Here is a 57,671-nt window from a genome sequence, read left to right as displayed (position 1 = left end):
TTTTTCGAGCTGCGGCGCATAATTGCCTTGATACGCGCCTTCACCTCAAGGATATTGAAGGGTTTTGTAATATAATCATCTGCACCGTATTCCAGTCCCAGAATCTTATCCATGTCTCCGCCCTTGGCCGTCAGCATAATCACTGGCATTTCTGAAAACTCACGAATTGCCTGACACACCTCAAATCCATCATATTTAGGCAGCATCACATCCAGAAGTACTACATCATACTCCGTCTGCTTTGCCAGATTAATTGCTTCTTCGCCGTCATAGGCGCAATCTACTTCCATTCCATCCTGCTCCAGGCTGAAACGAATCCCCTTTACAATCAGTTTTTCATCATCTACCACCAGAATCTTTGCCATTACTCTCTCTCCTGCCAAACGCTCTATTTATACCTCAATCTGATCCTTCAGTTTTCGGAAAGAAGCCTCCTTGATTCCAGGAACATTCATAATATCCTCAATCCTTGAAAAAGCCCCCTGTTCTGTCCGGTAGCGGATAATATCCGCTGCCCTGGACTCCCCAATCCCTGTCAGTGTCATAAGTTCTTCTTTAGAAGCTGAATTAATATTTACTTTTTTCATCGGAACAGCCCCTCTGTCCTGGCTGTATGCATCTGCTGCTCCAAAGCCGCTTCCGCCAGTTTCCGGAACCGTATCTGACCCGATTTGTCCGTTCCAGGAAGGATCCGATGCCTGCGCCTCGTCCGGGACAAGAATCTTCATCCCGTCAAAAACCGGCTCTGCCAGATTCAGATATTCTGGCCTTGCTTCTTCGGTGAAACCGCCTGCCAGCTCCACAGCCTCAAAAATCCGCTGTCCTTCCTCCAGCTTATAAACGCCGGGACTTGTCACCTGACCGCAGACATAAACATAGCAGGAGGTATCCCCACTGTCAGAATCCCTTCCGCCTGTCTCTCTTCGTTCCGTCAGATCTTCTCCTGAAGCCGCCTCTGCAGTTCCCATCTTTTTTTCTTCGGAAGCTCCGTCGGCAGCTGCCTCCTGTTTTTCTTCAGAAAGCCCATCTGAAACTTTCGCCTGTTTTTCTTCGGCAGCTTTGTCTGTGCCGCCTTCACTTTCTGTAAATGCCTCTTCCTCCAGGAAACCCTCTGCATGAGAAAATCGTTCTTCTGCCACAGGAGAATCCTTTGTTCTGCAGCTGTAACAGCAGCCTCCTACTGCAAACACCAATCCCAGTGCCAGCCATCTGACCGCTTTCATCCAGGTTCTGCTTTCCGATAAGTTTTGATTCATAGTTTTCCCTCCGTTCCGGAGAGAATCCCAATTCAGCCTGATTCTATTCTACCGAAATCCCCCTGCAAATACAAGCGGTATTTTCGAGTAATCGTTCAGTCCGGCGCTTCTTGTCCGCTGTAAGCAGGTAAGAAGATGCATGGCTGAACGGCAACAGCTTGACAATCTTTTTACCCTAGAGTATACTTTTTTCATAAACGGCGTTTTTAATATCTGCCGTCATATTCTATACAACACGCTAGGGGTGCCTTTACTGGCTGAGAATGGCGGCTTTCGCCTGACCCTCATCACTTGATCCGGATCATACCGGCGTAAGGAAGCATGATACTTACCGTAAAGTCCCCCTGTGCTGTTATTCACAAAGGAGGCTTTTTTTATGTCAATTGTTACTGCTGACGGCGGCCTGACCGCTCTTGGCTATGGACTCAGCATTCTGGCTGCTGCTCTTTTCTTTTTTATTGCCGGCATGATCTCCCGGAATCAAAAAACAAAAATCTCTGCCAGACAGCTGGTTTTCTGCGGAACTGCCATGGCCCTTGCTTACATTGCTTCTTACATCCGCCTGATTCCCAAAATGCCCTATGGCGGTTCTGTCACACTGTTCAGTATGCTTTTTATCTGTCTGATTGGTTACTGGTACGGAGTTCGAGCCGGAATCATGACCGGCCTGGCCTATGGCATTCTTCAGTTTATTCAGGAACCCTATGTCCTTTCCCTGTTCCAGGTATGCTGTGACTATGTTCTGGCCTTTGCAGGACTGGGGCTTGCCGGACTGTTCTCCAAATCAAAAAACGGTCTGGTCAAAGGATATCTCCTGGGAATTCTGGTTCGCGGCCTGTTTCACGTCATTGGCGGCTATCTCTACTGGATGGACTATATGCCGGAGAATTTCCCCCAGCAGCTGGCTATGCTTTACCCGATTGTCTATAACTATTCCTATATTCTGGCAGAAGGCATCCTGACGCTTATCGTCATCTCTCTTCCGCCGGTAAAAAAAGGCCTGACACAAATCAAGGCACTGGCGCAGGGGTAGGAAAAAACTCCTGTTTCTTATAACAATACCCTCATCTGAAATGGAAAAACAGCAGACCGGTATCATTTTATACCAGAACTGCTGTTTTTCACATTCTGTAATTGTTCAGAACGGGGCATCCTCTTGTCCGGCAAAACCATCAGGAAGCATCAGAGCTTCCCTCGCTGATAACTCTTTGTCACGGAATCCACACACCGTTTTCTGCAAAAGAATACATCACATCACCAATCTGACAGCTTTCATTTACAGCCATTTTTCCATCTTCCTTTAGATAATACCAGTTTTCTCCCAGCTGAAGCCATCCTGTTTTCTTCTGGTAATTCTCATAGTAGTACCAGCTTCCGTTAATCGGTCTCCATCCAGTTCCCGGAAATAAATGAGTGTAATCGGCAAAGGCAATTTCAATGCAGACCTTCCCCGTAATTCCCGCAACCGTTCCGTCCTTGGTGTACTGCCAGATTGTGCGGTTGGGATATTCGTTCACCGATGTTTCATATCGGGCATACCAGATATCATAGGGAATCTGGGATGTATCCATATGTCTGGTCAGCCACTCATTATTTGCATACACAACCGGTCTGTAACCGGCTTCTGCAATCACCTGGCAGAATGCATTCACCTGACTGGTAATCTCCTGAGGCGTTTTTCCCATATCCAGCAGATACTGAGACTCCACATCATAGGCCACCGGATAGGAAACGGGATAATCCTTAATCTGCTCCAGAACAAACCGGGCTTCCTGCCTTGCTGTCTCCTCATCTAACGCCTGGGTATAGAAAAAGACGCCAGTTCGGATTCCGTGGGCTGACGCAGCCTGCATATTTGCTGCAAAATACGGATCCAGATCATTGAGATAGCCCAGCCGAACCATCGCAAAGGTTACGCCGTCCCCGCGAACCTGATTCCAGTCAATCTCCCCTGCTTTATTCTGATACTTTGAAATCGTAACGCCCTTTGCCAGCGCCCCCTCCACAGCTGTTCCATTGGCCCGGATAAACTGTCCGTTCGTCACAGTCAGCTGTTCAGGAAGCTCCGCACGGGCAGTCATTACCGGCGTCTGCAGCGCCATAAGGGCACAAAGTCCCGCTGCTGCAGCCCTCCGCAGTCTCCCTCTCTTTCTGAACATATGCCTTCATCCTTTCCTAATTGACAAATTGTATCTGTTCAGGACGGCGGGAGATCTGGCAGAAAAATTCGTGTCAAGCTTGCTTGCAAGCGGGTTTTCCTGCCAGCTCTCACATCGGAGGAATCTCCGATGCTTCTTGTTCGGCTTTGCCGGACAAGAAGATGCCCCGTCCTGAACAGTTACATTGATTTCAATATAGGACACTTTCTGATAAAAAACAATGAAATGTTCATTACATTTTTATTACAATTATACTGTGACAGAAAAGCTGTCTATTCTTGTTTTTCCTGATTACCAAACAATGCTTCTGCATATGCCACCGAGGCCATCGCATCCCGGCAATATCGATCCGCCCCCATAGTATCTGCATATTCCTGGGTCAAAACAGCTCCTCCCACCATAACGCGAGCCCAGGGAGCCTTTTCCCTCAGCTGTCTTATGGTTTCCTCCATGCTGGGAACCGTTGTTGTCATCAAAGCGCTCAACCCCACCAGGCGAACCTGATTTTTTACTGCTTCTTCCACAATTCGTTCCGGCGGCACGTCCTTTCCCAGATCCAATACCTCATAGCTGTAATTTTCCAACAGCACCTTCACAATATTTTTTCCAATATCGTGAATATCACCCTTAACCGTTGCCAGAATAATCGAACCCTTGCTTTCCTGCTTTACTCCGCTTGCAGCCATTTTTTCTTTGATAATGTCAAAGGCAGCTCTGGCCGCTTCCGCGCTCATTAACAGCTGAGGCAAAAACAGCGTTCCCTGTTCAAATCCCTTTCCCACCCGATCCAGGGCTGGAATCATGTGACTGTTAATGATTTCCAGAGCATCCTTCTCTTTCAAAAGCTCACCTACTGCAGCCGATGCCTGTTCCCGCAGTCCTTTCTCAATTCCTGTCTCCAGGGCTTCTGCTGGGCCGCCTTCCCTGGCCGCCGCTTCCACAGAAGCTCCTTCTGGAGACGACGGGGATTTTGAAAACTGACTGCCTGTCTGTGTTCCGGCTCTGTTCTGCTGTCCATATTTCTGAATATACTCCCCGCACTGAGGATCCAGATCCATCAGCGCCCGGAAGCTGTAATATGCCCGCATCATAGCTTCTGAATTGGGATTTATAATCGCAGCATTCAGTCCGCACTCCATAGCCATTGTAAAGAAAGCACTATTGATAATCTCTCTCTGAGGCAGGCCAAAGGAAATATTAGAAACACCCAGAATGGTTTTTCCTCCCAGTTCATCCCGGACGCGGCGCAGGGTTTCCAGAGTTGTCAAAGCTCCTTTACTGTCAGAGCTTACTGTCAGGCAGAGCGCGTCAATCAGAATATTTTCCGGTCCAATTCCATACTCCTCCGCTCTGCGGAAAATCTTCCGGGCTATTTCCAGCCTTCCTTCTGCTGTTTCCGGAATTCCGTTTTCATCCAGACAGAGAGCCACAACCACGCCGCCGTACTTCTTAACCAGAGGAAATACAGCCTTCATAGACTCCTCTTTTCCATTGACAGAATTAATCAGCGGCTTTCCATTATAGACCCGCATGGCCCGCTCCATAGCAATCGGATCCGAGGTGTCCAGCTGCAGGGGCAGATCCAGAATGCTCTGCAGCTCCCGCACCACCTCTTCCATCATAGACGGCTCGTCAATTTCCGGAAGCCCTACATTTACATCCAGCACGTGAGCACCATTCTCCTGCTGGGTCACACCCTCCTGAAGAATGTATTCCAGATTGTGTTCCCGAAGAGCCTGTTTAAATTTCGATTTTCCTGTAGGGTTAATCCGCTCCCCGATAATTACTGGGGTTTTTCCGATTTCTACTGCCTGGGCAAAGGAGGATACCACCGTTCGCCTTTTCCTGATAACAGGAACTGGTATTTTCGTCCTGCAGCGTTCATACACCTTTCGAATATGCTCTGGCGTCGTACCGCAGCAGCCGCCTGCAATCCGCGCTCCCATATCCACAATTTCTTCCATGATAGCCGCAAATTCTTCTGCGTCAATATCATACACCGTTTCCCCGTTTTCACTGCGGGGAAGGCCTGCATTGGGATTGACCATAACGGGAATAGAGGAAACCGCCAGAAGCTCCTGCAAAATCTCCCGCATCTGTGCCGGTCCCAGACCGCAGTTCATTCCCAAAACATCAACGCCAAGACCTTCCAGCATGGCTGCCACAGAAGCCGGACTTCCTCCAGTGAGCAGTTTTCCTCTCTCATCAAAGGTTACTGTCACAAATACAGGAAGACTGCAGGCCTCCTTTGCCGCCAGCACTGCTGCCTTTGTCTCGTAAGTATCGCTCATGGTTTCGATCAAAATCAGATCTGCGCCTGCCTCCACCCCTGCTTCTACCACCTCCCGGTACAAGCTGATCGCATCCTCAAACTCCAGATCCCCCAGAGGCTTCAGCAGCTTTCCTGTCGGGCCCATATCCAGAGCCACATATGCCTTTTTCCCAGAAAGAGCAATGGCCTCTCTGGCATTTTTCACTGCAGCCTCAACCACCGGCTTTAATGGATACTTCGTATGTTCATTATATTTCAGCCGATCCACCCCAAATGTATTGGTGGTCACAATATCTGCCCCTGCCTCCAGATAATCCCGGTGAATCTGCACCAGCACCTCTGGATGGGTCATATTCCAGACACCGGGCAGTTCTCCCGGCTTAAGCCCTGCCTGCTGCAGAAGGCTTCCCATTCCGCCGTCACAAAACAGGATTCTCTTTTCTAATTCCTGTAAAATACTCATATTTTCCCTTCCGCGGTTTTCCTGCCCGCATCTCTCTTTCTTATCTCCGATATACACAGTCTTTTTTCTGGCAGATTTCACAGCCCTGAATTCTACAGCTTACAGGAATATCACTGATTCCAATTACTGCTGTTATGGATTTGGAGGGCGCCATCAAAAGACTGTCTGTCAGGGTCACGCCGATTCTCCTTCCCAAATCAAGAGCAGGTACCAGCTGTCTCTGACATTCCAGAGAAAAATCCCCATAACCGGGACTGAATCTCGGGCGCAGGTATCGCCCCTGTTTTTGATATTCCTCTTTCAGCTCCCTGTTTTTTTCATCACAGAATTCCTCCAGAAAGGCAACTGAGACTGCCTGAAATACCACGGCCTTGCTCATCTGCAGTTTTCCGTACCGATGCAGCATGATATCCACCTGACTGCCAAGAGTCGCTGCAAACAGCAAAGCCCCTGTACAGTCTTTCAGATTCCGCCCCAGGCTGCGGCTTCTTGCTGTGATGGCTCCTATCCGTATTTCATCCCCCTCCAGCTCCAGCGGAAATTCCCGCCAGACTGCCCGGGGTGCGGCACACTGCTCCAGCTCCCGCTTGCATTCTTCAATCAGAAACTCTACATTTTCTGGAACCGGCTGTCCCTTGCAGCCAAGATAACGTAAAATCTCTGCCTGGTTCCATTTCCAAACACCCTCATTCATATTCCTGTCCTGCCTTTTTCTGCTGCTTTATCCGCAATCTCGCCTCAGTATTTCCCGGCTGTCTTTTCTGCGTCTCTCCTAGCATTTTCCGGCTGCCCTATCCAAAGTTCCTTCCGGACTTGCCTGCTTTTGCCCTTACTGCATCCTTTACCGCACAATCTCAGAAAGGCTGTTCTTAATCTGTGCCGCCACATCCGGCTTATTCATAGAATATACATGAATTCCGTTTACATGATTCGCTATCAAATCGATAATCTGCTCTGTAGCATAGGCAATGCCAGCCTGCTTCATAGCCGCCGGATTGTCTCCAAACCTGTCTACAATTGCCTTAAACCGGGAGGGAAGATATGTTCCTGACATGGAGCATATCCGCTTAATCTGAGCAGAATTTGTCACTGGCATAATTCCTGCAATCACCGGCACCATAATTCCCTTTTCCCGGATTCTGTATAAATAATTGTATAAAATATTATTATCAAAAAACATCTGCGTCGTCACAAAATCACAGCCGGCCTCCACCTTTTCCTTCAGATGCTGAATGTCCGCTGTTTTATTCACGGACTCCACATGACCCTCCGGATAACAGGCTGCGCCAATACAGAAATCTCCTGCAGCCTTAATCTCTGCAATCAGCTGAGACGCATACTGGTAATCCTTTTCCACCTTTCCATCTGCAGGAATATCTCCCCGCAGCGCCAGAATATTTTCAATTCCCCGATCCTTCAGTTCCTCAAGTACGCCATGAACCTTTTCTTTTGTAGAAGATACGCAGGTCAGATGTGCCAGAGGCGTTACTCCGTGATTCATAATAGAAGAAGCAATATCCACCGTATACCGGCTAGTTCCCCCTCCCGCTCCATAAGTAACGCTCATAAATGCCGGATGCAGTCCGGCAATCTCCAGCGCCGCTGCCTCCACTGATTCCAGTTTGTCCTCCGTTTTTGGAGGAAATACTTCAAAAGAAAGCGTCGGCTCTCCCTTTGCCAGTAAGTCTTTGATTTTCATTTTCTGCTCCTCTCTTTCTGCTGTCCCCCGCCCCATAATTAGAACAAGTATAGCATAAGAGATTCCGATTTTCCATGGCGTAGTTTGTTAATTTATTAACTTTTTCCACGATTTATTTGCATTTTTTTCATTTTATGGTAAGATAACTTTCAACTGCTTTGACTTGGGAAGTCAAATGTGTGCCTTTATGTCCCACAATACCATACAAAGGAGATTTTATTATGGAACAGACAGGCGTAAAAGCATTTCTGAAACGGAAAAACGTCAACATTACTGTCAAAACCTATCTCATTGATGCCATGGGAGCAATGGCTTTTGGTCTCTTTGCATCCCTGCTCATCGGAACCATTTTCGGAACCCTTGGGGATAAAACCCAGGTGGCTTTGTTCCAGACCATTGCAGAATACTGCAAAAGTGCAACCGGCGCTGCTTTAGGTGTCTCTATTGCCTACGCCCTTCATGCGCCCCAGCTGGTTCTTTTCTCTGCTGCCACTGTAGGAATTGCAGGAAATGCTCTGGGCGGCCCTGTAGGCGCTCTGTTAGCCACAATCGTTGCCACTGAGCTGGGAAAAATCGTTTCCAAGGAAACACGGGTAGACATTCTCGTTACCCCCGGCGTTACCATTATTTCCGGTGTGCTGGTTGCTCAGTTTGTAGGCCCTGGAGTTTCTGCCTTTATGACTGCCTTCGGCAATCTGGTAAAAACCACAACTGAGATGCAGCCGTTCTTTATGGGAATGCTGGTTTCTGCTCTTATTGGAATTGCGCTGACCCTTCCAATCAGCAGCGCAGCCATTTGTATCATGCTGAGTCTGGACGGTCTGGCCGGCGGCGCCGCCACGGCCGGATGCTGCGCACAGATGATTGGCTTTGCTGTATTGAGTTTCCGTGAAAACGGTATGGGCGGACTTTTAGCCCAGGGTCTTGGCACATCTATGCTGCAGATGGGAAATATTGTTAAGAACCCCAGGATCTGGATAGCCCCCACACTGGCCTCCATGGTTACAGGCCCTATTGCTACATGCCTGTTCCGCCTGGAAAATATTGCTGCCGGATCCGGTATGGGAACCTGCGGGCTGGTTGGCCCCATCGGAATTTACACTGCCATGGGCGGCGGCGTAAATATGTGGCTGGGAATTCTTCTGGTATGCTTCCTTCTTCCAGCTGTCCTGACTCTGATTTTCGGCGCAGTACTCCGAAAAATCGGCTGGATCAAGGTGGGAGATTTGAAGCTGGATCTGTAATGAAAAAAACGCGTTCTGCATTCCAGTTTTTCCGGCTGCAAAACGCGTTTTCTTTTTTCTATTATTTTAAAATACCTATTGTTTTAAAACCTCAATCGCTTTCTGTACCTGATTGTCCCGATCCAGAGGAACATCGTACTGTCCAATCAGATCCTCATCCAGCTCCAGTTCAATCTCCACATCTGGCTCCAAACCTTTTTTGTGGATATCATGACCAGCCGGAGTATAATAGTGAGCTATGGTTACCTTCACAGCAGAACCGTCATCCAGAGGAAGGAGCGCCTGCACAATACCTTTTCCAAAGGAGGTTGTTCCCACCAGAGTTGCCATGCCGTAATCCCGCAGGGCGCCTGCAAATACCTCAGAAGCACTGGCTGACATTCCATTTATTAAAACTGCAATCGGCATATCCAGCTCATGTCCGTCATCCATGGGATATTCTGGATTGGATCCGCTTCCCTCAAACAGAAGCTTTCCGCCCTGACAATAATACCGATCGCCCTTTCCGTTTTTATCAGCAGTACTGAGAATGGTTCCCTCATACTGATCCTCCGGCAAAAGATAGGCTGCCATTTTCACACAGGCATCCACCACACCTCCGGGATTATCCCGCAAATCAATCACCAGACGCTCCATTCCCTGCTTTTCCAGAGAATCAACCGCGGAAATAAACTGATCTGCTGTTACCAGATCAAACTGTGTTACCATCACATAACCTGTTTTATCCGGCAAAAGCTGAGCCTCCACTGTCACGCTCTCCACCATCCGGCGTTCCACTGTAGCAGAAATCTCCTCGCCGTCTCTTAAAACCGTCAGATCCACAAAGGTGCCTTCCTCACCGCGGATATACTGAGAAACCAGAGTATCCAGTTCCTGATCATACACATCCAGCGCCCCTACCTTATAGAGAATATCTCCTTTCTTCAATCCGGCCTCTTCTGCCGGAGAACCGGGAAATACTCTCAAAATGGTAATAATTCCAGTCTCCAGATTCTGACTGACCTGAACGCCGATTCCACAGTAAACGCCTTCTGTTTCCTCTGTCATGGCCCGGTATTCTTCTGCTGTATAGTAAGTAGTGTAGGGATCCTCCAGACCTGCCAGCATTCCCTTATAAATACCGGCTTCCATCTGCTCTGTATCCACATCCTCCTCAAACAGAAAATAGTCATCCACCACCTGCTCCAGTAAATCCAGTTTATTGCCGATTCGCTGAAGATTCAGGGCTTCCTCCTCCGGATTTCCGGAGCTCTCGATGATTCCAGCCATGCTCTGTCCATCCATCACTGTATGGCCAATAATGGAAATTCCCGCTGCAATTCCCACGATTACCAGGCCTGCAAAAGCAGTTACCAGCGCTCCTACCAGAACACCTTTCCAGAATCTGTTTTTATTTTTCTTTTCGTTTTCCAAATATGTCACCTGTCTTTCTGGCCACTCCTGTCTGATTTTCCGCAGGAAAAGAGCGCCGTTATTTCCGTCACGGACTTACATACGTCTGAGGATTTACATAACGCCCGCCATGGCGGATACCAAAATGAAGGTGGGGTCCCGTAGAGTATCCGGTAGAACCAACCTTGGCAATCGTCTGTCCCTGACTGACCTGCTGCCCCTCAGAAACCAGCAGCTGAGAACAATGCATATACACAGTATAAACACCGCCTCCGTGATTCAGCATAATATAATTTCCAGCTGAATAGCTGTATGTAGACACCACCACTGTCCCGGCTGCAGCTGCCACAATGGCAGAGCCGCTGCTGGCGCCGATATCAATTCCCTGATGATTGGTAGATGCCCCTTCCGTAGGCGAGCTTCTCCCGCCAAAGCCGGAAGTAATACGGCTGCTGGAAGGACAGGGCCATATAAATTTAATATCTCCCAGATTTACGGTTTTATACGATTTTCCAGCTGCCTCAGCTGCTTTTCTCGCCTCTTCTTCCTTCCGCTTAATCTCTGCTTCCAGTTGTTTGATTTTATTCTCCTGAGCAGCCAGATCCTTTTCATATTCCTCAATCTGACCTTCTGCTGCGGAAATCTGATTTTCCACCCCCTGAAGCTCCCTGCTCTTCTCGGAGAGGAGGGTTTCCACCGACTGATGCTTTGCCTGAGTCTGCTCCTGCAGGCTGAGAAGCTCTGCATGCTCCTCCTGCAGCTTCACCTCATGGGCAGCAATGGTTTCTCTGGTTGCCTCATATTCATCCATCTTTTTCCTGTCATAATCAGAAATTTTCTGGATATACTCGGCCCGGTTCATAAACTGAGCCATATCATCTGACTGGAGCAGCATATCCATGTAGCTGGTGTCGCCCCGCTCATACATATATTTGATCCGAAGCTTCATATCTGCATACTGCTTTGCCTCAGTCTCCCTTGCCGCCTCCAGTTCCTGTCCAGTCCGGGCAATATCCTCTTCCTTTCCGGCAATATCTCCGGAAAGCTGCTCCAGTTCCTGGTCCAGACGCATCAAATCGCCATCCAGCTGTTTCACATAAGCAGCGGTATCGTGCTTTAATCCCTCCAGATTTTTCAGAGCCGCTTCAACCTTCTTTTTTTCCTCTTCCATAGAGCTGACCTTTTTCTTCGCAGCCTCCACATCCTTTTTCGTTGCGTAGGAAGGGAAAAGACCTGTGGTAAAAATTGCCGCCAGGCTAACCCAGAGAAGCCCCCATTTTTTCCATGCTTTCATTTTGTCACCTACACTTTCAGGGATCTGCGAATGGTGAAAAAGCTTCCGAAAAAGCCGATTCCAACACCAAGCGCCATAGACACTGCCACCATAACAGGATAAATATTTCCGATGGGAATAAAATACAGCATATTAGACAGAATATGAAACCGCTCCATCAGATATACCACCATTCTCGTGTAGAGCACGTACATCCCTGCCAGAGGTATCACGGCGCCTATCAGACCGATTACCACACCTTCCACAATAAACGGCGCCCGAATCATAAAATTCGTAGCTCCTATGAGCCGCATGATCTGGCTTTCTCTCCGGCGAAAAGCCGCTGCCACAGAAATCGTGTTGCTGATCAGAAAAACCGCTACTGCCAGAAGCACTCCAATAATCACAAGAGATAAAAGTCCCAGCATTTTGTTAAAGCTGGAAAATCCCGCTGCTGTGGTACTGGAATAATTCACCTGACGCACTCCGGTAATCCCCTGAAGATAAGCTACAAAATTTTCCTGCTCACTGATGTCATTTAAAAAGATCACATAGGATGCAGAACCTGCCAGCGGATTATCCTCCGCAAAGCCCTCCGCCAGCTCCTCATGTCCGGCAAAATACTCCGCCTTAAAGCTGTCCCAGGCCTCCTGGGCAGATACATACTTCATCTCCCGGATTTCCGGCCGTTTGCCAATCTCATCTCCCAGAGCCAGAATCTGTTCCTCCGTCAGACTCTCATCAAAAAGAACTGTAATACCCACCGTGCTTTCTACATGGTGTACCATAAACCGAATATTTGCAACTATCGAGAAAAATAAACAAAATAAAAAAATACACGCAGAAATCGTTGCCACCGATGCCAGCGAAAACCAGATATTTCTGCATATATTTTTCAGTCCCTGTTTCAGGCAATACCAACATGTACTAAAGCTCATCCGTATGACCACCTCTCACTTCATCGCTGACAAGCCTTCCGCGATCCAGAGTAATCACACGTCCGCCTATCTCATCTACCAGTTCCTGGCTGTGGGTTACCACAACCACGGTTGTTCCCCTCCGGTTAATCCGTTTCAGAAGCTTCATAATCTCTATGGCATTCTGATAATCCAGATTGCCCGTAGGCTCATCTGCCAGAAGCACCTCCGGACGGTTAATCAGAGCGCGGGCAATCGCCACCCGCTGCTGCTCCCCTCCGGAAAGCTTCTGGGGCTCCATCTTGTATTTTGATGAAAGCCCCACCAGCTTTAACATTCTTGGAACAGATTCTCGGATACTTCTGGAAGAGGCCCCCACCACCCGCTGGGCAAAGGCCACATTCTCAAATACATTCCGATCCTGCAGAAGCCGGAAATCCTGAAACACAACTCCCAGTTTCCGGCGAAACTTCGGCACGTACCGCCGCGGCATTTTCTGCAGATCCATATCATTGATCACAATCCGACCTGACGTCGGCTCTGCCTCCTTCAGCATCAGCTTCAAAAGGGTGGATTTGCCGGAGCCGCTTCGCCCCATAATAAATACAAATTCCCCATCCTCAATGGTAATATTAATGTCCCGCAAAGCCTTGCCGCCGTTTTCATAGGTCTTGCTGATATTGGATATTTCAATCATATTAGTAATCCAGGCTCTCCATATACTTCATGTACTTCACAACCATCAGAGCAATCTTAAAGGTAATGGCATCCTCAAATACTCTCAGATCCAGTCCTGTACTCTTCTGCAGCTTATCCAGACGGTATACCAGAGTATTCCGATGGATATAAAGCTGACGGGAAGTCTCGGAAACATTCAGGCTGTTCTCGAAAAACTTGTTGATGGTAGTCAGAGTCTCCTCGTCAAACTCATCCGGAGACTTTCCTTCAAAAATCTCCCGGATAAACATCCGGCACAGTGGAAGGGGGAGCTGATAAATCAGACGTCCAATTCCCAGATTGCTGTATGCCACTACATTCTTGCCATTGTAGAAAATCTTTCCTACATCCAGAGCCATCTTCGCTTCCTTGTAGGATCTGGAAACCTCCTTAATATCCCCTACAATGGTACCGTAAGCCACATGAACCTTGGTCATAGCCTCTGTATTGAGCATATCGAGAATCATGTTGGCTGTTTTCTCCAGCTCGCCGTAATCCTCTCCGGTCTTTACTTCTTTTACCAGAATAATATTCTTTTCATCTACTGCAGTAATAAAGTCCTTGGTCTTGGATGCAAACAGACTGCGCACCGTCTCCAATGCATTCACATCCTTTTCATGCTTGGTTTCAATCAGGAATACCACGCGCTTTACGTTGGTTTCGATATGAAGCTTTTTCGCACGGTTGTAAATGTCCACCAGAAGCAAGTTGTCCAGCAGCAGGTTCTTGATGAAATTGTCCTTGTCAAACCTCTCCTTGTATGCTACCAGAAGATTCTGAATCTGGAAAGCTGCCAGCTTTCCTACCATATACACATCGTCACTGCCGCCCTTGGCCAGCAAAATATACTCCAGCTGATGCTCGTCAAATACCTTAAAAAACTGATATCCAGAAATCACCTGGCTGTCCGCCGGAGAATCCACAAAAGATAAAATGGAGCTTTCATACTCCTCTGCATCTGGAAATGTAGAGGCCAGTACCTTTCCCTCCGTGTCGCAGATACACAGATCAATTCTGGTAATTCCCTTCAAGCCGTCAATGGTTGTCTGAAGAATCTGATTTGAAATCATAACGCACGCTCCTTATAGTGAATTTGTTGATAATCTCGATGATCCGTAAAAACTGTCAAACTTAATACGATCCTATCTTATATCTTAATGCAAAATAAAAAAAAAAGCAAGCGAGTAATGATACTCGCCTGCTTAATTTTATACAATGCAACAGATATCTTAGTTCACGATTACCTGCTCGGTATCCTTGTCGAATACGTGAATCTTGCTCAGATCCAGAGCCAGCTTTACAGTATCGCCAGGTCTTGCAGAGGTTCTCGGATTTACACGAGCGGTGCAGTTTGCTTCGTTTACATCGAAGTACAGATAAACTTCAGCACCAAGCATCTCGTATACACGGATGGTTGCGTCAATTACGCTCTTCGGAGATGCTGCCAGATAAGCCTCGTCATCATGCAGATCCTCCGGACGGATACCCAGGGTAACGGTCTTGCCGTTGTAGCCCTTCTCCTCCAGTACTTTGCCTTTTTCTGCCGGCAGAGCGATGGTGTGACCGTCAAAGGTCAGAGTAACTTCAGAACCGCTCTTTCCAACAACAGCATCAATCAGGTTCATCTGCGGAGCGCCGATAAATCCAGCAACGAACTTGTTGCAGGGCTTGTCATACAGATTCTGCGGAGAGTCAACCTGCTGAACTACGCCGTCCTTCATAACTACGATTCTGGTACCCAGAGTCATAGCCTCGGTCTGGTCATGAGTTACGTAGATGATGGTTGCGTTCAGTCTCTGATGCAGCTTGGAAATCTCAATACGCATCTGACCTCTCAGCTTAGCATCCAGGTTGGACAGCGGCTCATCCATCAGGAATACCTTCGGATTACGAACGATTGCACGACCCATAGCTACACGCTGTCTCTGACCACCGGACAGAGCCTTCGGCTTACGATCTAACAGATGGGACAGGTCAAGGATTCTTGCTGCTTCCTGAACCAGCTTATCAATCTCCTCCTTCGGGGTCTTTCTCAGCTTCAGACCGAATGCCATGTTGTCATAAACACTCATATGCGGATACAGAGCATAGTTCTGGAATACCATTGCAATATCTCTGTCCTTCGGTTCTACATCGTTTACCAGCTTGCCATCGATGTACAGCTCACCGGAAGAAATATCTTCCAGACCTGCGATCATACGAAGGGTTGTGGACTTACCACATCCAGACGGTCCTACGAAGATGATGAATTCCTTATCAGCAATTTCAAGGTTAAAATCTTTTACTGCAACAAACCCGTTCGGGTAAGCTTTGGTTACATTTCTCAATGATAAACTGGCCATACTTTCTCCTCCTGATTGATGCTGTTTCGCATCTCTTTTTTCTGTATTAATGATACAATATAAAAATTTTTTCCGCCATATTGCAAATGCCCAAATTCATTTTCCCCTTTTTGGCACATTTGCTTAACTGAAAAAAAAACTGCTGAAAACATCAAATTCGGCTAAGGAAATCCCGTCCTTTACTGTCTAAATTCGATAAAACCTTCCCCTAAAACCTCTCTGGCATCACTGACAATCACAAAAGCTTGTGAATCATGCCCAACAACCAGCTCTTTTAATTGTACAATTTCTTTCTTTGATACCACACAAAAGAGAATTTCCTTTTGATTTCCGGAATACATGCCTCTGGCAGAAATCCCCGTAGCCCCCCGCTTCATCTCTTTCATAATCCGCTCTGCCAGTTCCTCGCTTTTATCTGAGATAATAAAGGCCACCTTGGAGAACTTCATACCTTCAATAATTCCGTCCGAAATCTTTGCCATGGCAAAAATGGCAATCAGAGCGTAAAGAGCATAGGTGATACCAAAAACAGAGGCGCCGACAAATACCACCATAGCATCCAGCACCTGCATAATCTGAGCAATGGTATAATGAGGCAGCTTTCTCTGAATCAGGGCCGCCAGCATATCCGTTCCTCCCGTCGTTGCCTGACACAGGAATACCAGTCCGGCCCCTACTCCCGTAAGCAGACCACCAAACAGAGCTGTCAGCAGTAAATCATCCATAAGAAATGGAATTTCCGGAATCAGATACAGAGAAATGGAAAGAGCCACAGTTGCAGTCAGTGTCCGCTTGATAAACTGCCAGCCTTTCAGGCGGATCGCCGCCAAAAACAGGGGAATATTCACTGCTGTATTGGTGATCCACAGATCGATCCCAAACTTTTCCTTGACAATAATGGCAACACCGGCTGCCCCTCCTGTAACAAGGCCAATCGGATCATAAATATTTTTAATGGCAAAGCCCATGATACATGCGCCAAGCAGAATCAGCGCATAATCACGGGCCGCAGATTTGTGTCTGAAATTCATACCTTCTCCCTTTCTGAGGAACCGGTCAGGATATCTTCTTTGCCAGGACATGGATCAGATGCTCGTCCTCATCATGTCCATTTCCATCTGTCACCCAGATCTTCTGGATCTCCAGGCGGCCGGTTTCTTTCAGAAGCCGTTCCAGCTTTTCCTGTGTATACTGGCAGAAGTATCGACCGTTCTGAATTCCCTCAAAATCTCCCTCCTGGAAAGAAAGGTAGAGAATTCCGCCCTGACAGAGTGCTTCAATCACCCTCTCCATTACACTGTCGATCTCATCCTCCGGCACATGGATCAGCGCTTCATTGCCCCAGACTCCGTCAAAAACCTCATCGAACTCCATATCCTCGTAGGCCATATTCAAGACCTCCAGGCCTGTATGAATCTCTGCCAGCTTGCACATTTCCTCAGAGGCATCCAGAGGGGTCACATCGAAGCCCTGTTCATAAAAGGCCAGGCTGTCACGTCCAGAGCCGCACCCAAGATCCAGAATCGTATCGCCCTCTTCCAGATACTCCGTAAAGGTTTTCCTCTGCTCCTCCATATCCTGCTCCACTGTCTGTTCAAAAATTGCGGATGCATATTTATTGTAGTATCCTATCGTGTCCAATTGGCTCCTCCTATATTCTCTCAATGGTTTTTTCCGTAATCCGGATTTTATTTTCTTTCAACAGGCGTCCTACCGCCCGCTTAAATGCATTCTTGCTCATCTGAAACTCTCTCTGAATGGTTTCTGGTCTTGCCTTGTCATTGAATGGAAGAACTCCGTCAAATTCATCAATCACCTTCAAAACCAGCTGCGCATCCTCATCCATCTGCATATAGGCCTTCTGACGGGGAGACAAATCCAGCTTTCCATCCTCTCTGACCTTCATAACCCGGGCTTCCACCAAATCTCCAGGATGATAATTGCCATAAAGCTCCTTCTTGGGAATCAGACCGTAGTACCGATTATCCACAGCTACAAAGGCGCCCAGGGTTTCGCTGATTTCATAAATCACACCCTTTACCCAGTCATCCTTCTGATAAGGAGACTCTGCGCTCATATAGGAATATACATTCATGGTAGCAGCCAGACGTCCGCTCTTATCAATATAGAGAGCCACAAGACATTCCTCTCCGGGACGTACCCTATGATTCTGCTCCTTAAAAGGAAGCAAAAGATCCTTTTCCAGTCCCATATCCAGGAAAGCGCCGATCTTTACTACATCTTTAACAGTCAGCACTGCCGTCTCTCCTACCTGAAGCTTGGGCTTTCCGGAAGTGGCAATCAGGCGATCCTCGGAATCCTTGTAGACAAATACCTCCAGGCTGTCTCCTACCTTTGTTCCTTCGGGAACCTGTTTCCGGGGAAGAAGAACTGCACGCTTTTCATCTCCCGGCTCTCCCATATATACACCGAAGTCTTTCTCTCTCTGTACTGTCAGGGTCTGAACTTTTCCTAATTCTATCATATATACTCTCTTTCTGGCTGTTCCTTCACAACCGTGGTCCTTCGCTTTCGGCCTTCATCCAGACAACTGCATAGGCCGTTCCTTCTCTGTCACAGAGGGCTACCGTATAATCGCTTCCCTCTCGGCTGATACAGGGAATCATCTCATCTCCCTGCACTGCTGCCTTCTTATACTCTACCCGCAGCTCCCGGATACGAATATCCTCCGGAAGCGCCTCCCTGGCAATGGCCACATATTGGGCATTGTTTACATGGCGGTTCGTGTCAATGTGGTGGGGCAGCACTGTAATCACCGGCATCTTCACCGCATTTTCCGGAATAAGGATTCTCCTGGGCGCATAGTCCATCTCCAACCGCTTTTCCTCCCCGCTTCCATAGCCTCGGATATCACTCTCCTGAGCGCGAACCGGACGTCCTGCTTCTGTATCAAAGAAAAACCAGATGGAATTGGCCTTAACCAGATAATTTCCCTTTTTATCGCAAATGGTAAAATTGCGGTATCCATAAATCCCTTTAAAATCATAAGGCCAGGTACTGACAACAATCTCCTCTCCCAGTCTTGGATACCTCTCTATCACAATCTGCCAGGAAGACAGCCACCATGCGCGGTGATGCTCCTGGAGATATGTAATGCCAAGATTCAGGTCTTCTGACTGAAAGGTAGAGCAGTCCTGCAGGTAGTTGATAATCCCTGTTACAGACAGCTCCTGATTCTGATCCACCTCACTGTAGCGGATCCTGCTTTCAAACGAATACATGATTTCTCCTGTGTTATTAACTCATTTCCTGCTATTATCTCATATTCCTTGCGGAATCACAACTGTTTTTTATCTGTGCGGCCTGATTTTATATAACAATTCAGCCATGCAGCTTCCTGCTTTCACCATTTTTTCCTGTCTGGCTCTTTGTACAGCGGGACGGTTATGATTTTACAGGCAGAAAATAAGCGAGGAGCCGGAAAAATTCCGGCTCCTATTTAAAATTGTCTGATTTGTTTTACTTTTCGCAAATTTTAACAACTACTTTTTTAATCGGAGAAGGCTCGCCTGCTGCTGCTTTGGGCTTATGGCCGTCCCAGGGATTGAAAATCATATACTCGCCGGCTTTTACAACCACCTTCAGACCAGGATTGCTGTTGTCGAAAATCACAACATCCTTTTCCGGATTGTACGGAGTCTTCACTGTCAGATCCTCAACCGGAGCGTAGGTCATGGTTTCCTGACCCTCGATAATGTACTGAATATCTGTATAATTCTCATGAGCCTCAAACTTTGCTTCCTCCCACGGAATTGTTGTGTAGCTCATAACATTGGCATAAACCATCTTGCCGTCAATTTCATATTTGCCGTTTTCCAGAGAAGCCAGATCCTGACTCTTCAGCCAGTCCACTGCCTTTGCATAACGTCCTTCAATTCCCAGATTGCGATAAAAATCCAAATTCTTTGCCTGATCAAAAATCATGATAGCATCCTCCTCTGTTTCATATTCCTGTGTCAGCCTCTTCGTCTGGCACTGTATATTTCTGATGAACTGCTCTTATCTCAGCTCAGTGGTCGGAATCACATCCATGTCGTCGAATTCCTGATTCTCGCCGCCCATAGCCCAGATGAAAGTATAGTTGCTGGTACCTGCGCCGGAATGAATACTCCAGGACGGGCTGATAACAGCCTGCTCATTCTGCATTACAATGTGGCGGGTCTCATTTCCCTCACCCATCATATGGAATACTACGTTGTTCTCCGGAATCTCAAAGTACATATAGATCTCCATTCTTCTCTCATGGGTGTGAGACGGCATGGTGTTCCATACACTGCCTGGCTCCAGCACAGTCATACCCATAGACAGCTGGCAGGTCTCCAGTACAGACGGATGAATAAACTGGTTGATGGTTCTCTTATTGGAGGTCTCCATAGCGCCTAATGGCTTCTTTGCTGCATCATTAATAGAGATAAAGGTGGTCTTGCATGCCTTGTGAGCCGGAGCACTTACCATGTAAAACTTAGCCGGATTTGCTACGTCATCACTGGCAAAGGTAACCTCCTTGGTTCCCTTGGTAATGTACAGACAGTCCTTATATCCCATCTTGAAGGTCTCGCCGTCTGCTACGATGGTTCCTGCACCGCCGATGTTGAAAATACCGATCTCTCTTCTCTCCAGCAGGTAGTGCGTTCCGAAATTTTTCCATACATCAATACCCTTATCAATGGAAACAGTCTCGGTGGTAGGCATACAGCCCAAAGTTACCATACGATCAACGTGAGAGTATACTGCTACTATTTCATTCGCAACATAAAGATTTTCAATCAGGAATTCTTTTCTGGTTTCCTCTGTAGTATAGCGCTTAAAATCTTTCTGATTTGCGGAATAACGAATATCCATGTGTATCAATCCTCCATACATTTCATTTTCTGACAAGATCAAACAGTCCTATCTGTTTACCATTATAAGTGATTTCAGAAAATATGCAATAGAACAATTTCCCGAAAAAAGGAGGCAGATTCTGAACATTCTGGCTAAAACCTGCGAAGTGTTTTTATGTCACGGGAAATTACGTCCTATGACAAAAAAACAGCCCGGAATCTCTAACAGAAACCGGACTGTACAGAAGCTGGGCTACAAGGATTCGAACCTTGAAATGACGGAGTCAGAGTCCGTTGCCTTACCATTTGGCGATAGCCCAATACCATATAAAATTGTAAAACCTGTATCCGAAAACCGGATAAGCTGGGCTACAAGGATTCGAACCTTGAAATGACGGAGTCAGAGTCCGTTGCCTTACCATTTGGCGATAGCCCATCACTGCAACGAAAGTCATTATACATGAAATATTCGTTGCGGTCAAGTACTTTTTTACTTTTTTATATTTTCGCAAAATTCATGGAACATCTGGCAAATTTTCCAACTTTTATTCAGAAGTTCCCTCCTGCCAGATTAAATCCTGCTCTCTTCTGATACTTCCTTCTGCTGCCCGGAAACCTTACCCTTTTCTTCAAAGGCTTCTTCCAACTCCTCAAAAGCTCCTTCCGTTTCCCCTGAAGTCTCGCTTCCCTCTCCAGATGTTTCCTCCTCTTCCCCAGAAGTGCTTTCACCTTCTTCAGAAGATTCTTCTGTTTCCTCAGGAAGGGTTTCCTCTTCTCCCAAGGCCTCTTCCGTCTCCTCTGAAGACGTTTCCTCTTCCTGGGATTCCTCCTGCTCCTCCTCTTCCAGCTGTTCAGAAATCTCCGGAACCTTAAAATATCCGGTTACAGAGGAGGCACGGTTTTCTCCGCGGGGCGTCAGCCCTCCCAGCACAAAGGTGTAATTCTTTCCGCCTTCCAGACCTTCTGCAAAAATCACACACTCATCCTTCGCTGTTTCTTCTACCAACGCCGCATACCGGCTGCCATCCTCATCCTTTACCAGAACCGTAGGATTTTTCCAGTCTACATAGGTTACAAAATATACGAAAATCCGGTTATCTTCATAATCAACATAATCGATCTCCACCAGCTCCTCTTCCGCATTTTCTTCTGAAGGAGATGGGGCCACAATCACATTCTGATCTTCTGTCACAGACTCCTTCTCTTCCCCGCCCGATGTCTGGGTCTGTTCTGGTAACTCTGCTTCCGGCGTTTCCGGTACCAATGTCTCCGTTTCCGATTCGGCAGATGTCTCCGTTTCCCTGCTTACCTCCGTTTCTTCCACAGAAGCCGGGAAGTCTTTCCCGATCCATTCTGCCAGCTCCTCCATCGTTATGGCAGACAGCCACTCCATATCCTTCATAGCCAAATCTGGATTTGACTCAATCAGTTCCTTGAGAAAATATGCCTTACCATAAGAAATCTTATACTGCTTTGCCAGATCCTCGATCTCATCATTCTCTACCGCCTGCTGATCATAGACAACAGCCTGAACCTGATTTTCCTCCAGGGTTTTTTCAATGTTTCCCACCACACTGCTGCGCAGAGCTGAGGCCCTGGTCATGCTGTCATTGCTCACTGTCACTAAAATCGCATTGTCCAGATCATCCAAGTAGCCGTGAGTTACCATAGAGCCTACAACTGCATTCACAGCCACATTCAAATCTACTCCCTTCAGTTCCATATCTGACAGAATCTGATTTCCATCTTCATTCAGGGCCTCTGCCTTTAATACCCGCTCTCTCCTGTTAATCGAAAGCTCCACACTGGGATTGACATCAATTCCAATCACTGAGTCTATCTGACGGTTCTCATACTGATAATACCAGGCTCCGCCTCCTGTCATCAAAAGACAAAGACTGGCCGCAGCTCCCAGAGCCGCGCCTCTCATCTGGCTCAGAAACAAAATGACGCCGCCTTTTTTTGTCTCCTGCCTCTCTTTTACTGCTTCCTCATTTTCCTGCGGAACAGACAAATCCAGCTTCTCAAAAATATCCGGAGTAAGTGTATCCACAGCTGATTTCAGATGAATTTCTATCTGCTCTTTATTCCATTGATCCTGATCCGATCTCTGCTTCATCTGCAGTCACTCCTCCCTTAAATTCTGTTTCAGTTTTTTGATTGACCGGTTGTATTTGGAAAGCACAGTGGCCAGAGGCATACCAAGAGATGCCGCAATCTCCCTGTGTTTTAGACCTGCTGAGGCATGGAGAAGCACAATCTGCCGCTCATCCTCCTTTAAAAGCTCCAGAGCTGCCCGCAGAGCCATGGCATCTGCCAGGTTTTCCAGAGGAAGGCAGAGTTCACCGGTTTCTTCCCCGGTCAGCTCCTCCAGCCCCATATCTGCCCTATGCTTCTGGTCACGAAACTTCATATAGCAAAGATTTCTTGCTATGGTAAATATCCAGGCCAGAGGCTTGCCCTGGGACTGATAAGAAGATGCAGAAGTCCATATTTTCATATAGGTCTCCTGCATCACTTCTTCCGCATCCTGGGGATTCTTCATTATTGACAATATAAAACTGTATACGGTTCTGTCCGTGTTCTGGTAGAGAAGCAAAAATGCCTCCCTGTCCCCCAAACTGACACGCCTTAAAAGCTCTTCGTTGCTCAATCGAATTCCCTTTCTGATCGTTTAATGCAAAAATTCTCGTTCTTATTGCATGAAACTGGTACATTTATTTTGTAACTGTTCCGCTTTGCAGCTTCTTGCCCACTTACAGCGGACAAGAAGTTTTCGGCGTCCGCCTTATGTGGATTCTGTTCCTTTATTTTACCGGTTTTTCCTGCTGGAAGGAGCATTCCGCAGTAATCACACAAAAATACCGGCTGTCCTGCTCCCTTATTCTCTGATAGATCTTCTGTTTTAATTCATCCTGCCTTGCTTTTGTATATTCCCGGGGCACTACCAGATCAAAAATAATATTAATCTGGTTTCCTGCATCTACAATCCGGAAATCATGAAGACTCAGGCGCTCATCCAGTCCGGCAAGGATCTCCTCAACCATTTTCTTTAACTCTGCTGTCATGGGATTATCCGCATCTACCGGATCCATGTGAATCACAAGAAATATCCCCAGCTTTTTCTGGGCATCCCGCTCAATCTGATCCACAACTGCGTGGGATTTTCCAATTTCCACATTGCTGGGAACCTCTGCGTGAATAGAAGCCATGCTCCTGCCCGGACCATAATTGTGTACAATCAGATCGTGACTTCCAATAATGCCATCATACTGCTCCACAAACCCCGTAATTTTCTGGTAGATTTCCGGATCAATAGCTTCCCCGATCAAAGGAGCCAGCGTATCCTTTGCAATGTTAATCCCGGCAATCATAACCAGAATCGATACAGCAATGCCCACAAGTCCATCAATATTCACATGCCAGACGCCATACACTACAATGGAAAAAATTGTTGCCGCTGTTGCCCCGGTATCTCCCAGAGAATCCGCTGCCGTTGCCAGCATGACAGAAGACTGAATCCGTTTTCCCAGTTTGCGGTTAAACAGGCACATCCACAGCTTCACCGCCACTGTCAGCCCCAGAATTCCTACTGAAATCAGGCTAAAACTCAGCTCCTCCGGGTGAAACAGCTTTCCCAGAGAAGATTTAAACAAAGAAAATCCCACCTGGATAACCAGAAAGGCCACAATAAAGGCGGATATATATTCAATCCGCCCATGTCCAAAAGGATGCTCCTTATCTGCCGGCTTCTCAGACATCTTCACACCCACAAAGCTGATAATGGAGGAAGCCGCATCTGAAAGGTTGTTAAAAGCATCTGCCATAACAGAAATGCTGTTAATCATCATTCCTGTAAAAAGCTTTGCCAAAAATAGGAGCACATTACAGCAGATTCCCACCATGCCGGACAAAAGCCCGTAGCGGGTGCGTACCTGCAGATTCTCCGTCTGTTCATAATCTTTTACAAATAATTTTACCAGTAAATCTGTCATTTCATTTCCTCATAAATTACCTGGACCAGACACAGCCCCTCTGCCGGAGCTGTAAATCCTGCAGCCTGACGATCCTTTGCACGCAAAATATCGTCCACAGTTCTCCAGTCTCTCTCTCCCAGTCCGATTTCTATTAATGTTCCAGTCAGAATCCGTACCATATTCTGCAGAAAACCGTTTCCCGTAAAGGAAAGCGTCACCAGGCTGCTGCCTGGTTTCTGACAGATATCTACCGAATACAAGGTACGAACCGTAGATTTTTTCATTTTCCTGTTTCCGCAGAAGCTTCGGAAATCATGAGTGCCGCAAAGCCTCTCTGCTGCCAGTCTCATAACCTCTGTATCCAGTGAACGTCCCAGATGATAACTGAGCCGCCGCTGAAACACATCCTGCTTCTCTCCTGTTTCAATCTGATAGCAGTAGGTTTTCCTTTCGGCACTGAGACGGCTGTGAAACCGCTCCGGCACCTCTTCTACTGACAGCACGCCAATATCATCCGGCAGATAGCGGTTCAGATAAGACTTCAGATAGGCTTCCTCCTGCCTAAAAAGCCCTCTGCTGCGGAAGAATTCCTCAGAGATCCGGAAATTGGCAGTCTGCCCTGCCGCATGTACGCCTGCATCTGTGCGTCCGGAGCCCTGCACCTCCACCGGCTCTCCTGCCATTCGTTCCAGAATCTGCTCCAGCTTTCCTTGAATGGTGTCTGAAGTATTGCCCTGCTTCTGCCATCCATTGTATCTGGTTCCCTCATATTGAAGCACCATTTTAAAATTACGGTTCATTTTCCTTGATCCTTTCCGGAATATCCGAAACATTTTTATCATCCGCAATCGACAGCTCATGCCTCCGGATTGTTTCTTTTGAGCCTGGACGGCCAGACTCCAGAAGAAGATATAAAATCTCCGCAACCATAGTGGCCGGAACCCGGGAAAAACAGAAATCCTCTAACAACAGCTTTTCTCTCGTTGCTGTAATCAGAACATAATCTGCTTCCTTGGCTACAGGCGAATCTCCGTTGTTGGTAATGGCAATCACCTGGCAGCCATTCTCCCTGGCCCCTTTTGCCAGAGTCACCAAACGCCTTGATGTGCCGGAATTGGAAATCAGAATCACCACATCATTCTTTGTCAATGTCAGAGTATAGGCCATCTGGGTTTCCCAAATAGTTCCTGAAACTGCGCGAATGCCCAGCTGGTTCAGCTTAAATGTAAAATCCAAGGCTACCGGCACCGTATTTCCCACCGCTGCCACCTGAACCGTAGAAGCCCGCTCAATCAGACGGAGAATCTTTTCCAGATTTTTGGCATCCATCATGGAAACCGTCTGGGTCAGCTCGGCAATTTTGTTAGCAAGAATATTCTGCAGAGACTGGCTGATATCATCCCGGCTGATATCGTTGGATACCTGAACTCCGTTATTTTTTTCCTCCATCACTTCCCGGGCCAGAGACATCTTCAGGTGATGAAAGCCTTTAAATCCACACCTTCTGCAGAAACGGGAGACTGTGGCATCACTGGTTTTGCTGGCTCTGGCCAGCTCCGCCACTGTCATATCCACAACCTCCTCTTTTCGCTCAATAATGCAGTCTGCTATTTTCTTTTCTGCTTCAAAATAAGAATCGTAGGAGGAACAGATCGCTCCTACAACACTTTGATTCCCATTCATTTCTCACAACTCCATTTTTATGTAATATTATTTCATTATACTATTCCTTCTTATCAAGGGCAAGCAGAAAAATCGTTGAAATAATACAGGCAAAGCCAATCAGATCCATCAAGCCAAAGCTGACATGCATCCAGATAACAGAAAATACCGTAGCTGAAACCGGCTCCACAGACGCATAGAGGCTTCCTTTTTTTGCTCCTACACAGCGGATTCCTTCCATGTAACAGGAAAAAGCAATTACTGTTCCCACAAGAATAATCACAGCCATGCCCAGCACCACCTGGCTGTCCGTCTCCACAGGAATGGTCCAGGGGTGGAAAATACAGCAGAGCATAATGCCTCCAATCAGCATTCCCCAGGCCGTTACCACAGCAGAACCGTATTCATTCAGCAGACGTCCCGGCTGTACGGTATAGACAGCCAGCGCTACTGCCGATAACAGTCCCCAAAACAAAGCTGTTCTCGAAAGAACCATACTTCCCGGACGGCCATGGGTAGCCAGAAGAAAGGTTCCTGCAACCGCCAGAATAATCGCCAGAAGCTCCACCGGACGAGGCGGCTTTCTGTTCCTCAAAGACAGATAAATCAAAATCAGAACCGGCCCGATATACTGAAGAACCGTTGCCGTCCCTGCATTGGAGGCGCCAATCGCCGTAAAATAGGTATACTGGCACATGCTCATACCGAGAATTCCAAAAATCAGAATAGAAGCCGCATCCTGAATCCAGATCCGAAAAATCCCTCTTCCATCTTTGAGCCAGCAGATAAACAAAAGCAAAGCACCAGCCAGAAGCAGGCGGATAGGCACCAGCCAGTTGGAGGTCACTCCCTTGGTCTGCATCAGGAACTGACCGCAGGTGCCGGAAAATCCCCACAAGGTTCCACCCACCAGCGTCAGAAACATTCCTCTGACTGCATTATCTTTTTTTCTGTTGTTACTGTTCATTTTTTCTCTCCCATACTCTTTTTTGGTTCCTTCCGGAAAACCTCAATACGGCATATTCTAGCATACTTTATAGAAAAAGTCTCCCTTTACTTTTTAGCTGGTCTAGGGTATAGTAACTATTCAGAACCCCCATGTTCTCAATACGTTTTTGAAAGGAAATCATATGCTTACTGTTGGATGTCACCTGTCCTCCTCCAAGGGCTATCTTGCTATGGGAAAGGACGCTGTAAAAATAAATGCCAATACCTTTCAGTTTTTCACCCGCAATCCCAGGGGAGGAAATGCCAAAGCCATTGTTCCCTCTGATGTGGAGGCTTATCTTGCCTTTGCGGCTGAACACAACATTACCCGGATTCTGGCCCATGCCCCCTATACGCTCAATGCCTGTTCCGCAGACGAACATCTGCGGGAATTCGCCCGCGCCACTATGGCCGACGATCTGGCCCGCATGGAATACACTCCCGGAAACTGTTACAACTTCCATCCCGGCAGTCATGTAAAGCAGGGCGTAGAAATCGGAATTACCTATATTTCCGATATGCTGAATGCAATTTTAAAGCCTGACCAGACCACTACTGTGTTGCTGGAAACCATGGCTGGAAAAGGCAGCGAAATCGGCCGCTCCTTTGAAGAGCTTCGAGAAATCCTTGATCGGGTCACTCTGTCTGATCATATGGGTGTCTGTCTGGATACCTGTCATGTATGGGACGGCGGCTATGATATTGTAAATCATCTTGATGAGGTTCTTACCGAATTTGACCGAGTTATCGGCCTCTCTCGCCTGAAAGCCATTCATCTAAACGACAGCCTGAATCCGTTGGGCGCTCACAAGGATCGTCACGCCCGTATCGGAGAAGGATATATCGGAAAAGAAGCTCTGATTCGCATCATTAATCATCCGGCCCTGCGAAAGCTTCCCTTTTACCTGGAAACCCCCAATGAACTGGACGGATATGCCGCTGAAATTGCCCTTCTGCGGGAAAACTATCAATAAAAAATGAAAATATAAGCTCTGTTTCTTTAATGTCCTTGGCAAGGGGCACTTTTCTGCTGAAAAGGCTGCTGCCCCACAAATGATTACTCATCTATAGAGCAGCAGCCTTAACACCAAAAATATTCCCTTTATTTTTCCATCATCATCACACTTTCAGCAATAATATCCACACACCGCTCGATTCCCAGCTTTCCGCTGTTCAGACTCAGATGGTAGTTACGGGGATTTCCCCACTCATTGCCGCTGTAATACTGATAATAATCTCTTCTCTTCCGGTCAATCTCCCGCATCCGGGATTCCAGCTTCTTAACGGTCTCATCCGGCTCCAGACGCTGCATCCGCTCAATCCGTTTTTTCATTCCTGCACAGATAAACACATGGAAACCATTTTCCACAATAATATCAGAGCAGCGGCCAATAATCACACAGGGGCCTGCCCACTCCAATTTCCGAATCATCTGTGACTGAGCCAGAAATACCTGATCCGACACAGGAATCTCATACAGTGGGGAAAAAGGATTCACTGACACATAATCATGGTTAATCCGTTCTTTTCTGCCGATGACCTCGTCATTGGCCCGGAACGCCTCTTCCGCAATATTGCTGTCCTCAGCTGCCATGGAAATAATCTCTTTGTCATAAAAAGGAATTCCCAGCTTCTGTGCCAGACGGAATCCGACCTCACGGCCTCCGCTTCCAAATTCACGGCTGATTGTAATTACCTTGTTCATAATTGCCCTGCCTCCTCTCACGTAAGACACACGCAGCTTATCCGTGTGACTACCATCTTACCATGTTTGAGACAATATTTCTACAAAAGTTATGAATTTTTCACAACTTTCTCATAAGCAATTCGCTCATCTCCGTTAGAAAGGTGAATAATCCCGCACTGGACAAAGCCGTTTTTCTCCAGCAGCTTCTGCATGGGGATATTATCCCGGTGCGTATCAATCCGCAGATCCCCGCCGCTTTCCTTCAGGCACCACTCAATACAAAGGCTGGCTGTTCCTTTTTTCCGTCCGGGAGCCGCTACCCGGTGCATAACCCCATAGGCCCCCGTTCCCTGCCATTCTCCCTCATAAATCCTTCCGTAATCCAGATCTGCTTCCACAGCAAAATAGAAGGTGCCAAGAAGACTTCCTCCCTCCTCGCAGACATAGCTTTTCCCAGTCCGAATATCCTGCTCCACGATTTCACGAGGAGGATAAAACTGTCCCCACTGATGGGGATTTCCATGATCCTGCATAAACTGCCGCGCCTCCTGATACAAGAGAAGCACCTGTTCCAAATCCTCCATGGATGTTTTTCTGATAACCATAATTACCCCTTTCTCTCCCTGTTCCTTTCTATCATGTCTTCTTCCCGATTCCTTGTTAAAATTTATTCTGACTCCTCTCCGCTGCTGGGTTCTCTGCCAACCATCCACTCTGACTCCTCTCCGCCGCCAAAGTCATCATCATGATCTAATCTGGCTGCGCCCTGTTGCCGGATTCATCATCAAAATCTGATCTGCTACCCGATCAGCAAACTCTGCATCATGCTCTACAAATACCATAGTAGGCTGAAATTTTAAAATCAGCTCCTGAATCTGTATCCTGGAATACACATCCACATAATTCAGCGGTTCATCCCATAGATACAGATGAGCCTGTTCACAGAGACTCCGTGCAATCAAAACCTTTTTCTTCTGCCCCTGACTTAAAGCTTCCAGCGGCTTTTCCAGCTGCTCTCTGGAAAAATCCAGCTTTCTCAGCAGAGCACAAATCAAATGCTCCTCCACCTGAAACGCTCTGGCATACTCTCTCAGACTTCCCCGAAGATGAGAGGTATCCTGAGAAACATAAGAAATTTTCAGGCCCAATCCCCTCCATATCTTTCCTACTTCCTCTGTTTGTTCTCCCAGAATCAACCGAAAAAGACTGGACTTACCGCATCCATTTTTTCCCCGGAGGCAAATCCTATCTCCATTTCTGATTTCCATAGTGACCGGTTCGCTGACTGGTATCGGAGGATTTCCATAACAGGCAGAAACCTGTTCCAAAACCACAAGCCGCTGACTGTGATAGGAAAGAGGAAACAGCTTCAAACGCTCCACTGTCTCCACATTTTTCAGAAGTTCCTTTTTCTCCTGAATAGCTCGTGCCTGACGGCGCTCCATATTTTTTCTCTGCTGCTGCATTCTCCGGGATTTTTCACCCAGATAGGCTCTTGTTCCAATAAAGGTTTCCTGCTTTTTGGGATTTCTTCCGATTTTTGAAGCCTCCGCCTGATCAGCCCATTTTCCAGACTGACGCGCCCCTTCCTCCAGCCGCCGGATATCCCGTTTCAGGCGGTTGTTTTCCGCCTGCTCAAAGGCATCCTGGCGTTTTCTGTTTTCATACCAGGAAGAAAAATTCCCCTGCTGAAGCTCAATATCCTGTCGGTTCAAAGCCAGAATATGATCTACACATCCATCCAGAAATGCCCGATCATGGGACACAAGAATAAAGCCCTCTCGTTTGCTTAAATACCGGCTTACCGCCGTTCGCGCCTCCTGATCCAGATGATTGGTCGGCTCATCAATCAGAAGGAAATGTCCCTGCCGCAAAAACAAAGCCGCCAAGAGCGCCTTCGTCTGTTCTCCTTTAGAAAGCGTCTGAAAGGGCCTGTATAAAATCTCTTCCTCTGCCTGAAGCTGAGATAATTCCCTTTGAATCTCCCATAGCTGCGCCTCTCCATCTGTCACCTGATCCAGAATCTGCCAGGTATCCAGCTCCGGATGGGGAACAGAAAACGGAAAATAATCGCATACAGCCTGTGTCTGAATGGCTCCATTGTGATCCAGCTCTCCGGACAACAGCTTTAAAAAAGTCGTTTTTCCCTTTCCGTTTCGCCCTGTAACCCCTAATCTCCATCTGGTATCCAGATGAAAGGATACCCGGTCAAACACCGGTTCACTGCTTCCTTCATAAGAAAAACTAAGATTCTGTACCTGTATCAATGACATTCCTATCATACCTCCCTGCTAGACCAGACCTTTATCCACCGTCTGGCTGAAAAAACATGCAGGAATCCACAAAATCATCGTTTTCTCCACTATCTGTCCCCACTATCCCCATATGTGACACAGAACCTTTTCTTCTTTGATATCCCAATCAAATACCGCCAAAGCCGCTCAGGCCTCAGCACGCACTTTCCGTCAAAAATCCGGGCAAAAAACCATCCAGCCAGAAATCCGGGCATCAAAAAAAGAGGGAGAGAATGAAATCATGTTCCTGCAAAACAAGCACAGCAAAAGCAGCGGTCAATGCCGCCTGTTGCTTTTTTTGTGCAGCTGCCTGTGCAGAAATCATAACTTCATCCTCTCACCCCTTTCCTATTTTATCTGTCAGTCAATGTATCACACTTTTCTTTCCCTGTCAACCCATTCACTTCTGCCTATGTATCCCGTTTTTTACCGAATAAAGCTGGTCTTTACCTTGGCCTCTCCTTCCGGATAAGAAATACCGGCTGCCTTTCCTGCCTCAATACATTTGATCATCCAGGCCATATTCTGACCAATTCCCCGCATAATCTGCAGACCCTCCAGATCCTGTCTGACCTCCTCCGGTTTGTTTCCGTGAACCATGTGCCAGTAATTCGAAGAAACCACCGGCATTTTTGCAAAGACAAAATATTTGCTCAGGGCATCGAGAGAGGCTGTTGTTCCCGCTCTTCTTGCAGAGGCCACCACTGCTCCTGGTTTAAATGCAAATGCCTTACTCCCGGAATAAAACAGGCGATCTAAGAAGGACAAAATCCGTCCGCTGGGATGTCCATAATATACCGGTGTTCCAAACACAAATCCATCTGCCTCCTCCGCTTTTTTGCGCACTTCATTTACCATGTCATCATCAAACACACAGTGACCCAGCTTTCCGCAGCTGCCGCAGCCAATACAGTCCCGGATTGCTTCTTTTCCCAGCTGGATAATTTCAGCCTCAATCCCTTCCTTTTTCAAAGCCCCTGCCACCTCGCAGAGAGCTGTATAAGTACATCCTTCTTCATTGCTGCTTCCATTAATTAATAATACCTTTGCCATTTTATATTCCCCTTCCTGTTTCCTGCGCTTATTCACATGATTCTTTTCTGCCCTGAACTCTCCTCAGAACTTCCGCCCTGCAGCACCTCAGGACTGCATAATAGCCGCCCGTACCAGATGCTCTGCCAGCACTGCCGTTGTAACAGCTCCTACTCCTCCGGGAACCGGCGTTGCCATCGATGCCTGCTCCGAAATAGAATCCAGTTCCACATCTCCGCAAAGCTTTCCGTTTTCATCCACATTGATTCCCACATCAATCACAACCGCATCCTGCCCCACATACTTCTGATTCAGCATACGGGCCTTTCCGGCTGCTGCTACCAGAATTTCACCATTTTGGCAGGTCTTAGGCAAATCTCTCGTTCTGGTGTGACAGATTGTTACTGTGGCATTTTCCTTAACCAGCAGCATCGACAAGGGACGTCCGACTACCATACTGCGTCCGACTATCGTCACCCTTTTTCCCTCTATAGGAATCTGATAATGCCTCAAAACCTGAACCACCGCCTCTGCCGTACAGGGAGCAAATCCACTGTCATCTCCTGCAAATACCTTTGCAATATTTATCGGAGAAATCCCATCCAAATCCTTCTCAGGAGAAATCATATTCTCAATATCCTTCTCCCGAATCTGACGGGGAAGAGGACGAAGAAGCAAAATCCCTGTCACATCCCTGTCTCCATTGATTTTGAAAAATTCTTCCTGAAACTCCTCATTGCTGATATCTTCAGGATAGTGAAAGCACTGTACCTGAAGGCCGAAGGCTTCCATCTTTTTCACAGCTCCCCGCTCATAAGAAATATCATCTGGCCGTTCTCCCACCCGGACAATCGCCAGCCTGGGTATACCGGCTTTCAGACCGGCCAACTGTTCCTGTACCCGTTCCTTTATCGCAGAGGATACCTCTGCTCCTTTTAGAATCTGCATATCTTCTGCTGCTCCTCTCTGGATTTGTTTCCCGGATTTTTCCTGCTTCTCCCGTTCCTTTCGCACGCTCTTTCGCTTGGTCTTCCGAACTATCCTCCAGCATCCTTTACCCTCTCAGCTTGTTCAAAACCCGACTGTAAATTTCATCTGCCTGCTTTGTTCCTGCCTCAATCAGCTTTTCTGCCTTGTCATTGAGTTCTTCTGCCTTGTCTCGATTTTTCATAGATTTTGTATTAATGTAAACATTCATGACTGCTCCGTTTAAAGCTGCCCTGGCCATCTGAGCCGCAACGCCCACATCAGAAACTGCCATTTTGCTTCCTTTTTCCTCCAGAAGCCCCAGAATATCCAGCACTGCCGATGTTTTTTCCATCATCTGAAGGGGAACCAGACTGGCCGCCAAAAGCCGCTCCTCCATTACCCCCTGTTTCTCTTCCTGCTCCTCTTTTGTAGAGGAAGGCATACCGTAAGCAGCCGCCAGCGGAGCAAAAACCTCTGCATCCTTATCTGCCAAAGCTGTCATCTCCAGCTGAAGAATATTCAGAGCAAAGAGACTCTGCTGCATCTCCTCCTCTACATCTTCATACCGTTTTTTTCCCACTGTGAGATTGGCCACCATCTGTCCCAAGGCTGCCGCAAGGCTGCCGCAAAGAGCAGATGCGCCGCCGCCTCCCGGCACCGGCGCCTTCGATGCCAGAGCATCTCCCCAGCCTCCGATTGTCTGTTTTTCTATCATTTTTTCTTTTCCTTTCCTGATTTCTCTCCCTTTTTCTTTCAGTTCCGGAAAGCTTTTTCCGTCTTCCAGATACTTCTGCTTTTTATTGTAGCACATTCTGAATTTTATGGAAACAGAAATTAGCAGACACCCGCAGATCCCCGACAGCCCTTGCTGCCGCGAACCTGCGGGTGCATAATAGTTTTGTAACTATTCAGGACGGCGGGAGATCCCTCCGATGCTTCTTGTTCGGCTTTGCCGAACAAGAAGATGCCCGTCCTGAACAGTTACATAGCTTTTATTTTTTATCCAATATCAGGCCTCTGCCACAGAGCGTACAACCGATTTTACCGCTCTTTCCAGACGGACAATCATTTCGTCCACATCCTCTTTTTCAATGACTAAAGGGGGTACAAAACGGATAACCTGACTTCCTGCACTGATCAGAACCAGATGCTCCTCTAAGAGCGCCGTTTTCACCACCGGGCCTACTGGCATAGAAAGCTCCAATCCCTGCATAAGCCCCTTTCCTCTGTGTGCAGCAACACAGTCCAAACGCCCTGCCAGGGCCTCCAGCTCTTCCCACAGATACTGTCCGATTTCCTGGACATGAGCCACAAGATTCTTCTCCTCAAACAGCTCCAGCACCTTGTCAGCTGCCGCGCAGACAAGAGGATTTCCTCCGTAGGTTGTACCGTGATCTCCCGGCTCCATAACCTTTGCCGCCCCCTTGCAGGCCAAAAATGCACCGATGGGAAGCCCGTTTCCCAGCGCTTTTGCTACAGTCATAACATCTGGCTTCACACCATATTCCTGCCATGCAAACATAGAGCCGCTCCGCCCCATTCCGCACTGAATTTCATCCAGAATCAGCAGGGCATCATGCTCATCACAGAGACTGCGGACTCCCTTTAAAAACTCCTCTGAAGCCGGATAAATACCACCCTCGCCCTGGATCGTTTCCATAATAACTCCGCAGGTTTTCTCGCTAAACAAAGCCTTTACACTGTTCAGGTTATTGAATTCTGCAAACCGGATTCCCGGAATCAGCGGAGCAAACGGCTCCTGATAATGGTCATTTCCCGTAACAGAAAGAGAGCCCAGACTCCGTCCATGGAAGGAATGCTTCATGGCAATAATCTCATAATCCTGCCCCATTCCTTTATTGAAAGCATGGCGCTTTGCCACCTTTAAGGCCCCCTCAACCGCCTCAGTTCCGCTGTTGGTAAAAAACACTTTATCCATTCCGGAAACCTTCAAAAGCTTTTCTGCTGCACCGATCGACGGAGCATTATAAAACAGGTTTGAAGTGTGGCATAATTTATCTACCTGATCCTTGACTGCCTCCTGAAACTCTCTGCAGCCATAGCCCAGTGCCATAACGGCAATTCCAGCTCCGAAATCCAGATATTCTGTTCCGTCCGTATCATAAAGATACACGCCCTCTCCCCGGTCAAACACCACCGGAAACCGGTTGTAAATCTTATACAGAGCATGCTCTGCCCGATCCATGTACTGCTCTTTTCCCATAATGCACCTCCTTACTGCATTTCATGAAAATACCGTTCTGCTCCATTGGCAAACAGCGCCGTCCCGATTCCCTGGTTGGTGAAAATCTCCAGAAGCAGACAGTGGGGAATCCGTCCATCCAGAATATGAACCCGGGAAACGCCGTTTTCAATCGCATCTACACAGTTCTGAAGCTTCGGAAGCATACCGCCTCCCAGCTGACCTCCGTCTACAAAGGCTCTGGCCTCATCTACCGTCATTTCCGAAATCAGTGTGCTCTTATCGTTAAAGTCGCGGTATACCCCCTCCACATCTGTCAGGAAGGCCAGCTTTTCTGCATGAACTGCTCTTGCAATGGCACAGGCCGCATCATCCGCATTGATATTAAAGCTCTGGAAATGATTATCAAAGCCAATGGGACAAATAATGGGAAGGAAATCCTTCTCCAGCAAATCATAAATAATCTTTGGATTCACCTCTGTAATATTTCCCACAAAGCCAATATCCTGACCGCCGGACAGCTTCTTTTCGCATTTTAACAGCATTCCGTCCTTACCGCTGATTCCAACAGCGTTTACACCCAGCTCATTTACCAGCTGAACCAGGCTTTTATTTACTTTGTTCAGTACCATCTCTGCAATCTCCATGGTATCCTCATCCGTTACCCGCAGTCCATTGACAAACCGTGGTTCCATGCCTGCCTTAGAAACCCAGCGGCTGATTTCTTTTCCTCCTCCATGAACAATAATCGGCTTAAAGCCTACCAGCTTTAACAGAACCACATCCTGAATCACCTGATGCTTCAGATGCTCATCAACCATAGCGCTGCCGCCGTATTTGACAACAATAATCTTTCTGTTAAACCGCTGAATATAGGGCAGAGCTTCAATCAGAACCTCCGCCTTCTGCCGCTCAGTCAGCTGCTCCATATGCAGCTCTTCCTCTCTGTTATCCTTTTTCTTTCCGTTTTCCATCCTTATTCCTTTCTTCTGATACTCCCGTTTTCTCTCAGATTAAGAACGATAATCTGCGTTAATTTTTACATAATCAAAGGTCAAATCACAGCCCCATGCTGTTGCTGTCTGATCTCCCATTTTCACATCAGCAACCGCCGTTACCTCCGGCTCAGAAAGAATCCTTGTGGCCTCCTCCTCGCTGTAATCCAGAGCCACGCCGTTTTCAATAATTTTCAGCTTTCCTGCTGCGCTTTCAAAGAACAGATCCACTTTTTCCGGATCAAACAGAGCGCCGGAATAGCCCATTGCGCAGAGAATTCTTCCCCAGTTCGCATCATGTCCAAAAATCGCTGCCTTTGTCAGATTGGAGGTAATCACGGACTTTGCCAGAGTTACTGCCTGCTGTTTGCTTTCTGCACCGATTATCTTGACCTCAAAGAGCGCTGTGCAGCCCTCTCCATCCCCGGCCATCTTTTTGGCCAGAGTCTCATTCACCACATTCAGCGCCTGACAGAAGGCATGATAGTCCTCATTTTTTTCTGTAATAACCGGATTTCCGGCCATTCCATTCGCCAGAAGGAGGACGGTATCGTTGGTAGAGGTATCGCCGTCTACGGAAATCATATTGTAGGTATCCTTGATATCCTGACTGAGGGCCTCCTGCAGAAGCTCTCTGGAAATAGCCAGATCCGTTGTCACAAAAGCAAGCATGGTACACATATTGGGATGAATCATGCCGGAGCCCTTGCACATACCGCCTATGGTTACGGTTTTTCCGCCTGCCTCAAACTCCACAGCCACTTCCTTTTTCTCCGTATCCGTCGTCATAATCGCCTTCGCCGCCTCAGTTCCGCTTTCCTGGGTATCGGACAGCAAAGGCGCCATCATCCTGATTCCGGCCGTCAGACGATCCATGGGAAGCTGCATACCAATCACTCCTGTGGAAGCCACTAAAACGCTGTTCTCATCCACTCCAAGAGCCTCTGCTGCCGCCTGAGCTGTTGCTTTACAGTAGCTGTAGCCCTCTGCTCCCGTACATGCATTGGCTATTCCTGCATTGATCACAACCGCCTGGGCCTCCCCCGACTCCTTCACCAGCTTCTGGTCCCATTTTACCGGAGCAGCCTTTACTACATTGGTTGTAAAGGTTCCTGCTGCCTGACAGGGCACCTGGCTGTAAATCACAGCCATATCTTTTCTGTCCTTATATTTGATTCCAGCTGCTGCAGATGCTGCCATAAAGCCCTTTGCAGCAGTTATGCCGCCTTCTATTTTTTTCATTTTCTTCTCACCCTCCTGATTCTTCAAGGTATTTTTACCGGAAACATTCTCTTTTTACTGATTAAACCGGGTAATGTTCTCCTCGTTCAGTATAAAATCATACACATTAAAATCCTCCCGTCTGGTCCAGCCCACACGATTCCAGAATTCATTTCCAAGACTGTTGGATTTGAAGGCCACCAGGCTGACCTTATTGATTCCCTCTACCTGCAGAGCCCGCATGGCAAAATGAGCCATCCGGTGTCCCACTCCCCGTTTCCGGTAATCATCTGCTACGCATACATGGTAAAATGATCCGGTTCTTCCGTCATGGCCGCAGAGAATACTTCCCACTATCCGTCCGTTCTGCTCAGCCACCACGCTGGTCGTAGGGTTTCTCTTTAAAAACCGCTCCACACCCTCTCTGGAGTCATCAATAGAACGAATTCCAAAGCCCTGAATCTGCATCCAGAGCCCATATACCTTTTCATAATCGTCTATGGTCATTTCCCGGATATGTACACTCATGGTTCCTGCCATTGTTTCAAACCTCCCTACGGGAATACCGCAATCTGCCGAAGACCTGTATTCTCCGGAAGCCCGAACATCAGATTCATATTCTGCATTGCCTGACCTGCCGCGCCCTTTACCATATTGTCAATAGCGCCCATCATCACAATCCTTCCTGTCCGGGGATCGATTTGAAATGCAATATCCGCAAAGTTGCTTCCCTCAACCCACCGTGTCTGGGGAACCTGCCCTGGATTCATCACTCGCACAAAATACTCATTTTCATAGTACTTATCGTAAACTGCCTTAATCTCCTCTGCCGTTGCCTCTCTGGTAAGAGAACCATAGGCTGTCACCAGGATTCCCCGGTTCATCGGCACCAGATGGGGCGTAAAGCTGATGGTCACAGGTCTGCCTGCCACATAAGACAGCTGCTCTTCAATCTCCGGCGTATGGCGGTGAGAAGCTACCCCATAAGGTTTCATACTTTCATTCACCTCACAGTACAGACTGGGAACCTTGGCGCTTCGTCCTGCCCCGGAGGTTCCTGATTTTGCATCAATAATAATGGTATCTGGATCAATCAGCCCCTCCTTTACCATTGGATACATCGTTAAAAACGAGCATGTTGGATAGCAGCCAGGATTGGCTATCAGTCTGGCATTCTTTATTTTCTCCCGGTTAATCTCCGGCAGCCCGTACACAGCCTCCGGAAGAAACTGCGGGGTGGGGTGCTTCAGCCGGTACCACTGCTCATAAACTGCCACATCCTTAATCCGAAAATCTGCACTCAGATCAATAATCTTTGTTTTAGACAGAATCTCCTCCGTCAGCCAAGATGCGCAAAAGCCCTGGGGAGTTGCTGTAAAAATAACATCGGCCATATCAGCCAGCTTTGCCATATCGTCATCCTGGCACAGCTCATCTGTCAGGTGAGACATATTCCGGTATATAGAAGAGAAGTCTTCCCCTACATAGCTCCTTGATCCATACCACACAAGCTCTACATCCTCACGCTGCAGCAAAAGCCTTGCCAGCTCTGCTCCTGCATATCCGGTAGCTCCAATAATCCCTGCTCTTATCATAATTCTCTCCCTCTCTTATTTCCTTTTCTGAAAGGATCCGCAGACTCCTTTTCATTTCATCACATTACAGTAATGCCTCGCGAAATTACTTTGTTTCATTATAACCATTTTGTCTTTCCGTGAAAAGTATTTTTTCAGGATTTCGTAATTATACAGCCTATTTGAATATTATGCAATACTTTTTATAAAAATTCAATTTATGCTTGCATTATTTAAAAAAGTGTTGTATATTTATGAGGTCATAACATTTGATTGCAAAGAAAATGGAACATATATGAGGAGGATTATAATTATGAAAGAGAAAGTTGTACTTGCTTATTCCGGTGGACTGGATACCACCGCTATTATTCCATGGCTGAAGGAAACCTTTGACTATGATGTAATCTGCTGCTGCATCGACTGCGGACAGGGCAATGAACTGGACGGTCTGGAAGAACGTGCAAGACTGTCCGGCGCTTCTAAATTATATATTGAAGACCTGGTAGATGATTTCTGCGACAATTACATTGTTCCCTGTGTTCAGGCCAATGCTGTCTATGAAAACAAGTATCTCTTAGGAACCTCTATGGCACGTCCGGCCATTGCCAAACGTCTGGTAGACATTGCAAGAAAAGAAGGTGCTTCTGCCATCTGCCACGGTGCAACTGGAAAAGGAAATGATCAGATCCGTTTTGAGCTGGGAATCAAGGCTCTGGCCCCGGATATTAAAATCATCGCTCCCTGGCGTATGACCGATGTATGGACCATGCAGTCCCGGGAAGACGAAATTGAATACTGCAAGCAGCATGGCATTGACCTGCCCTTTGACGTCAACCACAGCTACAGCCGTGACCGTAATATCTGGCACATCAGCCATGAAGGCCTGGAGCTGGAAAATCCGGCTAATGAGCCCAACTACGATGATCTGCTTGTGATGAGCGTAACTCCGGAAAAAGCGCCGGATAAGGCAGAATATGTAACCATGACCTTCGAAAAAGGCGTTCCCACCAGCATCAACGGCGAAGCCATGAAGGTTTCTGACATCATTCGCAAATTAAATGAGCTGGGCGGAAAGCACGGCATCGGCATTATCGATATTGTAGAAAATCGTGTTGTCGGCATGAAGTCCCGGGGTGTTTATGAGACTCCTGGCGGAACCATTCTGATGGAGGCCCATCAGCAGCTGGAAGAACTGGTATTAGACCGTGCTACTATGGAAGTAAAAAAAGAAATGAGCAACAAACTGTCTCAGATCGTATATGAGGGCAAATGGTTTACTCCTCTGCGTGAGGCTGTTCAGGCATTTATAGAATCCACTCAGGAATATGTTACCGGTGAAGTCAAATTCAAGCTTTACAAAGGAAACATTACCAAGGCCGGAACCACCTCTCCCTATTCCCTGTACAGTGAGTCTCTGGCATCCTTTACTACAGGTGATCTGTATGACCACCACGATGCAGACGGCTTCATTACCCTGTTCGGCCTTCCCCTGAAGGTTCGTGCTATGAAAATGGCAGAGCTGAAGAAAAATAATCTGAAGTAACAATTCAGGACGGCGCAATAAACCAAACTGTGCTGGAAAGCAAAAACAAAACCCCCCGCCGACTCCGGGTTATCTCCGGAATCTGCGGGGGGTTCCTTATATTCCGACGGTCCAGGATCTCCTCCTTTTCCCGCCGTTCTGAATCGTTACCTTACATTTTTAATTTTCTGCTTCTTCCTTTCCGCTTCAGATAACGGATTCCATAATGCTCTGGAATCTGGGCCAGCACAATAGCCACAAATACCAGCACACATCCAACCAGCTCTCTGGCAGACAGCTTCTGTCCCAAAATCAGCCAGCCTGCAAGCAGGGAGAAAACAGACTCCAAACTGAGAATCAAAGATGCCACCGTGGGGTCTACATTTTTCTGAGCTACAACCTGAAGGGTATAGGCTACACCGCAGGAGAAAACACCGGCATAAAGAACCGGAGCCCATGCAGCCCGGATTGCCTCCCAGGACGGCTTCTCATACAAAAACATGAGAATTCCGGAAATAATTCCTGCCGTAAAAAACTGAATGCAGGAAATCACAACACCATCCGCCTTTGGTGAAAAATAATCAATTACCAAAATATGAACCGAGAATCCAATAGCACATAAAAATACCAGAAAATCTCCCCGTCCAATGGAAAATCCTTCCGTAATACATAAAAGATACATTCCCACAGCCGCAATTGCCACACTGAGCCAGGTATTCAGACCTGTGCTTTTTCCCAAAAACAGCCCCAGCACCGGAACAATTACAATGTAAAGAGCTGTAATAAATCCGGCTTTTCCTACGGTTGTCTGAGCAATCCCCATCTGCTGCAGGGTACTAGCGACACAAATTACAAGACCGCAGCAGATTCCTCCAATGACTGCCATATGTCTCTGCTGCTGCCTCTGTCCCCTGCTTACATGTCCGTTTTCTCCTGCTCCAATACTCCGCAGAAAGAAGATACAGGGAATCAGCATCACTCCTCCGATCATAAAGCGGCAGCAGTTAAATGTAAATGCGCCTACATAATTCATTCCCTCACTTTGTGCAACAAATGCCACGCCCCAGATCAGGCCGGTCAAAAGCAGCATTGCCTTGCTGCCTCCTGATTTTCTGTTTCTGTATTCCATACGTCTTTCCTCTTTACCTTACCTTCTTCTTTTTCTTGCTCTTTTATCTGCCCTCTTCAGTATAAGCACGAAAGCCGGAGCTTTCTATCTGGCTTCCGTCTGGAAGAATCCACAAAGCCTCTGTCTTGTCCAAAGATTCAATCAAAGACAGTCCATCTTCCAGCTTCATGTTAAATACGGCTGTAGACAGAGCATCCGCCTCTCCGCTGTCTGGTGAAAGGATGGTCACTGACTGATATTCGTTCCAGGGCATCAGAAGCTCCGGATTAATAATATGATGATAGCGTTTTCCGTCTACCTCATAAAATCGCTGATAAGTTCCGCTGGTAACAAGACACATATCTGTCAGATCCACAACCTGTATATAAGGATTCTCTGCTCCCAGATCCGGATTCTGAATCCCCACTCTCCAGGGCTTTCCATCTCCCCTGGCTCCGATGGTGACAACATTTCCTCCCAGACTTAAAAGAGCATTCGTCACTCCTGCCTCCCGCAAAGTATCAGCCAGCCGCTGAGCTGTATATCCCTTGGCTACTGCCCCTACATCCAGTCTCATCTCCGGATCCGCCAAAAACACCGTTCCTGCCTGACGGTCCAGGTGAATATCCTGAATGTTCATGTGCTTTGCCGCTGATTCCAGCTCGTCCATAGAAGGCACCATAGGAAATTTTGACTCTCCCAGAGCCATTTCCCGGTAATCATGCCAGATAGAAAGCACACTTCCCATTCCCACATGAACGCCTCCCTTTGTCAGCTCGTACTCCTTCAGGGAGAACTCCAGAAGATCCAGAATATCCTCAGAAACCTCTACCGGAGATATTCCCGCGTGATCATTGATGACCTTAATATTATTCACACCCTCGTAGCTGTGATAAATATCATACAGCTGATGATACCTCTCCAGCTCACTGTGCACCAGCTGCTCCCATTTAGCAAACTGCTCCTCGTCCTCTGCGTAAATGGTAATGCTGGTTACGGTATCAAAATACGTCAGATACTGCACATCAAAGGGCTTTTGCTTCTTTCTGCCTCCCACAGCCCCGCAGCCGGCAACAATCCCTGAAAGAGCCAGAACTGCGGCAGCCACCGCCAGCATTCGCCAGCATTTCAAAAACATCAGCCCTCTGCCATTCCTCCGTCTTCTTACACCTTCCTGCATGTTTTACCTCTCTATTCTGTAATCCTTCTGCTGCCTTCATTCCCCTCCGATTTGGCACACATAGCTTTTATGATAGCATAAAAAAAGGATGATGAAAAGTCCATCATCCCTTTTTTCTTCTCTTACTCTGCAAACCCTACACTCTTTAAGAAACGGTCAAAGCCTTCCCGTCCCTCCGGCGTGCATTTATAAACTCCTGCATCCTCCAGAACTCGGGCAAATACCTTACCCACCTCATCCTGCAGAATTCCCGGAATCGTTTCCATTGTTACCTCTCCATAACTGGGCAGGAACTCCTCTACCCAGTCAGCATGCTTGGCTAAAACCTCATTGCTGCGGATATCCTTTCCTTCCACAATATATTCGCCCAGAAGAGCCAGCTCATCTTTCAGACGGGACGGAAGCACTGCCAGTCCCATAACCTCGATCAGGCCGATATTCTCTTTCTTAATATGATGCAGCTCCTGATGAGGATGATACAGTCCCAGAGGGAATTCTTCTGTGGTAATATTATTGCGCAGTACCAGATCCAGCTCATATTTGCTGCCGTTCTTTCTGGCAATCGGAGTAATGGTATTGTGAGGCTCCCCGTCTGTCTCTGCATATACAAAGGCAGCCTCATCCGTATAGGCTCTCCAGGCGCCAAGCACCTTATCGCCCAGCTCAATCAGCTGATCCGGATCTTCTCCCCGCAGACGGAGTACAGACATGGGCCAGCGGACAATTCCCGCCTCCACATCTTCAAAACCCTTCATGGTGTAGTGCTTTTCTATGGGCGCCTTTGCCATAGCAAAGGTATAATGACCGCCCTGGAAATGATCGTGACTTAAAATGGAACCTCCCACAATCGGCAGATCCGCATTGGAGCCCAGGAAATAGTGTGGGAACTGCTTTACAAAATCAAACAGCTTCACAAAGGTAGCCCGCTCAATCTTCATAGGTGTATGCTGTCCGTTAAACACAATACAGTGCTCATTATAATATACATACGGAGAATACTGGAATCCCCACTTACTGTCATTTACCGTAATCCGAATAATCCGGTGATTATTTCTCGCCGGATGATTCAGTCTTCCTGCGTATCCTTCATTTTCCATACACAGCAGACATTTGGGATATCCACTCTGCTTTGCCAGCTTTGCCGCTGCAATCGCCTTGGGATCCTTCTCCGGTTTGGAAAGATTGATGGTAATGTCCAGATCTCCATACGGTGTGCTGGTCACCCACTTCTGATCCCTGCACACCCGGTATCTCCGGATATAATCGGAATCCTGGCTCAGCTTATAAAAATAATCGGTCGCGGCTTCTGCCCCCTGCTTCTCATAAAGATCCCAGAATCTGGCAATCACCTCAGACGGTCTTGGCATCAGACAGTTCATCAGCTTCGTATCAAACAAATCCCGGTAACCAATACTGTCCTCAATAATGCCCTGGCTGCAGGCATAATCCAGCAGTTCTTTTAAAATTGCTTCCAAATCCCTGGAGCTGCTTTCCTCAGATGAAGCTTCTGCTTCAGCCGGCTCCTCATATTCATCCAGACGCAGCGCTTCCAGAAGCTGGTTAATCGCATAGGTTCTGTCATTCTCTGTAATCAGCCCGGTTTCCAGACCATACTCTACCAGGTTTCTAATTGCATTGTAAACCATACCTAAATACCCCTTTTCTTTTTCATTCCTGTAGAATTTCTGCTTTTAGTATAACTCCAAACCGTTCTCAGATCTATACAATAATCTTTGAATTTCCTGGAATTTATACTTTGGGGGATTACAAATTCCGACTTTTCACATAAGTATTCAGAGCATGCACACAGTATTCATTATAGGGATACTGATCCGTCGTTACATATCCGGCAGGCGCATCAATCAACTGCGGAATCCGGTTTACCAGGGTTGCACAGGTCATCTCCACTGTAGCAGGACGGTTGACAGAGATCGTTGTCTCTGGCTCTCCCACCAAAGTCCAGTCATTCCGGTCGAACTCATCCGGTGCAAAAACCTTTCCTACACACTCAGTTACAAACGTAATTCCCTCTTCGGTCTCTGTTGTTACCACAGCCCGCATACCTGTAGGATCTCCTGCCTTGATAGTAGCATTAAGGGTTTCGGAGAACAGATCCTCTGAATGGGTTGTTGGATAGCACCTCTGAGTCTGTGATGTAACGTGCAGCTTCATCTTACTGCAAAGCCATCCGTTCTGATTCCACATATAAGAAGGAACGTACTTTCCGCTTTCCACCAGCTCCTTCAGCTCTGCTTCTGACATATGATTAATATTTGCAATCTCTTTTTCAAACCGCTCCGGCGTAAATCCTGCGCCATGGCCTTCTGCCAGAGCAATTCCGTAGTCCTCTACATTATACCAGCTGCTGCCCAGAATCTTCGTGATCTTAAAGGAAGAACCTGCCAAATTCGTTACCATAGTTCCCCACACCAGATCACAGTAGCCTACGCCGGTCAGGGTACAGTTTCCTGCCTTTGCAAGCTCATCCAGTCTGGAAGTCAGAGCCGGTGAGGAATTCCAGGGATACAGCGCCTCCTCGCAGGTCGTAATCGCATTGATGCCATGCTTCGCACAGATCGTAAAAATATCCTCCAGCTCGGCAACCGTACTTCTTGTTGCAATAATGCAGACATCCGGTTTCAGAGAGCCCAGGATTTCCTCTGCCTTCTCTGCGGGAGAAACGCAGACTCCTGTTTTGGGATAATCCTCAGCAACAATCTCAGACGCATCCTTTCCCAGCACGGCTGGATTAATATCAAAGGCTGCCACCAACTCTGCCCCTTTTTCTATAGCATAGCGAAGCAAATACTTTGCCATCTTTCCACATCCATACTGTGCAAACGTGATTTTTCTTTCCATACGAGAATCTCCTTTCCTGTATGACATCCGAACAATAGGTATAATATCAGTATACACCAACAGCCCTGCATCCAGTCAAGATTCTTTTTCTTTTATTTTCAGATTTCTTCCAGATACTTTCTCTATTGTATTTATTTTTTGTATTTTCCTATATCATTATATAATGTTCCAGCATTCCTTCAGGTTTCTGCCTTTCGCCTTGCTACCTCCCGCTTTTCACAGTTCCCAGATAGTTAATTCCTTCCTCCTGCAGAATTATTTTTTCTGTAAAGACCTGAGTTTTCTCCTGATATACATAATCACGGATTTCATATAATGCGGTTCTTGTATCCCGAACAGTAATATGAAGACGGTTGTCTATATCCATCCATACATCCGCTTCTGGAATGCCGAGCTGTATCTTTTCATCTAACAGAACGAAAACACCGTCTGCTTTTTCTGCCTGAATCACAAAATGGCAGGAATCATCCAGCATCAGTTCTCCATTCTCCACCATGTCCTCCTGTGCGTACAGCCCCAGCTCCCAGCTTTCCTCACCATGAGAAAAAACAAAGGTTCCATAGCGCTCCATCCCTTCCAGGGTTCTTTGCTCTTCAAAAATCTCTCTCTGACCTTCAGGAATCTCTTCTGAAAATTCCTGCAAAAGCTCGTCCGCAGTTTCCTGAGATGTTTCCTGTAAAAGCTCGTCCCCGACATCTGAGCTTTTTTCTGCAAATTCCTCTGCAGGTATTTCTGTATGCTCTTTCGGGTCCGCCGCCTTCTCCATCTGGCATCCTGTCAGAATTCCTGCGGAAAACAAAACTGCCAGAAAACCCTTTTTCCAGATTCTCCATTCCGTTACTCTGCCTGTTTTTTTCTCCATAACCTTTTTATCCATATTCTTTTCACACATCATAAGTTTCTTCACCTGCCCTTCTTTTCTCTATCATATCATGCTCCCTTCTCTCATGCTTTACCCTTTCCTTACGATTCTATGTTATTTTCAGACAGAAATGTTTCCTCGTATGAATTCTCTTCCAACCCATGGCGGTCCCCGCGGAGCGTTTTTGTTTCACAGGACGTAATTTCCTGTGGAACAAAAAAGCAGAGCAATCACGCCCTGCTTTCCCACATCCTGTTATTTCCAGTTAAATTCGCTCAACCATCGGCAGAAGCCGTTCAACAACCAGTCCTCCCAGAAGTCCAATGACGCCTCCCGTAATCACTCCAGCTACTAAAAGCACTGGAAGATAGGAAAAAACTCCGCCGGTTCCTGTAATCAGCGCCGCCACGGTCAGCTGACCGATATTATGAAAGATACCGCCCAGAATACTGACTCCAATTTCACTGAACCATTTGTATTTCTTTGCTGCAATCATCACCGCCAGACTGAAAATCCCGCCGGCCAGGGCATACAGCATACTTCCCGGATTGCTGAAGGTAAATCCTACAAGAACAATACGGACTAGAGCAACTGCCGCTGTTCCTGCTGCGCCCACCGTATAAAGCCCCACCACATTCACCAGATTGGCAAGACCCAGCTTGACGCCTGGAATCGGAACTGGTACCGGAATCATTGCCTCCACATAGCTGAAAATAAACGCCAGAGCAATCAAAAGTCCATAAAGCGCTACTGCCCGTGCTCCTTTCCTGCCATCTTCCCTTCGTCTGACCATCTTATTTCTCCCTCCGGTCCCTTTCTCTTATTTGACATCCTGCGGTATCTGTGATATAGTTTCAGACACTGACGAAATGTACTGTTTCTTCAATAGTATATCATTTCACTTACATTTTAGAAAGAGGTTATTTCCTATGAAAAAGCACAAAAAGGAACTGATTCTGATTCTTGCAATTCTTGCTGCCGCCGCAGTCGGATTCTTTATAAACTATCAGAACAGCCGCCGGCCTGCTGTTTTAGTAGAGGTTTCTGTAGATGGAGCAGCCATCGCCTCCTACGATTTAAATGAAAATCTGGATACAATCATAGATGGTTATCAGGGCGGCACCAATCACCTGATCATTCAGGACGGCGCAGCCTGGATCAGCGAGGCCACCTGCCCGGATAAGGTCTGTATCCATCAGGGACGTATTACCATGAATGGAGAGCTTCTTGTCTGTCTCCCCAATCGGGTCATTGTTACCATTACTGAATCCCAGCCCGAATAGCGGACATATAGATTCCCATACAGTATTTTATATCCGGAACACATATTCTGGCTCAGAAAGAGCAAAAAAGACCAGCGCATGGATATAATGCAATCTCAGCGCTGGTCTTCTCTAATGTTGGTCTATTTCTCACAAAGAGACATCTTAATAATTTTCAGGATGTAAAAATACTGTATTTGTCCAAACAGAATGATAAATGACATTTCCGAATATACAGTCAAATCTTTACTCTACCCGTAGCATTCGATAACCAACACCGATATGTGTCTGAATATATTGGGGGGATTCAGGGGGTATTTCTATTTTCTTACGAAGAGTCGCCATAAAGACTCGAAGAGAAGCAATATCATTTTCCCAGCTGTGCCCCCATATTTTTTGTGTAATGTAGGTGTGGGTCAGAACCTTTCCTACATTTTGAGAAAGGATACACAACAGTTTATACTCGATTGGTGTCAAATGTAATTCCTGCTCATTCAAGTAAGCACATCCAGCGGCATAATCAATCCGAAGCTGTCCATTGGAAAAGACTGCTGCACCTGCCGAAGATTCGCTTTCCATCATTGCAATTCTCCGCTGGGTAACACGAAGGCGAGCCAATAGCTCCTCCACAGAAAATGGTTTTGTAATATAATCATCTGCACCAGCATCCAGAGCGTCTATCTTATCGGTATCTTCGCTTCTTGCGCTGATAACAATAATTGGCACATTAGACCATGTCCTGATTTTTTTGATCACATCCACGCCTTCTATGTCCGGCAAGCCCAAATCCAAAAGTACAATATCCGGATTGTGGGAAGATGCTTCTAAAATTGCAGCCTTCCCATTGGGAGCCGTTAGATGCCGGTAATCATGTGCCTTCAATGTGGTTGTAATCAAATTTTTTACGGAAGAATCATCTTCCACAACTAAAATAAGTGGTTTATTCATGTATTTGCGCCTCCTCAGCAGGTAATGTGAATGTAAACACTGTTCCATGTGGTATGTTATCGGAAACAGAAATCGTACCGCCATGTGCATGGATAATCGATTTGCACAACGACAGTCCCAATCCTAAGCTACGCCGGCTGTCTGCAATCTTATTCGCACCACTATAAAACATATCGAACACTTTCGGTTTCAGCTCATCTGGAATTCCTTCCCCATCATCTGCTACAGTAACAATTACATGCTCGTCTTGCTTCCTTGTTTTTATCTGAATATGCGAGCCTTTTGGAGTATACTTAATGGCATTGTCTACAATATTGATAATGACCTGAACGATCAGTCTGGCGTCTATTTTAGCAAGGATAAAATCTTCTTCATGTTTTACCGTAATGCAATGCTCTACACTTTTACGATTTACATGGTGCAATGCCTCCGCAATTACTTCATCTATCAAATTTGCAGACGCACGAATATTCAGCCGCCCTTCCTCTATCCGAGTAACGGCGAGAAGATTTTCCACAAGATTAATCAACCACATGGAATCGTCGTAAATATCGGTATATAGCTGGAGCTTGGTATCTTCGTCAAAGGATTTTCCGTTTGACAAAAGATTGCTGGCATTGCCGGAAATAGAAGTCAGGGGAGTGCGAAGGTCATGGGAAATCGCCCGTAGAAGATTTGCCCGAAGCTGTTCATTTTGGGCAAGAATTGCCGCTTCCTCTTTCTCTCTGGCGTTTTTCTCATTTTCCAATGACATTGCACACTCACCAAGAATCGAAAGCAAAATGCTGTTCTCAAAAGCATCCAGAGGCTGTTCGCCAATGACGATTCCCACCACACCGTACACTCTGTCCATAATCCGGACAGCAAGATAAAGGCATTTTGCATCAGAAAGTGTATCTGTGGTAGCGCCTGCATGTTTGTTGTTTTTCAAAACCCACTTTGCCACCCCTTTTTCATTTACAGATAGGCAGCTGTTATCCAAAACATTCCCGTCCGGTGAAAAAGTACGTGCTTCTCCAAGCAAGCCATTTTCTACAGGATAAAACACGATCCCCCTCCCAAGCAACTTGACAAGCTGCCTTGATGTGGCAGAAATAATATCCTCTTGATTTTTTTCCTGTTGCAAAATCTGATTCGTGTCAAATAAAACCTTGGTGCGATATGCAGCCTGTGCGGATTGTTTGGCATGATTCTTGAGTTGTGTGGCAAGAGAACCTGTCAGGAGTGCCGCAAGAAACATGATAATAAAGGTAACTGGATATCCCTGATCGTATGCTTCCAATGAAAATCTCGGAACGGTAAATAAAAAATTAAATAGCAAAACGCTCACGATGGAAGAAATGAGGCTGTAAATCCAGTGTGTTGTGATAGCCGAAGTAAGCAGCACTCCCAAGACATACACCGTAATGATATTAGCTTCGGCAAACCCTAATTTCTGAAATAGAAACCCGATGCCACTTGCAGCAAGCAAAATACCGATACTTTTTGCAAGATCGGCTGGAGAAAATACCAGACGCCTGATTCTTTTTGATTTTTTTGCATAGTAGGGAACAGGGGCAAAAGTTGTATCGGGAATAATATGCACATCTAAATTGGGGGCATGGGCAATCAACTTTTCTATCAGTGTAGGTTTGCTGAATAAATGCTTTTTCGCAGCGGCACTTCGTCCGATCACAATTTTTGATACACCGGAAAGTCTCGCAAATTCTGCAATTTGTAAGGGAATATCATCGCCATATACAGTTTCTATCTTTGCCCCTAATTGTCTGGCAAGATGCACATTGTCCCGAAGTCTTTTTTTATCTTCCGCTTTCATAGCAGAAAAAGCTGGTGTTTCTACAAATAATGCCGTAAAATCACTGCGGAAAGCATTTGCCATTCTTGCGGCAGTTCGAATTAATTTTGCGTTGGAGGGAGAGGAAGAAAGACACACAAGAATATGCTCATCGGTATGATAATCACCATGACTTTTGATTCTGCTGTTTTCGGTCAGGATATTTACCCGATCTGCACAGCGGCGCAGTGCAATTTCCCGAAGAGCTGTTAAATTTTCTACAGTAAAAAAGTTATTTACTGCCCGCTTTGCCTGGGATTCCTGATAAACATTTCCCTCTTTCAACCGTTCGATCAGCTCCTGAGGTTCAATATCCACAAGCTCTACCTGGTCAGCCTGATCGAAAATGGAGTCAGGGATGCGTTCACGCACAAAAACGCCAGTAATAGAAGCAACCATATCATTCAGACTTTCGATATGTTGTACATTAACTGTAGTATACACATCAATTCCAGCATATAACAGCTCTTTTATATCCTGATAGCGTTTTGCATGGCGGCTGCCGTCGGCATTTGTATGAGCCAGCTCATCTACAAGAATCAACTGTGGCTTTCTTTGAAGGGCCGCATCAATATCAAATTCCCGGAGGGTAATCCCATTGTATGGAACACTTTTACTCGGAAGCACTTCCAGACCATGCAAAAGAGCAGCCGTTTTTGGTCGTGCATGAGGTTCGATATATCCGGCAACCACATCAATTCCACGTTGCTTTGCCTCATGAGCTGATTTCAGCATAGCATAGGTTTTTCCGACTCCAGCGGCGTATCCGAAAAATATTTTCAAACGTCCTCTGGTTTTATCTCGTTCTTCTTCCTGAATTGCTTTCAAAAGTTTATCAGCTATAAAATTATTCTCACTCAAAAGTTCTCACCTCTTATCATTACATTAGTTTGACCTATATCCCATTAAGTTGCAAAAAGGATCTGAATACAGACATTAAGATTGCATAAAGATTATACAATATAACGGTCTTTTTTTCAAACCAGCTAAATTCTAAGCGATTGCATCACAGAATTTATCATATTGCTTTAACAGTTCGACAAACTGATTTAATTCCCGTTTATATAGTTCTCTTTTCCATAATACTTTTATCATAATCGGAGTTGTATCAATCGGATTAATAGGAATGTCAATTACGAATGTACTTAAAGAATTGCGCTTCAACATAATAAGTGCAGACGAGTATTCTTCCTTTTGAATTTCCTGACAATCCGCTGCAACAAATCCTAAATCAAAATTATTTTCTGTCAAGCCTTCCTGTATCTCATGTATATTTCCAGTCATGAAATATATATCGCAATCCGGATTTCTTTTAGAAAATTCTTCCAGCAAATCGGATAAAGAAGCAGCTATGAAGGAATCCTCCATAGCTATACGAAGGGCAGAGGTGTGTTCCATCACTTCCAGCCGACTGTAATTATCGTTTAAGAAATGATCTACCTTATCCATGATATAAAAACCAAAGACAAACATTGCCATGACTGCACCTATTAAAATAATTTCTTTCATTTCTTTCCTTCTTTCGCAGCTGCAAAGACCTCAAAGCCACCTGTATTTCTTTCATTTTATCTTTATTTTTATAAAATGTGTATGAGTAAACATTGAAACGCATTAAGATTGTATAAAAGGCAGGAAAAGATTTTTCCTGTCTTTTAACATCTCATCCTGCCTCCTTTTCAGTTTTGAAGCAATCCCATTGCTGTACCAAGTTCAATGTTCACTTTTACTACATTCACAGTCTCCTCTCCAAATACTCCTAACAGCTTACTGGTAGTATGATTCTCTATGATTTTACGCACCTGATCTTCCTCCAACCCAGAAGCAGCTACAATACGAGGAATCTGGATTTCAGCTGCCTTTGGAGAAATATGAGGGTCAAGACCGGAGCCGGAAGCCGTCAGCAAGTCAGTAGGAATATCCTCCGGCTTTACATCCGGATTTTTTTCCAGAAAAAGTGCCATATCTGCCTCCACTCGTTCTACAAGCTCAGGATTAGACGGCGCATAGTTATTAGAGCCGGAACCAATTCCGGAAAATTCCGTTCCGTCCTGATAAGTTTGAGTCCCGTCCGCATTTTCTATGTATACATTGTAATGGTAAGCAGACGGTCGGCTCCACAAATAATAATCTTCTGTAAATTCCTGCCCTACATTCTCTGCTGCCACTGCCTTACCGTTTATTTCTATCAAACTGCCTTCAGCCTGATGCGGGAAAAGAACCGCAGAAAGACCGGAAAGTAAAAGCGGAAACAGCAGTCCGCAAACCAACATCAGCACCAGAGATACGCCAAAGGCTTGCCTTGTATAATGTAACATTCCTTTTATATTCTCTTTCATGAATAATCAACCTCCGTCCTATTACAGTCCCAGCAGTGCCAGCAATGGGTGAATGATCATATCAATCAACTTAATACCCACAAAAGGTGTAATGACACCGCCAACACCAAAAATCATCATATTCCGCAACAGCATTTTCCCCGAAGACATGGGACGATATTTTACACCTTTCATTGCCAGTGGGATCAGACACGGTATGATAATCGCATTGAAAATCAAAGCAGAGAGGATGGCGCTGTATGGCGTAGCTAAATGCATGATATTAAGAACCCCTAATTCAGGGATCGCCATCATAAACATCGCCGGAATAATAGCAAAATACTTTGCTATATCATTGGCAATGGAAAAGGTAGTTAAGCTTCCCCTTGTAATCAGAAGCTGCTTACCAATCTCCACGACTTCCAGAATTTTTGTAGGATCGGAATCCAAATCCACCATATTGGCAGCCTCTTTTGCCGCTGTTGTACCACTGTTCATGGCGAGTCCTACATTCGCCTGTGCCAGTGCAGGGGCATCGTTTGTACCATCTCCGGTCATAGCCACGATTTTTCCTTCAGCCTGCTCTTTCTTAATAACTTCTATCTTATCCTCCGGCTTACATTCTGCGATAAAACCATCAACACCGGCTTCCTTTGCAATAGTGGCGGCAGTCAGCGGATTATCTCCGGTACACATAATTGTCTTGATACCAATGGCTCTCAGCCGTTCAAATCGTTCCGCCATTCCCGCTTTTACCGTATCTTTCAGATAAATAACTCCTAAAATACGATTATTTTCACAGACTGTCAGGGGCGTTCCTCCAAGAGAAGAAATTTTTTCCACTTCTTCTCGTAAATTTTTGGGAATATGCCCACCCTGTTCTTTTACATAATTCTCTATTGCTTCTGCCGCACCTTTTCGGATTTTTGTTCCGTTAGGAAGATCCACACCGCTCATACGGGTTTGTGCGGTAAACTCGATAAAGTTAGAACCGGGTGTTTCCGTGCTGTTGTCACCCATACGGCGAGCAAGTTCCAGCGTAGATTTTCCCTCCGGCGTCTCATCATGAAGGCAGGTCAGCGCCGCACAGCGAATCAGCTCGCTGCGGTCTGCACCTTCCACTGGGAAGAAATCGGCCGCCAGACGGTTTCCGTAGGTAATCGTACCAGTTTTATCAAGAATCATGGTATCCACATCACCACAGGCTTCTACTGCTTTACCGGACATGGCGATTACATTGAAGCGGGTCACTCGATCCATACCTGCAATCCCAATAGCTGAAAGCAAACCGCCAATGGTCGTAGGGATCAGGCAAACAGCCAGGGCAATCAGCGTCGAAATCTGAAGCTGAACGCCGGAATATACTGCCATCGGATAAAGGGTAACGATCACAATTAAAAAGATAATCGTCAAAGAAACCAGTAAGGTATTGAGCGCAATCTCATTGGGCGTTTTTTTACGGGAAGCGCCTTCTACCAGTGCAATCATACGATCTAGAAAGCTATTGCCGGGATCAGAAGTAATGCGGATTTTCAACCAGTCTGAAACCACGGTTGTACCTCCGGTAACGGAGCAAAAATCTCCGCCGGACTCTCTGACAACCGGAGCCGATTCACCTGTAATAGCGGATTCATCCACAGAAGCGACTCCTTCGATTACCTCGCCATCACCGGGGATAATTTCACCGGCAGAAACCAGAACGACATCATTCTTTTTCAGCTCGCTGGATTGGATGTCTGTTGTAGAACCGTCCGAACCGAGCAGATGCGCCGTGGTATCTTTTTGCGTCTTTTTCAGGCTTGCCGCCTGTGCCTTGCCTCGGCCTTCAGCCACAGATTCGGCGAAGTTGGCGAACAATACGGTCACGAACAACACCACGCAGACAATGATGTTATATACCCTGAGATTGCTGGTTGCTATATCGCCAAACAAACCAGGAAGGAAAGAAAGCAGCAGGGTGATAAAGCAGCCTACTTCCACCACAAACATCACCGGATTTTTCATCATATATCGTGGATTCAGCTTTACAAAGGAACCGATGACCGCCTGATGGAAGATTTCCGGCGTCATCAATTTTTTTGTTTGTTTTTTACTCATATTCGTTTTGCCTCCTTACGCCCATAGTGTCAGATGCTCTGCAATCGGACCGAGAGCCAGCACCGGAAAAAATGTCAGCGCCGCAAAAATATAAACGACAACGACAAGAATAATTGGAAATGCAGCCGTATCTGTATGCAGGGAACCGACGGAGTCATTTACAAATTTTTTCTTCATAAACGAACCTGCAATCGCAAGCTGGATCACAATGGACAAATATCGTCCAAAGAACATGGCAAGACCGGTTGTAATATTCCAGAATATGGTGTTGTCTGCCAGTCCTTCAAAGCCGGAGCCATTATTGGCTGCTGATGAAGAAAATTCATAAAGCACCTGGGACAGTCCATGAAAGCCAGGATTCGTAATGCCTTCCAAACCAGCCTGTGTCCCTACCGCTAAAGCGGAAAATGCCAAAATCAAAAACGGATGGATAATGATACAAAGGGCAGTGAGCTTCATTTCACGGCCTTCAATTTTTTTACCCAGATATTCCGGTGTCCGTCCGATCATCAAGCCACAGATAAAGACTGCTAAAATTGCATACATGATCATGTTCATTAAACCGACACCTTTACCGCCGAACACCACATTGAGCATCATGTGCAAGAGTGGGATCATACCGCCCAGTGGTGTTAGGGTATCATGCATATTATTGACTGTACCGGTAGTAAAAGAGGTAGTCGTGGTTGTAAACATTGCTGATTGTGCAACGCCAAACCGAACCTCCTTGCCTTCCATACTTCCCATCGACTGAGACAATCCAGCTTCTGCCAATGCTGGATTTCCTTGAGATTCTGCCCAGAAGCAAATGCCCAGACCAATCACAAAAAGAATACCCATCGCAGCAAAAATGGTTCTGCCCTCCCTACCAAAGAAACGGGCAGTAAAACTGCGGGAATCTACGCCGCTGCAAACTGTAAGAGCTGTACTGCCTGCCTGTGCCTCACATTTGCGGTCACGAACCATTTTACCGAATGTGATTACACAAGCACCGGGAAGCAGCATCATGGAATACAACTCAATCAGGTTGGTAAGAATCGTAGGATTTTCTATAGGTGTAGCAGAGTTTGCACCGATAAATCCGCCGCCATTGGTTCCCAAATGTTTGATGATTTCCAGAGCAGCGACCGGACCCTGTGCGACGATCTGTTTGGCACCCTCAATGGTATCTACAATCACATTGCCGCTGAAGTTCTGCGGAACACCCTGCCAGACAAGAAGCAAACCGCCAATGATGGAAAACGGAAGCAGTACACGAGTGGTGATCCGGACCAGATCCGAATAAAAGTTTCCTACATTATTTTTACTTTTTCCAGCCAACCCACGGATAAAAGCAACACAGGCAGCATATCCGCTGGCTGCGGAAACAAACATCATAAAGGTAATGACCAGCATCTGGGAAAGATAACTCAGACCGGATTCCCCTGAATAATGTTGAAGGTTGGTGTTCGTCATAAAACTGATAATCGTATTAAACGATAAGGATTCCTCCATAGCTCCTACACCGTTGGGATTGAAAATGGGAATACTTTGAATCCTCAAAATCATATACCCCAGTAAAATCATAACTGCGTTTGTACCAAGCAAAGCCAGGGCATATTTTTTCCAATCCATCTTTTTGTGTGGGTCAATGCCGCTTATCTTATAAATCACATCATCCACACGATTCAATACCGGATCGGCAAAGGTATGTTTTCCGGCGGCAATATGATATAAATAGCTACCTACCGGAATGACCATAATCAAATAAATGAGAATCGTCAACACAAGTTGAAGCATCGTTTTTTCCTCCTTTACATATTAGAATTTTTCCGGATGAACCAATGCGTACACCAAATAGCCACCCATTAAGAGGAGAATACCTCCAAGTACATACATCATAAAAACAATCTCCTTCCTATTCGTTTTGATCGACCTGTTTCTGACACCAATGAATCAACAATGCAATCGTTCCACAGCAAGCACCTAAAAGAAGCAGCATCCAAATATCAAGCATTTTTATTTCCTCCTTTAATGCGATTTTTCCATTATCTTAATCTCTTTTCCATGAAGTCGGTAAAAGTCTTTTTTACTTGCCATAAAGTTGCCATAAAGATGTTAGACCCAACCGAAAGCAAGGGAAAATGGCAAGACAATCACTGTGGTACCTGTTGCAACAGCAATCAAAGTAAAAATGGGCATCCCAATAAACAGAGCAAAAAATGCAAAATATGGATGATGAAAAGTAAAGCGTTCCGCCTTCTTCTCAAATTTATCTTCGTATTTATGAATGGATTTTATTAAGGTTGTCATAGTCAATTCCTCCTTTTGTGTTTACAAGAGTAGCATAGAAGGAATTAAAACAGGGAAAAGAGGTTTTGATTGAAATTAAAAAGAAGTAAAATCGTGTTCACATAATTAGCAGATTGTTTTTTGGAAAGAGAGTACATGAGACCGTTTCAAGTTTTGTGTAAACTCAAAAAACTGATATAAGATATGTCATTAGTTATTCTGGGCAGAGCCGAT

Annotated in this window: 54 protein-coding genes, 2 tRNA genes and 1 riboswitch (1 of these 57 running past the window's edge); of the genes, 5 read left to right on the top strand and 51 right to left on the bottom strand. The window is 46.5% G+C overall.

Going from position 1 to position 57,671, the window contains the following annotated elements; translation table 11 throughout:
• Positions 1-365 carry the 5' portion of a response regulator gene (locus tag ACESON_RS14280; protein WP_177994321.1) on the bottom strand. 334 nt of this gene lie to the left of the window's left edge, so only the first 365 of its 699 coding nucleotides appear in the window; its start codon is at positions 363-365; its stop codon lies beyond the left edge, outside the window.
• A gap of 27 nt (positions 366-392) precedes the next feature.
• Positions 393-1,256, bottom strand: a complete 864-nt coding sequence (locus tag ACESON_RS14275) for a helix-hairpin-helix domain-containing protein (RefSeq protein WP_373110571.1) — start codon at positions 1,254-1,256, stop codon at positions 393-395.
• Between the two features lie 230 nt (positions 1,257-1,486).
• A riboswitch (TPP riboswitch) is annotated at positions 1,487-1,591 on the top strand.
• 41 nt (positions 1,592-1,632) lie between these two features.
• On the opposite strand from ACESON_RS14275, the gene ACESON_RS14270 reads away from it, so the two are divergent.
• Positions 1,633-2,289 carry an energy-coupled thiamine transporter ThiT gene (locus ACESON_RS14270; RefSeq protein WP_373110570.1) on the top strand — a complete coding sequence of 219 codons (657 nt, stop codon included), beginning with the start codon at positions 1,633-1,635 and terminating at the stop codon, positions 2,287-2,289.
• Positions 2,290-2,467: 178 nt separating this feature from the next.
• On the opposite strand, the gene ACESON_RS14265 is transcribed toward ACESON_RS14270, so the two are convergent.
• The 4 genes from ACESON_RS14265 to metF form a co-directional block, all read right to left on the bottom strand.
• On the bottom strand, positions 2,468-3,415 hold the full coding sequence (locus tag ACESON_RS14265; RefSeq protein WP_373110568.1) for a GH25 family lysozyme: 948 nt from the start codon (positions 3,413-3,415) through the stop codon (positions 2,468-2,470).
• A gap of 272 nt (positions 3,416-3,687) precedes the next feature.
• Entirely contained in the window at positions 3,688-6,150 is a 2,463-nt protein-coding gene (locus tag ACESON_RS14260) for a homocysteine S-methyltransferase family protein (protein WP_373110566.1), read from the bottom strand.
• Positions 6,151-6,190: 40 nt separating this feature from the next.
• Entirely contained in the window at positions 6,191-6,844 is a 654-nt protein-coding gene (locus ACESON_RS14255; RefSeq protein ID WP_373110564.1) for a Vitamin B12 dependent methionine synthase activation subunit, read from the bottom strand.
• A 147-nt stretch (positions 6,845-6,991) separates the two neighbouring features.
• Complete coding sequence (gene metF / locus ACESON_RS14250) at positions 6,992-7,849, bottom strand: methylenetetrahydrofolate reductase [NAD(P)H] (protein WP_177958141.1); 858 nt, start codon at positions 7,847-7,849, stop codon at positions 6,992-6,994.
• A 221-nt stretch (positions 7,850-8,070) separates the two neighbouring features.
• Here metF and ACESON_RS14245 point away from each other — a divergent pair, with 221 nt between their 5' ends.
• Entirely contained in the window at positions 8,071-9,093 is a 1,023-nt protein-coding gene (locus ACESON_RS14245) for a PTS sugar transporter subunit IIC (protein ID WP_177958142.1), read from the top strand.
• A 75-nt stretch (positions 9,094-9,168) separates the two neighbouring features.
• On the opposite strand, the gene ACESON_RS14240 is transcribed toward ACESON_RS14245, so the two are convergent.
• From ACESON_RS14240 to ACESON_RS14145, 20 genes are all read right to left on the bottom strand, one after another.
• Positions 9,169-10,515, bottom strand: coding sequence for a S41 family peptidase (locus tag ACESON_RS14240; protein WP_373110562.1), 1,347 nt, complete (start codon positions 10,513-10,515; stop codon positions 9,169-9,171).
• Between the two features lie 58 nt (positions 10,516-10,573).
• A complete protein-coding gene (locus ACESON_RS14235) occupies positions 10,574-11,779 on the bottom strand; it encodes a peptidoglycan DD-metalloendopeptidase family protein (protein WP_177958143.1) in 1,206 nt (401 codons plus the stop codon).
• Positions 11,780-11,787: 8 nt separating this feature from the next.
• A complete protein-coding gene (gene ftsX, locus ACESON_RS14230) occupies positions 11,788-12,696 on the bottom strand; it encodes a permease-like cell division protein FtsX (protein WP_177958144.1) in 909 nt (302 codons plus the stop codon).
• Complete coding sequence (ftsE, locus tag ACESON_RS14225; protein ID WP_177958145.1) at positions 12,686-13,372, bottom strand: cell division ATP-binding protein FtsE; 687 nt, start codon at positions 13,370-13,372, stop codon at positions 12,686-12,688. Before ftsE ends, ftsX begins: the two co-directional genes overlap by 11 nt.
• A gap of 1 nt (position 13,373) precedes the next feature.
• Positions 13,374-14,462: a helix-turn-helix domain-containing protein gene (locus ACESON_RS14220; RefSeq protein ID WP_177958146.1), complete on the bottom strand. Its 1,089-nt coding sequence runs from the start codon at positions 14,460-14,462 to the stop codon at positions 13,374-13,376.
• Between the two features lie 159 nt (positions 14,463-14,621).
• Complete coding sequence (locus ACESON_RS14215; protein ID WP_177958147.1) at positions 14,622-15,734, bottom strand: sn-glycerol-3-phosphate ABC transporter ATP-binding protein UgpC; 1,113 nt, start codon at positions 15,732-15,734, stop codon at positions 14,622-14,624.
• Between the two features lie 179 nt (positions 15,735-15,913).
• Positions 15,914-16,765 carry a YitT family protein gene (locus ACESON_RS14210; protein WP_373110560.1) on the bottom strand — a complete coding sequence of 284 codons (852 nt, stop codon included), beginning with the start codon at positions 16,763-16,765 and terminating at the stop codon, positions 15,914-15,916.
• A 25-nt stretch (positions 16,766-16,790) separates the two neighbouring features.
• Positions 16,791-17,375: a methyltransferase domain-containing protein gene (locus tag ACESON_RS14205; RefSeq protein ID WP_177958149.1), complete on the bottom strand. Its 585-nt coding sequence runs from the start codon at positions 17,373-17,375 to the stop codon at positions 16,791-16,793.
• A gap of 10 nt (positions 17,376-17,385) precedes the next feature.
• Positions 17,386-18,219: a S1 RNA-binding domain-containing protein gene (locus tag ACESON_RS14200; RefSeq protein ID WP_373110558.1), complete on the bottom strand. Its 834-nt coding sequence runs from the start codon at positions 18,217-18,219 to the stop codon at positions 17,386-17,388.
• 25 nt (positions 18,220-18,244) lie between these two features.
• Entirely contained in the window at positions 18,245-18,976 is a 732-nt protein-coding gene (locus ACESON_RS14195; protein WP_177958151.1) for an acyl-ACP thioesterase domain-containing protein, read from the bottom strand.
• A 238-nt stretch (positions 18,977-19,214) separates the two neighbouring features.
• Complete coding sequence (locus ACESON_RS14190) at positions 19,215-19,679, bottom strand: YhcH/YjgK/YiaL family protein (protein ID WP_177958152.1); 465 nt, start codon at positions 19,677-19,679, stop codon at positions 19,215-19,217.
• A 75-nt stretch (positions 19,680-19,754) separates the two neighbouring features.
• The gene (kduI, locus tag ACESON_RS14185; RefSeq protein WP_373110555.1) at positions 19,755-20,597 is read right to left on the bottom strand and encodes a 5-dehydro-4-deoxy-D-glucuronate isomerase; all 843 of its coding nucleotides are present in this window, start codon (positions 20,595-20,597) and stop codon (positions 19,755-19,757) included.
• A 229-nt stretch (positions 20,598-20,826) separates the two neighbouring features.
• Positions 20,827-20,898, bottom strand: a tRNA-Gln gene (locus ACESON_RS14180).
• Positions 20,899-20,942: 44 nt separating this feature from the next.
• Positions 20,943-21,014 (bottom strand) — tRNA-Gln (locus tag ACESON_RS14175).
• Between the two features lie 135 nt (positions 21,015-21,149).
• On the bottom strand, positions 21,150-22,697 hold the full coding sequence (locus ACESON_RS14170) for a hypothetical protein (protein ID WP_373110554.1): 1,548 nt from the start codon (positions 22,695-22,697) through the stop codon (positions 21,150-21,152).
• 6 nt (positions 22,698-22,703) lie between these two features.
• Complete coding sequence (locus ACESON_RS14165) at positions 22,704-23,249, bottom strand: RNA polymerase sigma factor (RefSeq protein ID WP_373110603.1); 546 nt, start codon at positions 23,247-23,249, stop codon at positions 22,704-22,706.
• 136 nt (positions 23,250-23,385) lie between these two features.
• Positions 23,386-24,573, bottom strand: coding sequence for a cation diffusion facilitator family transporter (locus tag ACESON_RS14160; protein WP_177958156.1), 1,188 nt, complete (start codon positions 24,571-24,573; stop codon positions 23,386-23,388).
• Complete coding sequence (truA, locus tag ACESON_RS14155; protein WP_177958157.1) at positions 24,570-25,355, bottom strand: tRNA pseudouridine(38-40) synthase TruA; 786 nt, start codon at positions 25,353-25,355, stop codon at positions 24,570-24,572. The genes ACESON_RS14160 and truA overlap by 4 nt, the downstream gene beginning before the upstream one ends.
• Positions 25,345-26,238 carry a MurR/RpiR family transcriptional regulator gene (locus ACESON_RS14150; protein ID WP_373110552.1) on the bottom strand — a complete coding sequence of 298 codons (894 nt, stop codon included), beginning with the start codon at positions 26,236-26,238 and terminating at the stop codon, positions 25,345-25,347. The genes truA and ACESON_RS14150 overlap by 11 nt, the downstream gene beginning before the upstream one ends.
• A 40-nt stretch (positions 26,239-26,278) precedes the next feature.
• The gene (locus ACESON_RS14145) at positions 26,279-27,184 is read right to left on the bottom strand and encodes a DMT family transporter (protein ID WP_373110551.1); all 906 of its coding nucleotides are present in this window, start codon (positions 27,182-27,184) and stop codon (positions 26,279-26,281) included.
• A 163-nt stretch (positions 27,185-27,347) separates the two neighbouring features.
• On the opposite strand from ACESON_RS14145, the gene ACESON_RS14140 reads away from it, so the two are divergent.
• The gene (locus ACESON_RS14140) at positions 27,348-28,178 is read left to right on the top strand and encodes a deoxyribonuclease IV (protein WP_177958159.1); all 831 of its coding nucleotides are present in this window, start codon (positions 27,348-27,350) and stop codon (positions 28,176-28,178) included.
• Positions 28,179-28,306: 128 nt separating this feature from the next.
• Here ACESON_RS14140 and ACESON_RS14135 read toward each other — a convergent pair whose 3' ends face one another.
• The 11 genes from ACESON_RS14135 to argC form a co-directional block, all read right to left on the bottom strand.
• Positions 28,307-28,909: an AAA family ATPase gene (locus ACESON_RS14135; protein ID WP_373110549.1), complete on the bottom strand. Its 603-nt coding sequence runs from the start codon at positions 28,907-28,909 to the stop codon at positions 28,307-28,309.
• A gap of 89 nt (positions 28,910-28,998) precedes the next feature.
• Positions 28,999-29,496, bottom strand: coding sequence for a GNAT family N-acetyltransferase (locus tag ACESON_RS14130; protein WP_177958492.1), 498 nt, complete (start codon positions 29,494-29,496; stop codon positions 28,999-29,001).
• Positions 29,497-29,634: 138 nt separating this feature from the next.
• Entirely contained in the window at positions 29,635-31,164 is a 1,530-nt protein-coding gene (gene abc-f, locus ACESON_RS14125; RefSeq protein ID WP_373110547.1) for a ribosomal protection-like ABC-F family protein, read from the bottom strand.
• Between the two features lie 447 nt (positions 31,165-31,611).
• Complete coding sequence (locus ACESON_RS14120) at positions 31,612-32,238, bottom strand: NAD(P)H-dependent oxidoreductase (protein WP_177958494.1); 627 nt, start codon at positions 32,236-32,238, stop codon at positions 31,612-31,614.
• A gap of 87 nt (positions 32,239-32,325) precedes the next feature.
• Entirely contained in the window at positions 32,326-33,165 is an 840-nt protein-coding gene (locus ACESON_RS14115) for a bifunctional 5,10-methylenetetrahydrofolate dehydrogenase/5,10-methenyltetrahydrofolate cyclohydrolase (protein WP_177958495.1), read from the bottom strand.
• Between the two features lie 106 nt (positions 33,166-33,271).
• Positions 33,272-33,901, bottom strand: a complete 630-nt coding sequence (locus ACESON_RS14110; RefSeq protein WP_177958496.1) for a cyclodeaminase/cyclohydrolase family protein — start codon at positions 33,899-33,901, stop codon at positions 33,272-33,274.
• 294 nt (positions 33,902-34,195) lie between these two features.
• Positions 34,196-35,410, bottom strand: coding sequence for an acetylornithine/succinylornithine family transaminase (locus ACESON_RS14105; protein WP_177958497.1), 1,215 nt, complete (start codon positions 35,408-35,410; stop codon positions 34,196-34,198).
• A gap of 11 nt (positions 35,411-35,421) precedes the next feature.
• Positions 35,422-36,318, bottom strand: a complete 897-nt coding sequence (gene argB, locus ACESON_RS14100; RefSeq protein ID WP_373110601.1) for an acetylglutamate kinase — start codon at positions 36,316-36,318, stop codon at positions 35,422-35,424.
• An 84-nt stretch (positions 36,319-36,402) separates the two neighbouring features.
• Positions 36,403-37,626, bottom strand: a complete 1,224-nt coding sequence (gene argJ / locus ACESON_RS14095; protein ID WP_177958499.1) for a bifunctional glutamate N-acetyltransferase/amino-acid acetyltransferase ArgJ — start codon at positions 37,624-37,626, stop codon at positions 36,403-36,405.
• Between the two features lie 54 nt (positions 37,627-37,680).
• A complete protein-coding gene (locus ACESON_RS14090) occupies positions 37,681-38,145 on the bottom strand; it encodes a GNAT family N-acetyltransferase (protein WP_177958500.1) in 465 nt (154 codons plus the stop codon).
• Between the two features lie 14 nt (positions 38,146-38,159).
• Positions 38,160-39,200 (bottom strand): N-acetyl-gamma-glutamyl-phosphate reductase, encoded by a 1,041-nt coding sequence (argC, locus tag ACESON_RS14085; RefSeq protein ID WP_373110544.1) that lies wholly within the window; start codon positions 39,198-39,200, stop codon positions 38,160-38,162.
• Between the two features lie 292 nt (positions 39,201-39,492).
• Between argC and ACESON_RS14080 the strand changes: the two genes are divergently transcribed.
• Complete coding sequence (locus ACESON_RS14080; RefSeq protein ID WP_177958502.1) at positions 39,493-40,722, top strand: argininosuccinate synthase; 1,230 nt, start codon at positions 39,493-39,495, stop codon at positions 40,720-40,722.
• A 151-nt stretch (positions 40,723-40,873) separates the two neighbouring features.
• On the opposite strand, the gene ACESON_RS14075 is transcribed toward ACESON_RS14080, so the two are convergent.
• From ACESON_RS14075 to ACESON_RS14050, 6 genes are all read right to left on the bottom strand, one after another.
• Positions 40,874-41,830, bottom strand: coding sequence for an EamA family transporter (locus ACESON_RS14075; RefSeq protein WP_177958503.1), 957 nt, complete (start codon positions 41,828-41,830; stop codon positions 40,874-40,876).
• A gap of 43 nt (positions 41,831-41,873) precedes the next feature.
• A complete protein-coding gene (locus ACESON_RS14070; protein WP_373110543.1) occupies positions 41,874-42,989 on the bottom strand; it encodes an FAD:protein FMN transferase in 1,116 nt (371 codons plus the stop codon).
• A gap of 122 nt (positions 42,990-43,111) precedes the next feature.
• The gene (gene galT / locus ACESON_RS14065; RefSeq protein WP_373110541.1) at positions 43,112-44,635 is read right to left on the bottom strand and encodes a UDP-glucose--hexose-1-phosphate uridylyltransferase; all 1,524 of its coding nucleotides are present in this window, start codon (positions 44,633-44,635) and stop codon (positions 43,112-43,114) included.
• Between the two features lie 118 nt (positions 44,636-44,753).
• Positions 44,754-45,848, bottom strand: coding sequence for a dihydrodipicolinate reductase (locus ACESON_RS14060; protein WP_177958505.1), 1,095 nt, complete (start codon positions 45,846-45,848; stop codon positions 44,754-44,756).
• Positions 45,849-46,050: 202 nt separating this feature from the next.
• A complete protein-coding gene (locus tag ACESON_RS14055; protein ID WP_373110539.1) occupies positions 46,051-46,743 on the bottom strand; it encodes a hypothetical protein in 693 nt (230 codons plus the stop codon).
• 232 nt (positions 46,744-46,975) lie between these two features.
• Positions 46,976-47,503: a Gx transporter family protein gene (locus ACESON_RS14050; RefSeq protein ID WP_177958507.1), complete on the bottom strand. Its 528-nt coding sequence runs from the start codon at positions 47,501-47,503 to the stop codon at positions 46,976-46,978.
• Positions 47,504-47,639: 136 nt separating this feature from the next.
• Between ACESON_RS14050 and ACESON_RS14045 the strand changes: the two genes are divergently transcribed.
• Positions 47,640-47,993, top strand: coding sequence for a NusG domain II-containing protein (locus tag ACESON_RS14045; protein ID WP_177958508.1), 354 nt, complete (start codon positions 47,640-47,642; stop codon positions 47,991-47,993).
• A gap of 225 nt (positions 47,994-48,218) precedes the next feature.
• Here the strand turns inward: ACESON_RS14045 and ACESON_RS14040 are convergent, their stop codons facing one another.
• The 8 genes from ACESON_RS14040 to ACESON_RS14005 all read right to left on the bottom strand — a co-directional run bounded on the left by ACESON_RS14040 (position 48,219) and on the right by ACESON_RS14005 (position 57,458).
• The gene (locus ACESON_RS14040; RefSeq protein WP_177958509.1) at positions 48,219-48,920 is read right to left on the bottom strand and encodes a response regulator; all 702 of its coding nucleotides are present in this window, start codon (positions 48,918-48,920) and stop codon (positions 48,219-48,221) included.
• Positions 48,913-51,615 (bottom strand): ATP-binding protein, encoded by a 2,703-nt coding sequence (locus ACESON_RS14035; protein WP_177958510.1) that lies wholly within the window; start codon positions 51,613-51,615, stop codon positions 48,913-48,915. Before ACESON_RS14035 ends, ACESON_RS14040 begins: the two co-directional genes overlap by 8 nt.
• A 132-nt stretch (positions 51,616-51,747) precedes the next feature.
• Entirely contained in the window at positions 51,748-52,263 is a 516-nt protein-coding gene (locus tag ACESON_RS14030) for a LysR substrate-binding domain-containing protein (protein WP_177958511.1), read from the bottom strand.
• Between the two features lie 167 nt (positions 52,264-52,430).
• A complete protein-coding gene (gene kdpC / locus ACESON_RS14025; RefSeq protein ID WP_177958512.1) occupies positions 52,431-53,090 on the bottom strand; it encodes a potassium-transporting ATPase subunit KdpC in 660 nt (219 codons plus the stop codon).
• Positions 53,091-53,111: 21 nt separating this feature from the next.
• On the bottom strand, positions 53,112-55,166 hold the full coding sequence (gene kdpB / locus ACESON_RS14020) for a potassium-transporting ATPase subunit KdpB (protein ID WP_373110536.1): 2,055 nt from the start codon (positions 55,164-55,166) through the stop codon (positions 53,112-53,114).
• A gap of 15 nt (positions 55,167-55,181) precedes the next feature.
• Complete coding sequence (locus ACESON_RS14015; RefSeq protein ID WP_177958514.1) at positions 55,182-56,945, bottom strand: potassium-transporting ATPase subunit KdpA; 1,764 nt, start codon at positions 56,943-56,945, stop codon at positions 55,182-55,184.
• Positions 56,946-56,966: 21 nt separating this feature from the next.
• On the bottom strand, positions 56,967-57,014 hold the full coding sequence (locus tag ACESON_RS14010; protein ID WP_373110599.1) for a potassium-transporting ATPase subunit F: 48 nt from the start codon (positions 57,012-57,014) through the stop codon (positions 56,967-56,969).
• A gap of 249 nt (positions 57,015-57,263) precedes the next feature.
• Positions 57,264-57,458, bottom strand: coding sequence for a hypothetical protein (locus ACESON_RS14005; protein ID WP_177958515.1), 195 nt, complete (start codon positions 57,456-57,458; stop codon positions 57,264-57,266).
• Positions 57,459-57,671: the final 213 nt, after the last annotated feature.

The organism is Lachnoclostridium sp. Marseille-P6806 (genome assembly GCF_964238185.1).
Taxonomy (GTDB): Bacteria; Bacillota; Clostridia; order Lachnospirales; family Lachnospiraceae; genus Brotaphodocola.
The sequence above is the reverse complement of the archived record's forward strand: the minus strand, read 5'-3'. Positions and strand labels throughout refer to the sequence as shown.

Coding starts and splice junctions, on each gene's coding strand:
- ACESON_RS14275 (WP_373110571.1), bottom strand. CDS start 1,256: ATGAATCAAAACTTATCGGAAAGCAGAACCTGGATGAAAGCGGTCAGA.
- ACESON_RS14270 (WP_373110570.1), top strand. CDS start 1,633: ATGTCAATTGTTACTGCTGACGGCGGCCTGACCGCTCTTGGCTATGGA.
- ACESON_RS14265 (WP_373110568.1), bottom strand. CDS start 3,415: ATGTTCAGAAAGAGAGGGAGACTGCGGAGGGCTGCAGCAGCGGGACTT.
- ACESON_RS14260 (WP_373110566.1), bottom strand. CDS start 6,150: ATGAGTATTTTACAGGAATTAGAAAAGAGAATCCTGTTTTGTGACGGC.
- ACESON_RS14255 (WP_373110564.1), bottom strand. CDS start 6,844: ATGAATGAGGGTGTTTGGAAATGGAACCAGGCAGAGATTTTACGTTAT.
- metF (WP_177958141.1), bottom strand. CDS start 7,849: ATGAAAATCAAAGACTTACTGGCAAAGGGAGAGCCGACGCTTTCTTTT.
- ACESON_RS14245 (WP_177958142.1), top strand. CDS start 8,071: ATGGAACAGACAGGCGTAAAAGCATTTCTGAAACGGAAAAACGTCAAC.
- ACESON_RS14235 (WP_177958143.1), bottom strand. CDS start 11,779: ATGAAAGCATGGAAAAAATGGGGGCTTCTCTGGGTTAGCCTGGCGGCA.
- ftsX (WP_177958144.1), bottom strand. CDS start 12,696: ATGAGCTTTAGTACATGTTGGTATTGCCTGAAACAGGGACTGAAAAAT.
- ftsE (WP_177958145.1), bottom strand. CDS start 13,372: ATGATTGAAATATCCAATATCAGCAAGACCTATGAAAACGGCGGCAAG.
- ACESON_RS14220 (WP_177958146.1), bottom strand. CDS start 14,462: ATGATTTCAAATCAGATTCTTCAGACAACCATTGACGGCTTGAAGGGA.
- ACESON_RS14215 (WP_177958147.1), bottom strand. CDS start 15,734: ATGGCCAGTTTATCATTGAGAAATGTAACCAAAGCTTACCCGAACGGG.
- ACESON_RS14210 (WP_373110560.1), bottom strand. CDS start 16,765: ATGAATTTCAGACACAAATCTGCGGCCCGTGATTATGCGCTGATTCTG.
- ACESON_RS14200 (WP_373110558.1), bottom strand. CDS start 18,219: ATGATAGAATTAGGAAAAGTTCAGACCCTGACAGTACAGAGAGAGAAA.
- ACESON_RS14195 (WP_177958151.1), bottom strand. CDS start 18,976: ATGTATTCGTTTGAAAGCAGGATCCGCTACAGTGAGGTGGATCAGAAT.
- ACESON_RS14190 (WP_177958152.1), bottom strand. CDS start 19,679: ATGATTTTTGATCAGGCAAAGAATTTGGATTTTTATCGCAATCTGGGA.
- kduI (WP_373110555.1), bottom strand. CDS start 20,597: ATGGATATTCGTTATTCCGCAAATCAGAAAGATTTTAAGCGCTATACT.
- ACESON_RS14170 (WP_373110554.1), bottom strand. CDS start 22,697: ATGAAGCAGAGATCGGATCAGGATCAATGGAATAAAGAGCAGATAGAA.
- ACESON_RS14160 (WP_177958156.1), bottom strand. CDS start 24,573: ATGACAGATTTACTGGTAAAATTATTTGTAAAAGATTATGAACAGACG.
- truA (WP_177958157.1), bottom strand. CDS start 25,355: ATGAACCGTAATTTTAAAATGGTGCTTCAATATGAGGGAACCAGATAC.
- ACESON_RS14150 (WP_373110552.1), bottom strand. CDS start 26,238: ATGAATGGGAATCAAAGTGTTGTAGGAGCGATCTGTTCCTCCTACGAT.
- ACESON_RS14145 (WP_373110551.1), bottom strand. CDS start 27,184: ATGAACAGTAACAACAGAAAAAAAGATAATGCAGTCAGAGGAATGTTT.
- ACESON_RS14140 (WP_177958159.1), top strand. CDS start 27,348: ATGCTTACTGTTGGATGTCACCTGTCCTCCTCCAAGGGCTATCTTGCT.
- ACESON_RS14135 (WP_373110549.1), bottom strand. CDS start 28,909: ATGAACAAGGTAATTACAATCAGCCGTGAATTTGGAAGCGGAGGCCGT.
- ACESON_RS14130 (WP_177958492.1), bottom strand. CDS start 29,496: ATGGTTATCAGAAAAACATCCATGGAGGATTTGGAACAGGTGCTTCTC.
- abc-f (WP_373110547.1), bottom strand. CDS start 31,164: ATGTCATTGATACAGGTACAGAATCTTAGTTTTTCTTATGAAGGAAGC.
- ACESON_RS14120 (WP_177958494.1), bottom strand. CDS start 32,238: ATGGCAAAGGTATTATTAATTAATGGAAGCAGCAATGAAGAAGGATGT.
- ACESON_RS14115 (WP_177958495.1), bottom strand. CDS start 33,165: ATGCAGATTCTAAAAGGAGCAGAGGTATCCTCTGCGATAAAGGAACGG.
- ACESON_RS14110 (WP_177958496.1), bottom strand. CDS start 33,901: ATGATAGAAAAACAGACAATCGGAGGCTGGGGAGATGCTCTGGCATCG.
- ACESON_RS14105 (WP_177958497.1), bottom strand. CDS start 35,410: ATGGGAAAAGAGCAGTACATGGATCGGGCAGAGCATGCTCTGTATAAG.
- argB (WP_373110601.1), bottom strand. CDS start 36,318: ATGGAGCAGCTGACTGAGCGGCAGAAGGCGGAGGTTCTGATTGAAGCT.
- argJ (WP_177958499.1), bottom strand. CDS start 37,626: ATGAAAAAAATAGAAGGCGGCATAACTGCTGCAAAGGGCTTTATGGCA.
- ACESON_RS14090 (WP_177958500.1), bottom strand. CDS start 38,145: ATGGCAGGAACCATGAGTGTACATATCCGGGAAATGACCATAGACGAT.
- argC (WP_373110544.1), bottom strand. CDS start 39,200: ATGATAAGAGCAGGGATTATTGGAGCTACCGGATATGCAGGAGCAGAG.
- ACESON_RS14080 (WP_177958502.1), top strand. CDS start 39,493: ATGAAAGAGAAAGTTGTACTTGCTTATTCCGGTGGACTGGATACCACC.
- ACESON_RS14075 (WP_177958503.1), bottom strand. CDS start 41,830: ATGGAATACAGAAACAGAAAATCAGGAGGCAGCAAGGCAATGCTGCTT.
- ACESON_RS14070 (WP_373110543.1), bottom strand. CDS start 42,989: ATGCAGGAAGGTGTAAGAAGACGGAGGAATGGCAGAGGGCTGATGTTT.
- galT (WP_373110541.1), bottom strand. CDS start 44,635: ATGGTTTACAATGCAATTAGAAACCTGGTAGAGTATGGTCTGGAAACC.
- ACESON_RS14060 (WP_177958505.1), bottom strand. CDS start 45,848: ATGGAAAGAAAAATCACGTTTGCACAGTATGGATGTGGAAAGATGGCA.
- ACESON_RS14055 (WP_373110539.1), bottom strand. CDS start 46,743: ATGATGTGTGAAAAGAATATGGATAAAAAGGTTATGGAGAAAAAAACA.
- ACESON_RS14050 (WP_177958507.1), bottom strand. CDS start 47,503: ATGGTCAGACGAAGGGAAGATGGCAGGAAAGGAGCACGGGCAGTAGCG.
- ACESON_RS14045 (WP_177958508.1), top strand. CDS start 47,640: ATGAAAAAGCACAAAAAGGAACTGATTCTGATTCTTGCAATTCTTGCT.
- ACESON_RS14040 (WP_177958509.1), bottom strand. CDS start 48,920: ATGAATAAACCACTTATTTTAGTTGTGGAAGATGATTCTTCCGTAAAA.
- ACESON_RS14030 (WP_177958511.1), bottom strand. CDS start 52,263: ATGAAAGAAATTATTTTAATAGGTGCAGTCATGGCAATGTTTGTCTTT.
- kdpC (WP_177958512.1), bottom strand. CDS start 53,090: ATGAAAGAGAATATAAAAGGAATGTTACATTATACAAGGCAAGCCTTT.
- kdpB (WP_373110536.1), bottom strand. CDS start 55,166: ATGAGTAAAAAACAAACAAAAAAATTGATGACGCCGGAAATCTTCCAT.
- ACESON_RS14015 (WP_177958514.1), bottom strand. CDS start 56,945: ATGCTTCAACTTGTGTTGACGATTCTCATTTATTTGATTATGGTCATT.
- ACESON_RS14005 (WP_177958515.1), bottom strand. CDS start 57,458: ATGACAACCTTAATAAAATCCATTCATAAATACGAAGATAAATTTGAG.